General features: G+C 65.2%; 63 protein-coding genes (2 of these 63 cut by a window edge). 25 read left to right on the top strand and 38 right to left on the bottom strand.

All coding sequences use genetic code 11. The features are described from left to right. The 13 genes from uppS to dnaE form a co-directional block, all read left to right on the top strand. Nucleotides 1-110, top strand: partial view of a polyprenyl diphosphate synthase gene (gene uppS, locus ACFPPA_RS04290; protein ID WP_377317587.1) — the 3' portion only. 634 nt of this gene lie to the left of the window's left edge; only the last 110 of its 744 coding nucleotides appear in the window; its start codon lies beyond the left edge, outside the window; its stop codon occupies nt 108-110. Between the two features lie 8 nt (nt 111-118). Beyond that, nucleotides 119-937 (top strand): phosphatidate cytidylyltransferase, encoded by an 819-nt coding sequence (locus ACFPPA_RS04285; protein ID WP_377317585.1) that lies wholly within the window; start codon nt 119-121, stop codon nt 935-937. Nucleotide 938: 1 nt separating this feature from the next. Then, complete coding sequence (locus ACFPPA_RS04280) at nt 939-2114, top strand: 1-deoxy-D-xylulose-5-phosphate reductoisomerase (protein WP_377317583.1); 1176 nt, start codon at nt 939-941, stop codon at nt 2112-2114. Nucleotides 2115-2150: 36 nt separating this feature from the next. Next, complete coding sequence (rseP, locus tag ACFPPA_RS04275) at nt 2151-3497, top strand: RIP metalloprotease RseP (RefSeq protein ID WP_377317581.1); 1347 nt, start codon at nt 2151-2153, stop codon at nt 3495-3497. Between the two features lie 202 nt (nt 3498-3699). Then, nucleotides 3700-6117, top strand: a complete 2418-nt coding sequence (bamA, locus tag ACFPPA_RS04270; protein ID WP_377317579.1) for an outer membrane protein assembly factor BamA — start codon at nt 3700-3702, stop codon at nt 6115-6117. A 119-nt stretch (nt 6118-6236) separates the two neighbouring features. Next, nucleotides 6237-7280: a UDP-3-O-(3-hydroxymyristoyl)glucosamine N-acyltransferase gene (lpxD, locus tag ACFPPA_RS04265; RefSeq protein ID WP_377317577.1), complete on the top strand. Its 1044-nt coding sequence runs from the start codon at nt 6237-6239 to the stop codon at nt 7278-7280. Then, on the top strand, nt 7273-7746 hold the full coding sequence (gene fabZ, locus ACFPPA_RS04260) for a 3-hydroxyacyl-ACP dehydratase FabZ (protein ID WP_377317575.1): 474 nt from the start codon (nt 7273-7275) through the stop codon (nt 7744-7746). The genes lpxD and fabZ overlap by 8 nt, the downstream gene beginning before the upstream one ends. Further along, a complete protein-coding gene (gene lpxA / locus ACFPPA_RS04255; protein WP_377317573.1) occupies nt 7743-8531 on the top strand; it encodes an acyl-ACP--UDP-N-acetylglucosamine O-acyltransferase in 789 nt (262 codons plus the stop codon). Before fabZ ends, lpxA begins: the two co-directional genes overlap by 4 nt. A gap of 61 nt (nt 8532-8592) precedes the next feature. After that, nucleotides 8593-9807 carry a lipid-A-disaccharide synthase gene (gene lpxB, locus ACFPPA_RS04250; protein ID WP_377317571.1) on the top strand — a complete coding sequence of 405 codons (1215 nt, stop codon included), beginning with the start codon at nt 8593-8595 and terminating at the stop codon, nt 9805-9807. Beyond that, the gene (gene rnhB / locus ACFPPA_RS04245) at nt 9794-10408 is read left to right on the top strand and encodes a ribonuclease HII (protein ID WP_377317569.1); all 615 of its coding nucleotides are present in this window, start codon (nt 9794-9796) and stop codon (nt 10406-10408) included. Before lpxB ends, rnhB begins: the two co-directional genes overlap by 14 nt. Nucleotides 10409-10557: 149 nt before the next feature. Further along, complete coding sequence (locus ACFPPA_RS04240) at nt 10558-10746, top strand: hypothetical protein (RefSeq protein WP_377317567.1); 189 nt, start codon at nt 10558-10560, stop codon at nt 10744-10746. A gap of 159 nt (nt 10747-10905) precedes the next feature. Then, nucleotides 10906-11445: a TlpA family protein disulfide reductase gene (locus ACFPPA_RS04235; RefSeq protein WP_377317565.1), complete on the top strand. Its 540-nt coding sequence runs from the start codon at nt 10906-10908 to the stop codon at nt 11443-11445. A 111-nt stretch (nt 11446-11556) separates the two neighbouring features. Continuing rightward, complete coding sequence (gene dnaE, locus ACFPPA_RS04230) at nt 11557-15129, top strand: DNA polymerase III subunit alpha (protein WP_377317563.1); 3573 nt, start codon at nt 11557-11559, stop codon at nt 15127-15129. A gap of 15 nt (nt 15130-15144) precedes the next feature. Here the strand turns inward: dnaE and ACFPPA_RS04225 are convergent, their stop codons facing one another. Continuing rightward, nucleotides 15145-15525 (bottom strand): YajD family HNH nuclease, encoded by a 381-nt coding sequence (locus ACFPPA_RS04225; RefSeq protein WP_377317561.1) that lies wholly within the window; start codon nt 15523-15525, stop codon nt 15145-15147. 161 nt (nt 15526-15686) lie between these two features. Between ACFPPA_RS04225 and ACFPPA_RS04220 the strand changes: the two genes are divergently transcribed. The 5 genes from ACFPPA_RS04220 to ACFPPA_RS04200 all read left to right on the top strand — a co-directional run bounded on the left by ACFPPA_RS04220 (nt 15687) and on the right by ACFPPA_RS04200 (nt 19971). Then, entirely contained in the window at nt 15687-16643 is a 957-nt protein-coding gene (locus ACFPPA_RS04220; protein ID WP_377317559.1) for an acetyl-CoA carboxylase carboxyltransferase subunit alpha, read from the top strand. 75 nt (nt 16644-16718) lie between these two features. Continuing rightward, nucleotides 16719-17459, top strand: a complete 741-nt coding sequence (locus tag ACFPPA_RS04215; protein WP_377317557.1) for an NYN domain-containing protein — start codon at nt 16719-16721, stop codon at nt 17457-17459. Beyond that, nucleotides 17456-18757: a tRNA lysidine(34) synthetase TilS gene (gene tilS, locus ACFPPA_RS04210; protein ID WP_377317555.1), complete on the top strand. Its 1302-nt coding sequence runs from the start codon at nt 17456-17458 to the stop codon at nt 18755-18757. The genes ACFPPA_RS04215 and tilS overlap by 4 nt, the downstream gene beginning before the upstream one ends. 73 nt (nt 18758-18830) lie before the next feature. Continuing rightward, complete coding sequence (locus tag ACFPPA_RS04205) at nt 18831-19088, top strand: exodeoxyribonuclease VII small subunit (RefSeq protein WP_377317553.1); 258 nt, start codon at nt 18831-18833, stop codon at nt 19086-19088. Beyond that, nucleotides 19072-19971, top strand: coding sequence for a polyprenyl synthetase family protein (locus ACFPPA_RS04200; protein WP_377317551.1), 900 nt, complete (start codon nt 19072-19074; stop codon nt 19969-19971). Before ACFPPA_RS04205 ends, ACFPPA_RS04200 begins: the two co-directional genes overlap by 17 nt. A 102-nt stretch (nt 19972-20073) precedes the next feature. Here the strand turns inward: ACFPPA_RS04200 and ACFPPA_RS04195 are convergent, their stop codons facing one another. The 3 genes from ACFPPA_RS04195 to pmbA form a co-directional block, all read right to left on the bottom strand. Beyond that, nucleotides 20074-20436: a DUF805 domain-containing protein gene (locus tag ACFPPA_RS04195; protein WP_377317549.1), complete on the bottom strand. Its 363-nt coding sequence runs from the start codon at nt 20434-20436 to the stop codon at nt 20074-20076. Between the two features lie 180 nt (nt 20437-20616). Next, complete coding sequence (locus ACFPPA_RS04190) at nt 20617-21015, bottom strand: DUF4870 domain-containing protein (protein ID WP_377317547.1); 399 nt, start codon at nt 21013-21015, stop codon at nt 20617-20619. A 113-nt stretch (nt 21016-21128) separates the two neighbouring features. Then, nucleotides 21129-22511, bottom strand: coding sequence for a metalloprotease PmbA (pmbA, locus tag ACFPPA_RS04185; protein ID WP_377317545.1), 1383 nt, complete (start codon nt 22509-22511; stop codon nt 21129-21131). 124 nt (nt 22512-22635) lie between these two features. On the opposite strand from pmbA, the gene ACFPPA_RS04180 reads away from it, so the two are divergent. After that, a complete protein-coding gene (locus ACFPPA_RS04180; protein WP_377317543.1) occupies nt 22636-22890 on the top strand; it encodes a DUF1653 domain-containing protein in 255 nt (84 codons plus the stop codon). Between the two features lie 27 nt (nt 22891-22917). Next, nucleotides 22918-23460 (top strand): ribosome biogenesis factor YjgA, encoded by a 543-nt coding sequence (yjgA, locus tag ACFPPA_RS04175; protein WP_377317541.1) that lies wholly within the window; start codon nt 22918-22920, stop codon nt 23458-23460. A 369-nt stretch (nt 23461-23829) separates the two neighbouring features. Here yjgA and ACFPPA_RS04170 read toward each other — a convergent pair whose 3' ends face one another. Beyond that, nucleotides 23830-25215 (bottom strand): cytochrome C, encoded by a 1386-nt coding sequence (locus ACFPPA_RS04170; protein WP_377317539.1) that lies wholly within the window; start codon nt 25213-25215, stop codon nt 23830-23832. A 400-nt stretch (nt 25216-25615) separates the two neighbouring features. Further along, nucleotides 25616-27055, bottom strand: coding sequence for a metalloprotease TldD (tldD, locus tag ACFPPA_RS04165; RefSeq protein WP_377317537.1), 1440 nt, complete (start codon nt 27053-27055; stop codon nt 25616-25618). A 130-nt stretch (nt 27056-27185) separates the two neighbouring features. On the opposite strand from tldD, the gene ACFPPA_RS04160 reads away from it, so the two are divergent. Beyond that, on the top strand, nt 27186-28400 hold the full coding sequence (locus ACFPPA_RS04160; protein ID WP_377317535.1) for a sterol desaturase family protein: 1215 nt from the start codon (nt 27186-27188) through the stop codon (nt 28398-28400). Nucleotides 28401-28407: 7 nt separating this feature from the next. On the opposite strand, the gene ACFPPA_RS04155 is transcribed toward ACFPPA_RS04160, so the two are convergent. Continuing rightward, nucleotides 28408-32343, bottom strand: a complete 3936-nt coding sequence (locus ACFPPA_RS04155) for a YhdP family protein (protein ID WP_377317533.1) — start codon at nt 32341-32343, stop codon at nt 28408-28410. Between the two features lie 21 nt (nt 32344-32364). After that, a complete protein-coding gene (gene rng / locus ACFPPA_RS04150; RefSeq protein ID WP_377317531.1) occupies nt 32365-33843 on the bottom strand; it encodes a ribonuclease G in 1479 nt (492 codons plus the stop codon). A gap of 128 nt (nt 33844-33971) precedes the next feature. Between rng and ACFPPA_RS04145 the strand changes: the two genes are divergently transcribed. Genes ACFPPA_RS04145 through ACFPPA_RS04130 form a run of 4 tightly spaced genes read left to right on the top strand, consistent with a single transcriptional unit; the run spans nt 33972 to nt 37389 of the window. Beyond that, nucleotides 33972-34637: a response regulator transcription factor gene (locus ACFPPA_RS04145; protein ID WP_377317529.1), complete on the top strand. Its 666-nt coding sequence runs from the start codon at nt 33972-33974 to the stop codon at nt 34635-34637. Nucleotides 34638-34650: 13 nt separating this feature from the next. Then, nucleotides 34651-36081: an ATP-binding protein gene (locus ACFPPA_RS04140; RefSeq protein WP_377317527.1), complete on the top strand. Its 1431-nt coding sequence runs from the start codon at nt 34651-34653 to the stop codon at nt 36079-36081. Beyond that, nucleotides 36078-36827, top strand: coding sequence for a Dph6-related ATP pyrophosphatase (locus ACFPPA_RS04135; RefSeq protein ID WP_377317525.1), 750 nt, complete (start codon nt 36078-36080; stop codon nt 36825-36827). The genes ACFPPA_RS04140 and ACFPPA_RS04135 overlap by 4 nt, the downstream gene beginning before the upstream one ends. Further along, entirely contained in the window at nt 36811-37389 is a 579-nt protein-coding gene (locus tag ACFPPA_RS04130; RefSeq protein ID WP_377317523.1) for a mismatch-specific DNA-glycosylase, read from the top strand. The genes ACFPPA_RS04135 and ACFPPA_RS04130 overlap by 17 nt, the downstream gene beginning before the upstream one ends. A 24-nt stretch (nt 37390-37413) precedes the next feature. Here ACFPPA_RS04130 and ACFPPA_RS04125 read toward each other — a convergent pair whose 3' ends face one another. The 30 genes from ACFPPA_RS04125 to rplC all read right to left on the bottom strand — a co-directional run. Further along, the gene (locus ACFPPA_RS04125; protein WP_377317521.1) at nt 37414-38715 is read right to left on the bottom strand and encodes a c-type cytochrome; all 1302 of its coding nucleotides are present in this window, start codon (nt 38713-38715) and stop codon (nt 37414-37416) included. Further along, nucleotides 38712-39467 (bottom strand): c-type cytochrome, encoded by a 756-nt coding sequence (locus tag ACFPPA_RS04120; RefSeq protein WP_377317519.1) that lies wholly within the window; start codon nt 39465-39467, stop codon nt 38712-38714. The genes ACFPPA_RS04125 and ACFPPA_RS04120 overlap by 4 nt, the downstream gene beginning before the upstream one ends. A gap of 194 nt (nt 39468-39661) precedes the next feature. After that, on the bottom strand, nt 39662-41047 hold the full coding sequence (locus ACFPPA_RS04115; protein ID WP_377319446.1) for a class II 3-deoxy-7-phosphoheptulonate synthase: 1386 nt from the start codon (nt 41045-41047) through the stop codon (nt 39662-39664). A gap of 20 nt (nt 41048-41067) precedes the next feature. Beyond that, nucleotides 41068-41571, bottom strand: a complete 504-nt coding sequence (locus ACFPPA_RS04110) for a disulfide bond formation protein B (protein WP_377317517.1) — start codon at nt 41569-41571, stop codon at nt 41068-41070. A 185-nt stretch (nt 41572-41756) separates the two neighbouring features. After that, a complete protein-coding gene (rplQ, locus tag ACFPPA_RS04105) occupies nt 41757-42140 on the bottom strand; it encodes a 50S ribosomal protein L17 (protein WP_377317515.1) in 384 nt (127 codons plus the stop codon). A 202-nt stretch (nt 42141-42342) separates the two neighbouring features. Continuing rightward, nucleotides 42343-43341, bottom strand: coding sequence for a DNA-directed RNA polymerase subunit alpha (locus ACFPPA_RS04100; RefSeq protein WP_377317513.1), 999 nt, complete (start codon nt 43339-43341; stop codon nt 42343-42345). Between the two features lie 15 nt (nt 43342-43356). Next, on the bottom strand, nt 43357-43983 hold the full coding sequence (gene rpsD / locus ACFPPA_RS04095) for a 30S ribosomal protein S4 (RefSeq protein ID WP_377317511.1): 627 nt from the start codon (nt 43981-43983) through the stop codon (nt 43357-43359). Nucleotides 43984-43994: 11 nt separating this feature from the next. Further along, nucleotides 43995-44381: a 30S ribosomal protein S11 gene (gene rpsK / locus ACFPPA_RS04090; RefSeq protein WP_007513384.1), complete on the bottom strand. Its 387-nt coding sequence runs from the start codon at nt 44379-44381 to the stop codon at nt 43995-43997. A gap of 12 nt (nt 44382-44393) precedes the next feature. Beyond that, the gene (gene rpsM / locus ACFPPA_RS04085; protein ID WP_377317508.1) at nt 44394-44750 is read right to left on the bottom strand and encodes a 30S ribosomal protein S13; all 357 of its coding nucleotides are present in this window, start codon (nt 44748-44750) and stop codon (nt 44394-44396) included. 126 nt (nt 44751-44876) lie between these two features. Then, the gene (secY, locus tag ACFPPA_RS04080; RefSeq protein WP_377317506.1) at nt 44877-46199 is read right to left on the bottom strand and encodes a preprotein translocase subunit SecY; all 1323 of its coding nucleotides are present in this window, start codon (nt 46197-46199) and stop codon (nt 44877-44879) included. 6 nt (nt 46200-46205) lie between these two features. After that, nucleotides 46206-46637, bottom strand: coding sequence for a 50S ribosomal protein L15 (gene rplO / locus ACFPPA_RS04075; RefSeq protein ID WP_377317504.1), 432 nt, complete (start codon nt 46635-46637; stop codon nt 46206-46208). Nucleotides 46638-46642: 5 nt separating this feature from the next. Then, the gene (gene rpmD / locus ACFPPA_RS04070; protein ID WP_377317502.1) at nt 46643-46843 is read right to left on the bottom strand and encodes a 50S ribosomal protein L30; all 201 of its coding nucleotides are present in this window, start codon (nt 46841-46843) and stop codon (nt 46643-46645) included. Then, nucleotides 46836-47345, bottom strand: a complete 510-nt coding sequence (gene rpsE, locus ACFPPA_RS04065) for a 30S ribosomal protein S5 (protein ID WP_377317500.1) — start codon at nt 47343-47345, stop codon at nt 46836-46838. The genes rpmD and rpsE overlap by 8 nt, the downstream gene beginning before the upstream one ends. 118 nt (nt 47346-47463) lie before the next feature. After that, nucleotides 47464-47817 (bottom strand): 50S ribosomal protein L18, encoded by a 354-nt coding sequence (gene rplR, locus ACFPPA_RS04060; RefSeq protein WP_377317498.1) that lies wholly within the window; start codon nt 47815-47817, stop codon nt 47464-47466. 94 nt (nt 47818-47911) lie between these two features. Continuing rightward, entirely contained in the window at nt 47912-48439 is a 528-nt protein-coding gene (gene rplF, locus ACFPPA_RS04055; protein WP_377317496.1) for a 50S ribosomal protein L6, read from the bottom strand. A gap of 11 nt (nt 48440-48450) precedes the next feature. Beyond that, entirely contained in the window at nt 48451-48846 is a 396-nt protein-coding gene (gene rpsH / locus ACFPPA_RS04050; protein ID WP_377317494.1) for a 30S ribosomal protein S8, read from the bottom strand. 224 nt (nt 48847-49070) lie between these two features. After that, nucleotides 49071-49376 (bottom strand): 30S ribosomal protein S14, encoded by a 306-nt coding sequence (gene rpsN / locus ACFPPA_RS04045; RefSeq protein ID WP_377317492.1) that lies wholly within the window; start codon nt 49374-49376, stop codon nt 49071-49073. A 12-nt stretch (nt 49377-49388) separates the two neighbouring features. Next, nucleotides 49389-49931: a 50S ribosomal protein L5 gene (gene rplE, locus ACFPPA_RS04040; RefSeq protein ID WP_377319445.1), complete on the bottom strand. Its 543-nt coding sequence runs from the start codon at nt 49929-49931 to the stop codon at nt 49389-49391. An 8-nt stretch (nt 49932-49939) separates the two neighbouring features. Then, a complete protein-coding gene (rplX, locus tag ACFPPA_RS04035) occupies nt 49940-50254 on the bottom strand; it encodes a 50S ribosomal protein L24 (protein WP_377317490.1) in 315 nt (104 codons plus the stop codon). A 14-nt stretch (nt 50255-50268) separates the two neighbouring features. Next, the gene (gene rplN / locus ACFPPA_RS04030; protein WP_377317488.1) at nt 50269-50637 is read right to left on the bottom strand and encodes a 50S ribosomal protein L14; all 369 of its coding nucleotides are present in this window, start codon (nt 50635-50637) and stop codon (nt 50269-50271) included. Between the two features lie 14 nt (nt 50638-50651). Beyond that, nucleotides 50652-50927, bottom strand: coding sequence for a 30S ribosomal protein S17 (gene rpsQ, locus ACFPPA_RS04025; RefSeq protein WP_377317486.1), 276 nt, complete (start codon nt 50925-50927; stop codon nt 50652-50654). Between the two features lie 12 nt (nt 50928-50939). Beyond that, nucleotides 50940-51125 carry a 50S ribosomal protein L29 gene (gene rpmC, locus ACFPPA_RS04020; RefSeq protein WP_377317484.1) on the bottom strand — a complete coding sequence of 62 codons (186 nt, stop codon included), beginning with the start codon at nt 51123-51125 and terminating at the stop codon, nt 50940-50942. Further along, complete coding sequence (gene rplP, locus ACFPPA_RS04015) at nt 51125-51538, bottom strand: 50S ribosomal protein L16 (RefSeq protein ID WP_056386829.1); 414 nt, start codon at nt 51536-51538, stop codon at nt 51125-51127. Before rplP ends, rpmC begins: the two co-directional genes overlap by 1 nt. 11 nt (nt 51539-51549) lie before the next feature. After that, complete coding sequence (gene rpsC, locus ACFPPA_RS04010) at nt 51550-52302, bottom strand: 30S ribosomal protein S3 (protein ID WP_377317482.1); 753 nt, start codon at nt 52300-52302, stop codon at nt 51550-51552. Between the two features lie 15 nt (nt 52303-52317). After that, a complete protein-coding gene (gene rplV / locus ACFPPA_RS04005) occupies nt 52318-52653 on the bottom strand; it encodes a 50S ribosomal protein L22 (protein ID WP_072757742.1) in 336 nt (111 codons plus the stop codon). After that, entirely contained in the window at nt 52653-52925 is a 273-nt protein-coding gene (gene rpsS / locus ACFPPA_RS04000; protein ID WP_007082178.1) for a 30S ribosomal protein S19, read from the bottom strand. Before rpsS ends, rplV begins: the two co-directional genes overlap by 1 nt. Before the next feature lie 12 nt (nt 52926-52937). After that, nucleotides 52938-53762, bottom strand: coding sequence for a 50S ribosomal protein L2 (gene rplB / locus ACFPPA_RS03995; protein ID WP_377317480.1), 825 nt, complete (start codon nt 53760-53762; stop codon nt 52938-52940). Nucleotides 53763-53779: 17 nt separating this feature from the next. Beyond that, the gene (gene rplW / locus ACFPPA_RS03990) at nt 53780-54073 is read right to left on the bottom strand and encodes a 50S ribosomal protein L23 (RefSeq protein WP_056386840.1); all 294 of its coding nucleotides are present in this window, start codon (nt 54071-54073) and stop codon (nt 53780-53782) included. Continuing rightward, nucleotides 54070-54672, bottom strand: coding sequence for a 50S ribosomal protein L4 (gene rplD / locus ACFPPA_RS03985; protein ID WP_377317478.1), 603 nt, complete (start codon nt 54670-54672; stop codon nt 54070-54072). The genes rplW and rplD overlap by 4 nt, the downstream gene beginning before the upstream one ends. Nucleotides 54673-54682: 10 nt before the next feature. Beyond that, nucleotides 54683-55029, bottom strand: the 3' portion of a protein-coding gene (gene rplC / locus ACFPPA_RS03980) for a 50S ribosomal protein L3 (protein ID WP_377319444.1). Its footprint extends 295 nt past the window's final position; only the last 347 of its 642 coding nucleotides appear in the window; the start codon falls outside the window, past its right edge; it ends in the stop codon at nt 54683-54685.

Below are 55029 nucleotides of genomic sequence, written 5' to 3'. Positions count from 1 at the left end.
CCTTGTGGCCCGATTTCGACCAGGCTTGCCTGCGCCAGGCCATCGAAGACTACGCCCGCCGCGAGCGCCGTTACGGCCGCACCGGTGAGCAGGTCGCCACTACCTCCTGAGGATTTCCATGCTGCTTCAGCGCACTTTGACCGCCCTGGTGCTCGCGCCACTGGTGATCCTGCTCATCCTGCTGTCGTCGACCGCCGTATTTGCGCTTGTCGTCACCCTGGCGTTCCTGGCTGCCCTGTGGGAATGGACCCAGCTGAGCGGACTGAAGAGCAATGCCTGGCGCATCGGCCTGCTGCTCGTATCGACCCTGGTGTTTGCCCTGCTGTGGTGGATGCGCGCCACCCCGCTGACCCCACTGCTGCTGGCCGCCGGTGTGGCCTGGTGGTTGCTGGCCTGTCTCTGGTTGCGTCACTTTGCATTCGGCGCGGCGCCGACCCGGGAAAATCTTGCACTCAAGCTGCTGGCGGGCGCATTCGTGATCTTTCCGACATGGGTGGCGCTGATCAGCATTCATGGCCGACTGGCTCACGGCCACTGGTGGATCCTGCTCGCGCTGGTGATTGTGTGGGCCTCCGACATCGGGGCCTATTTCAGCGGCCGCCGGTTCGGCAAGCGCAAACTGGCGCCGCAGATCAGTCCCGGCAAGACCTGGGCCGGCGCGTATGGCGCGATGCTGGCCGGCGTCCTGGTCGCCATGATCGGGGGCTGGCTGCTCGATGTACGCGATGCCCGACTGGTGGCGCTGGCGTTGCTGGCCGTCGTCACGGTGGCCGTGTCGATCGTCGGCGATCTGCTCGAAAGCCTGATGAAGCGACATGCCCAGGTGAAGGATTCCGGCACCCTCCTGCCCGGTCACGGCGGCCTGATGGATCGACTGGACAGTGTGTTTGCCGCGCTGCCGGTGTTCGCTGCCGGCCTGCTGCTGCTGGGGCTGTGAGATGAGGAACGTCGCCGTTCTCGGCGCCACCGGCTCGATCGGCGGCAATACGCTCGACGTGATCGCCCGTCACCCGGAGCGCTTTCGCGCCACCGTGCTGAGCGCGCACCGCCAGGTCGAGGCGCTGGTCGCCCTGTGCGTCCGGCATCGACCGCAACTGGCGGTGATCGCCGATCCCGCCCTGGAAGCCGAACTGTCGCGCCGGCTCGCTGCCGCCGGCGTGCGCTGCGAAGTGGCCAGCGGGCATGCCGCCTTGACCACCGCCGCGGCCAGCACGCTGTGCGACACCGTGGTGGCCGCGATTGTCGGCGCCGCCGGGCTGGATTCCACGCTGGCCGCCGCGCGTGCCGGCAAGCGGCTGCTGCTGGCCAACAAGGAATCCATCGTGATGGCCGGGCCGCTGCTGCTGGAAGCGGTGACCGCCGGCGGTGGCGCACTGATCCCGATCGATTCCGAACACAATGCGATCTTCCAGTGCCTGCCGGGCGGCCGGCCGGAGCTGATGCGGAGCGGCGTGCGCCGGCTCATCCTGACCGCCTCCGGTGGCCCGTTCCGCGGCCGCCGTCGCGAGGAACTGACCCGGATCACGCCCGATCAGGCCTGCAAGCATCCGAACTGGGTGATGGGTCGCAAGATCTCGGTCGACTCGGCCACCCTGATGAACAAGGGCCTGGAAGTGATCGAGGCGCACCATCTGTTCGGCGCGCCGGCCGAAGCGATCGAAGTGGTAGTCCATCCGCAAAGCCTGGTGCACTCGATGGTCGAGTACGTCGACGGCTCGGTGCTGGCCCAGCTGGGCAACCCCGACATGCGTACCGCGCTGGCTCACGCGCTGGCCTGGCCCGAACGGGTCGAGGCCGGTGTCGAGCCGCTGAACCTGGCCGCGAGCCCTGCATTGCAGTTCGAGGCGCCGGATCTGGCCACCTTCCGCTGCCTGGCGCTGGCCTTTCAGGCGCTACGCGCCGGCGGGGATGCCCCGGCCGTGCTGAATGCAGCCAACGAAGTCGCGGTGGAGGCGTTCCTGGCCGGTGCGCTGCCGTTCCTGTCGATTGCCGATGTGGTCGAGGCAGTCCTTGCGGAACTGCCGGCGCAAGCCGTGGTCGATGTTCAAGTGCTGGTAGAACGCGACCGGACGGCCCGTGAGGCGGCCCGGCGCGTGCTGCGCAATGCTTGCTGATATTCTTGCTCCGATGACTTTTGCCCCCGGTACTTGATGACTTCCTTTTTCGGCTCGGTGTTCTGGTTGCTGGTCACGCTTGGCGTGCTGGTAACTTTTCATGAATTTGGCCACTACTGGGTCGCGCGCCGCTGTGGGGTCAAGGTGCTGCGCTTCTCGATCGGTTTCGGCCAGGCGATCTGGAAACGCGTGGGCCGCGACGGCACCGAATACCAGATCGCCGCGATCCCGCTGGGCGGCTACGTCAAGATGCTCGATGCGCGCGAAGGCGAAGTCGACCCCGCCCTGCGCGACCAGGAGTTCACCGGCAAGCCGGTGTGGCAGCGGATCGCCATCGTGGCCGCGGGGCCGGGCTTCAATCTGATCTTCACGCTCGCCGCGTTCTGGCTGATGTTCATGCTCGGTCGCCCGGATGTCGCGCCGGTGGTGACGGCGACGCCGCAAAGCATGGCGGCGAAGGCCGGCATCCAGCCCGGCGATCGCATCCTCAGCATCAACGGGCAGGCCGTGGTCACCTGGACGGATTCGATGGATCTGGTGACCAATGCGTTGCTCGGGCGCACCCCCTTGCCGCTCACCGTGAGCGGCCGCGACGGCCACGCACGGGCATTGCTGCTGCCTTTGAACCAGCTGCCGGCCGGGCAGGATGTGGGGCAGTATCTGGGTGAACTCGGGCTGCAACTCGCACCGCCGCCAGCCATCGCGGCCACCGTGAAAACCGGCACGCCCGCTGCACTCGCTGGCATGCACGGCGGCGACCGCATCCTCAGCGTCAACGGCCAGCCGGCAAGCGACTTCGTTTCGCTCGGCAAGCTGATCCAGGCGGAAGCGGCCAAATCGCCCGCACTGTCCCTCGTGATCGAGCGCGCCGGTCGAGAGTTGCCACTGCAGGTCACCGCGAAATGGGAGTCGCTGGAAGGCCAGCCCACGCAGTGGATCCTCGGCATAGGCGCCCCGATGGCCGAACAAGCCACCGTCCACTATGGACCGATCAAGGCACTGGGTGCCTCGTTCGGCGCAACATGGCGCAATACCGCGCAGACCTTCGGCATGCTCGGCAAGATGCTGACCGGTGAAGCCTCGACCAGGAACCTGTCGGGCGTCATCGGGATTGCCGAGGTCGCCAATGCCTCGGCCAACATGGGCCTGGCCTGGTTCCTGCAATTCCTGGCGCTGGTGTCATTGAGCCTGGCGATCCTCAACCTGCTGCCGATCCCGGTTCTGGATGGCGGTCACCTTCTGTATTATGTTGTGGAGTTGATCAAGGGCAGCCCGGTCAGCGAACAGGTCATGGTCGTCGGCCAGTACATCGGACTGGCGCTGCTGTTCACCCTGATGGGGTTGGCGTTCTACAACGATATCCACCGCATGCTGCTGTCGTGACACGGATATTCGATGACAGCTGCATGTCGGCGCCACGTCTGTCCGTGTCAACATCAGGATGGCGTGGCGGCATGTCTGTCACCGAAAGCACTCCCTCTGCGGTGTGCAGATTCTCTTTTGAGGCAGGGCCTGTCCCTGCCTCTAGCGTTGATCGGAGCGGCCGCACTGGCCGTTCCATCGAAATAACCCAACGGAACCGACGATGAAGCGTATCGCCGCGCTGATCCTGCTTGCCTCCCTCTCCGCCAATGCGTTCGCGTTCGACCCCTTCGTGGTGTCGGATATCCGCATCGACGGTCTCAGCCGTATCTCGGCCGGCACGGTCTACAACTACCTGCCGGTGAACAAGGGTGACCGGCTGACCAGCGACGAGGCCCAACGGGCCATCCGCGCGCTGTATCGAACCAAGTTCTTCAGTGACGTGGAGTTCGATCGCGACGGCGACATCCTGGTGATCAAGGTGGTCGAGCGGCCGTCGATCGCCAAGTTGACCCTGCGTGGCAACAAGGACATCAAGACCGATGACCTGAAGAAGGGTCTCAAGCAGATCGGGCTCACCGAGGGCGAGACTTTCGACCGGCTCGCGCTGGACAACGTGCAGCAGGAACTGATCCGGCAGTACTACAACCGCGGCAAGTACAACGTCTCGGTCGACCCCCACGTGACCCGGCTGGATCGCAACCGCGTCGCCATCGACATCGAGATCCGCGAGGGCAAGGCAGCCAAGATCAAGGAACTGAACATCCTCGGCAACCATGCCTACTCCGACAAGCAGATCCGCAAGGAATTCGAGTCCAATACCAGCAACCTGATGTCGTGGTATTCGAAGGACGACCAGTATTCCCGCGAGAAGCTCTCCGGCGATCTGGAAAAACTGCAGTCCTACTACATGGATCGCGGCTACGCCGATTTCGGCGTCGACTCCACCCAGGTGGCGATCGCACCGGACAAACGCGCGATGTACATCGACGCGAGCATCAAGGAAGGCGAAATCTACAAGGTTTCCGACGTCAAGCTGCTCGGCGATCTGATCTTGCCTGAAGCGACCATGCGCCAGTTCGTGTTCATCAAGTCGGGCGACACATTCAATCGCGCTGCCATCGAGAACAGCAGCAAGGCGATCAAGGCGGTGCTGGCCAATATCGGCTATGCCTATGCCAAGGTCACCCCGATCCCGAAACTGGACAAGGAAAAGCGCACCGTCGACCTGACCATGTACGTGGAGCCGGGTCAGCGCGTTTACGTGCGCCGCGTGGTGTTCAACGGCAACACCAAGACCGAAGACAACGTGTTGCGCCGCGAGATGCGCCAACTCGAAGGCTCATGGTATTCGCAGGCGGCGATCGATCGCTCCAAGATCCGCCTGCAGCGGCTCGGCTACTTCAAGAAGGTCGATATCGACAAGAAGCTGGTGCCGGGCACCCTGGACAAGGTGGACATCAGCGTCAAGGTCGAGGAGCAATCCTCCGGCAGCGTGCAGTTCGGCGTGGGCTATTCGCAGTACTCCGGCATCATCCTGAACGCCTCGCTGTCGCAGAACAACCTGTTCGGCACCGGCGACAGCTTCTCGGTCAGCGGTTCGCGCAGCACCTATCAGACCAATCTTGGCCTCAACTACTACAACCCGTACCTGACCGACAACGGCATCGGCATCGGATACAGCGCCAGCTACTCGAAGACCGATTACGGCAATACCAACTTCGCCAACTACAGCACCAGCGCCAAGAGTTTCTCCACCTACCTCGGCATTCCGGTCACCGAGACGGACGGTATCCGGGTGGGGCTCGGCATCAGCAGCAACAAGGTCAATCTCATTCCGGGTTACAGCCCGCAGGCACTGGTCGACTACCAGAACCAGATCGGCAACAAGACCATCCATTCGTGGACAGGCACGCTGGGCTGGAATCACGATACCCGCAACGGTTACTGGGCCCCGACCCGCGGCGGCCTGATCTCCGCCACGACGGATATCGCCCTGCCCGGCTCGACCGTGCAGTACTGGAAACTGACTGCCGAGGCCAACCATTACTGGCCGATCGGCAAGGGTTTTGTGCTGTACCTGGATGGCCAGGTCGGCTACGGCAAGACCTATGGCAGCAATGGCATAAGCGATGCCGACTTCGCTGCACTGAAGACCGCCACAGACGCCGCCAGGCCCGGTTACGACATGCCGGACATGCGCCAGGATTTCCCGTTCTTTGCCAACTTCTACTCGGGCGGCGTGCGCGACGTGCGCGGTTTCCAGGACAATACGCTGGGACCGCGGGTCTGCATCGACGGCAGCACGCCGACGGCCAACGGCTTGTGCGGAACCGGTTATTACGCGCAGCCGATCGGCGGTGCGTTCAAGGTGCTGGGAACCGCCGAGGTCTACATTCCCTTGCCGTTCCTGAAGGACATCAACACCGCGCGCGTGTCCGTCTTCACTGACGTCGGCAATGCCTATCAGAGCTACCAGAGCTTCAATGCCAGCACCCTGCGCGCGTCGGCCGGTGTCTCGCTGCACTGGCAGGCGCCGATCGGCCCGCTGATCATCAGTCTGGCCGTGCCGTTCCGCACGCAACCCTCCGACAGCCATTACGAGGAGAGGATCCAGTTCACCTTCGGCAGCCAGTTCTGACCTGAGTCGAATGTCATGGCACCCGGAAAGCGCGGCCACGCCGCGCTTTCCTTTGTGCGCAGGCACACTGCACCAGGCGCCGCCACCGCCTACAATGGCCGGCAGAGTCCGGAGCAGACATGAGCGCAATCCATTACACGGTGGCCGAGCTGGCCGAACGGTTCGACCTGGCTTTCAACGGTGATGGCACCCGCATCATCAGTGGCGTCGGCACCCTGGCCGGCGCCAGCCCCGGTCAGTTGAGCTTCCTCGCCAACAGCAAGTACACCGGCCAGCTGGCGGCGACTCGCGCCGGCGTGGTCGTGCTCCGCACGGAAGACCTCGCCGACTGCCCGACGACAGCCTTGATCGCCAGGGATCCGTACGTCACTTATGCACGGATCGCCACGCTGTTCGAACGGATGCCGGCCGCTCCCCCGGGGGTTCATCCCAGCGCCGTGATCGCCCCCGGCGCGCGGATCAGCGACAGCGCCAGCATCGGCCCCTGCTGCGTCGTCGAGGACGGTGCCGTGATCGAGGATGGCGTCGTGCTCGGCCCGCATTGCATCGTGGGCGAGCAATGCACCGTCGGTGCCCACTCGCGGCTGGTCGGCAGGGTGACCCTGGTGACCCGGGTCACGTTGGGACGACGCGTACTGGTGCATCCCGGCGCGGTGATCGGTTCGGATGGTTTCGGCCTCGCATTCGATCGGGACGTTTCCGACCACGGCGGCTGGGTCAAGCTGCCGCAGCTCGGCGGCGTGCGCATCGGCGATGACTGCGAGATCGGCGCCAATACCACGATCGACCGCGGTGCACTGGAAGATACCGTGCTCGAGGAGGATGTGCGGCTGGACAACCAGATCCAGATCGCGCACAACGTGCATATCGGTGCACACACCGCGATGGCCGGCTGCGCGGCCGTGGCCGGCAGTGCGAAAATCGGCCGCTATTGCATGATCGGCGGCAACGCCGGCGTGCTTGGCCATCTGGAACTGGCCGATCGGGTTACCATTACCGCCAAGAGCCTGGTCACGCGTTCGATTCGCGAACCGGGCGAATATTCATCCGGCGTGCCATTGCAGGACAATCTGCAGTGGCGCAAGAACGCCGCACGCTTCAAGCATCTGGACGAGTACGCGCGCCGGTTGTCGGCGCTGGAGAAGGACAGCAACAATGAGTGATAAAAGCGGAATCCTGGCGTTGCCGATCAATGTGGAGCAGATCCAGCAATTGTTGCCGCATCGCTATCCGTTCCTGCTGGTCGATCGTGTGATCGAGATGGTGCCCGATTTGCATGTCGTCGCATTGAAGAACGCGACCATCAACGAGCAGTTCTTTCAGGGCCATTTCCCCGGCCACGCCGTGATGCCTGGCGTACTGATCATCGAGGCGATGGCGCAGGCTGCCGGCTTGCTGACCCAGTTGAGTCGCCGCATGAAGGGCGACAAGAGCAGTCCGTTGTTCTACCTGGTCAAGGTCGACAATGCCCGCTTCAGCGCGCCGGTGGTTCCCGGCGACCAGTTGCGCCTGGAAGTCACCCAGAAGCGCCTGGTACGCGGCATGGGCCTGTTCGTGGCGCGCACCGTGGTCGATGGCAAGGAAGTGGCGAGTTGTGAGCTGATGTGTGCGGCGAGGGCCGCGAAATGATCCACGCCGCACCGATTCACCCTACCGCGCTGATCGATCCTTCCGCCGTCATCGGTGCCAATGTCAGCATTGGTGCCTACAGCGTGATCGGTGCCGAAGTGGAAATCGGCAGCGGTACGGTCATCGGCCCGCATGTGGTGATCGAAGGACCGACCCGGATCGGTCGCGACAACCGCATCACCCAGTTCGCCTCGCTGGGCGGTGATCCGCAGGACAAGAAATTCGCCGGAGAGCGCACTGAACTGGTGATTGGCGATCGCAACCTGATCCGCGAATTCGCCACGATCAACCGCGGCACCGGCGACGGTGGCGGCGTCACCCGCATCGGCGACGACAACTGGGTACTCGCCTACGTGCACGTTGCGCACGACTGCCAGATCGGCAACCACGTGGTGTTCTCCAACTACTCGGCACTGGCCGGACATGTGGAGATCGGCGACTGGACGATCCTGTCCGGCTATTCCGGCGTGCACCAGTTCTGCAAGGTCGGCGCCCACGCCTTCATCGGCATGGGCTGCCTGGTCGGCCATGACGTGCCGCCGTTCGTGATGATGGCGAACGAGCAGCAGGGCCGCCCCCGTGGGATCAACAGCGAAGGGCTGAAGCGCCGCGGCTTCGATGCCACGCGCATTTCCGCGATCAAGCGTGCTTACCGCACCCTGTACATGGCGGGCCTGTCGTTGCCCGAGGCCCGCGAGAAGCTGGTCGAGCAGGCCCGCGAAAGCGATGACGTGCGCGCCATGCTCGACTTTCTCGATCACAGCGAACGGGCACTGGCCCGCTGACATGCGCGCAGCGCATATCGGCAAGTCGAACATGCGTTCCTGCTCCTGCGCGGGCTGAATCATGTCGTCAACGGAAACAGACTCCGCCCCGCTTGTCGCCCTCCTCGCCGGCGAAGACTCGGGCGACCAGCTCGGCGCCGACCTGATCGTTGCGCTGCGCCTGCGCTACCCGCATGCCCGCTTCGTCGGCATCGGCGGCGCCCGCATGCAGGCGCAGGGGTTCGAGTCCTGGCACGACATCCGCGAGCTTTCGCTGTTCGGCTTCAGTGAAGTGATCAGCCACCTGCCGCGGCTGCTGCGATTGCGCAGGTCTCTCGTCGCCCGTCTGCTGCAGGCAAGGCCGGCAGTGGTGATCGGCATCGACGCGCCGGACTTCAACCTCGGCGTGGAACAGCGCCTGAAGCAGGCCGGTCTGCGCACCGTGCATTACGTCAGCCCGTCGGTGTGGGCCTGGCGCGAAAAGCGCGCCGAGAAAATCGGTCGCAGCGCCCACCGCGTACTCTGCCTGTTCCCGATGGAACCGGCGATCTACGCCAGGCATGGCGTCGATGCCCGGTTCGTGGGCCATCCGCTGGCCGACCGCTTCGCGCTCGTGTCCGATCGCGTCGGCGCGCGCGATGCGCTGCAACTGCCGCAACAGGCGCCCGTGCTCGCCGTGCTGCCGGGTAGCCGGCCATCGGAAGTGGCGCGACTGGGGAAAATCTTCATCGAGGCCGCAAGCCGGGTCGCCGCCGCGCTGCCGGGACTGCGCATCGTGATACCGGCGGCCAATCCGCAGGTACATGCCCTGCTCGGCGAGCTGCTCGCCAGGCAGCCGCGCGGCGAGGCGACGCCCCTGCTGCTGGACGGCCATGCTCACGAGGCCATGCTGGCCGCCGATGTGGTACTGCTCGCTTCGGGCACCGCCACACTGGAAGCGATGCTGGCCAAGCGCCCGATGGTGGTCGGCTACCGGGTTGCGCCGACGAGCTACCGCATCGCCCGCGCCCTGAAGATGCTGAAAACCGATGTCTACGCGCTGCCCAACATCCTGGCGCGTGCCTGCGGCCTCGGCGAGGGATTGCTGGTTCCCGAACTGATGCAGGACGACTTCACCGCGGTCAACCTGGCGGCGGCCACGCTGGCGCTGTTCAAGGACAGCGAACGGCGCAGCGCGATCGTCGCCGCGTTCGAACAACTGCATCAGAGCCTGCGCGGGGGGCTGGAGGGTCACGCGGGAGATCGCGCGGCGGCGGCGATCGCCGAATTGATCGACGAGGAACATGGCCATCCGTAGCATCCCGGCGCCTGCCACGAACGCGCTTGTAGCGGGCGTGGACGAGGCCGGCCGCGGGCCGCTGGCCGGCCCACTCGCGGTGGCCGCGGTGATCCTCGATCCCCAGCGTCCCATCGCCGGGCTCAACGATTCGAAGAAACTCAGCGAAGCGAAACGCGAGGCCTTGTATCCGCAGATCATCGAACGCGCGCTGGCGTATTGCGTGGTGCTGATCGAACCGGACGAAATCGATCGCCTGAACATCTTCCAGGCCACCATGGCGGGCATGAGCCGCGCCGTGGCCGGCCTGGCACCCGCGGCCGATGAGGCGCTGGTCGACGGCAACAAGCTGCCGAAAGATCTGCCCTGCCGCGGTCGCGCGATCGTCGGCGGCGATGCCCTGGAACCGGCGATCAGCGCCGCATCGATCCTGGCCAAGGTCAGCCGCGACCGCCTGATGGTGGCGCTGGATACCATTCATCCCGGGTACGGTTTTGCCGTGCACAAGGGCTACCCGACGCCGGCCCACCTGGCCTCGCTGCAGCAGCTCGGGCCATGCGTGCAACATCGCCGCAGCTTCGCGCCGGTGCGGCTTCTGCTCGATCAGGCACGCCTGTTCTGATTGCCTGCTACGCCTCGACGAGCGTCATGGACGACATCCGCGGGATCTGCATAGCCCATCGGTCATGGCAACTTTTTCGGTCGTCGATGCATCTCCAGTAGCGGGGAATCCATCATTGGCACGGACGCCCGCTTGCCCGGAGTCGCACCATGACGTTGAAAGAAGAGCCTGCAGCCGCACCGTCGGCGGCATTCCTCGACCAGACGGCAGAGCCACCTGTCGCCGCCCCCGCAGAGCCGGCGGCTGCGCATGTCGACTATGACCTGCAGCCGCTGCGCGTACGCTGCCTCGAGCACTATCTGGAACGCCCCGACGAAGAGCGCTTTCACGTGCGCTGAGCCTCGCCATGGAACCTGACCCGCACGCCTGAGCCCACTGTCGTTGCCGGGGTTACCCGCACCACCGCTGCCGTTTGGCATCGGCGGGCGACCACCCACCCGTCGATGAATAAATCGCCGCCGCCGTTGCTATGCTGAGACAAACGGAGGGGGAGCGACATGCGCCGGACGGGTTTCGCACTATTTGCACTGCTGTACTGCCTTGCCGCTGCAGCTGGGGTCCAGCCCGGCGACACGCCGCCCGATTCACTGGGTACGACCCTGGGCGGAAAGTCCATGAGCCTGTCGTCGCTGCATGGCAAGGTCGTCGTCATCAGCTTCTGGGCGACATGGTGCGGCTACTGCATGAAGGAGATGCCGATACTGGCTGGCCTGCAATCCGTGGCCAGCTCGCGCTCGCTGCCGCTGCAGGTGGTATCGATCGATTATCGCGAAGACCGCGACACGTTCCGTCACAGCGCGCGGGTTTTGCACCGGCGCCTGCCGAATTTGTTGATCAACTGGGATCGCAAAGGCAAAGTGGGTGCACCTTACGGTGCCGCCGGTGGCATTCCGGTGATGGTGATGCTGCATCGCGACGGCACCGTGGCGCACATCCACGTCGGCTACGGCGAGGACATGCTGAATGGCCTGATCGACGAGATCAACAGCTTGATCAACGAGCCGGAACCGGCTCCGAAAGTGCTCGCCGCGCACTGAACGCAGGCGACGGACGAGGCCGCCGCACACTTTGCGCAAACCGCGCACAAGTCAATCTTGCCGCTGCGTCGATGGCCGGGTAGCCTGCATGGACTCCGCGCGTAAATCTGCATGACCGTCCGCTATACCCACCTGCATCTGCACAGCGAATATTCGCTGGTCGACTCGACCATCCGCATCAAGGCGCTGGTCGCTGCCTGCGTGCGCGACGGCATCCCGGCGGTGGCGCTGACCGACGAATGCAACATGTTCGCGCTGGTGAAGTTCTACAAGGCCTGCAGCGCCGCCGGCATCAAGCCGATCGGCGGCTGCGACCTGTGGATTTCGGCAACGGACGACCCCCGACCCTGGCGGCTCACCGTGCTGTGCCAGAACCGTGAGGGTTACCTCAACCTGTCGCGACTGGTCTCGCGCGCATGGCGCGACGGCCAGCACGGCGGCCGGGCGCTGGTCGAGGCCGGCTGGCTGCAGGCCGAAGCCAGCACCGGACTGATCGCCCTGCTGGGTCGCGACAGCGAGGTCGGCCGGGTCGCCGCGAACCAGGGCATCGAGGCTGCACTGACCCGGTTGCGTCCGCTGACCCGGCTGTTTCCCGACCGGCTGTATCTGGAGCTGACCCGCTGCGGCCGCGATGGCGAGGAAAACTGGAACGCGCTCGCGCTCGCGCTGGCCGCCGAACTGGGCCTGCCGGTGCTGGCCAGCAACGACGTGCGCTTCCTGAAACAGGACGACTTCGATGCGCACGAGGCACGCGTATGCATCAACCAGGGCCGCGTGCTGGCCGATCCCAAGCGCCCGCACGACTACAGCAACCAGCAATACCTGAAGACCCCGGAGCAGATGGCGACGCTGTTCGCCGACCTTCCCGAAGCCCTGGAAAACACCGTCGAGCTGGCCCGTCGCTGCAATCTGGAACTGCAGTTCGGCACCTATTACCTGCCCGACTTTCCGGTCCCCGAAGGGCACGACCTCAACAGCCATATCCGCGAGCTGTCGCGACAAGGCCTGCGCGAACGGCTGGCCAGCGCGCCGCTGGCGGCGGGTCACAGTCTCGCCGACTACGAAGCCCGTCTGGAACGCGAGCTGGACGTCATCATCGAGATGGGCTTTCCCGGCTACTTCCTGATCGTGGCGGACTTCATCAACTGGGGTAAGCAGCACGGCATTCCGGTCGGTCCCGGCCGCGGTTCGGGTGCCGGCTCGCTGGTCGCCTGGGTGCTGAAGATCACCGACCTCGACCCGCTGCAGTTCAACCTGCTGTTCGAGCGCTTCCTGAATCCCGAACGCGTGTCGATGCCCGACTTCGACATCGACTTCTGCATGGATCGCCGCGACGAGGTGATCGATTACGTCGCGCAGAAATACGGTCGCGACCGGGTCAGCCAGATCATCACCTACGGCTCGATGGCGGCCAAGGCGGTGCTGCGCGATTCCGGCCGCGTGCTGAGCATGCCCTACGGCCAGGTCGACCGGCTGGCCAAGCTGGTGCCGCCGCGCCCGCTCGACCTGACCTTGTCCGATGCCCTCGGCCGCTCGGAAAAGTCGAAGAAGGAAACCGACCGGGTCGTCAAGGAATTCTGCGAAGCCTACGAACAGGACGAGGACGCCCGCGCCCTGATCGACCTGGCGCTGAAACTGGAAAACCTCACCCGCAACGCCGGCAAGCACGCCGGTGGCGTGGTGATCGCGCCGACCCCGCTGACCGACTTCGCGCCGCTGTACTGCGAGCCCGGCGGCGGCAGCGTGGTGACCCAGTACGACAAGGACGACGTCGAGGCGGTCGGCCTGGTGAAGTTCGACTTCCTCGGCCTGCGCACGCTGACCATCATCGACTGGGCGGTGAAGGCGATCAACGCGCGTCGCGCGAAAACCGGCGAAGCGCCGCTGAATATCTCGCAGCTGCCGCTGGACGATCCCAAGCCCTACGAATTGCTGAAGAAGGCGCAGACGGTCGCGGTGTTCCAGCTCGAGTCCTCCGGCATGCAGCGCATGCTCAAGGACGCCAGGCCCGATCGCTTCGAGGACATCATCGCGCTGGTGGCGCTGTACCGCCCCGGCCCGATGGACCTGATCCCCAGCTTCGTGGCGCGCAAGCACGGCCGCGAGGAAGTGGAATACCCCGACCCTCGCGTCGAGCCGATCCTGAAAGAGACCTACGGCATCATGGTCTACCAGGAGCAGGTGATGCAGATGGCGCAGATCGTGGGCGGCTACTCGCTCGGCGGCGCCGACCTGCTGCGTCGCGCGATGGGCAAGAAGAAAGTCGAGGAAATGGCGAAGGAGCGCGCCAAGTTCCGCGAGGGCGCGGCGAAGGACGGGCTCACCGGCGAGAAGGCCGACTCGATCTTCGACCTGATGGAAAAGTTCGCCGGCTACGGCTTCAACAAGTCGCACGCGGCCGCCTACGCGCTGGTGTCCTACCAGACCGCGTGGCTGAAGGCGCACTACCCCGCCGAGTTCATGGCCGCGACGATCTCCGCGGACATGGACAATACCGACAAGGCGGTGACCTTCCTCAACGAATCCCGCGCGATCGGCATCGTGGTGCAACCGCCGGACGTCAACGCGTCCGAATACATGTTCGTGGCGGTCGAGTCGGACACCTTGTCCGATGCCTCGCGCCAAGGCGCTCGCACCATCCAGTACGGACTGGGCGCGATCAAGGGCGTGGGCCAGGGTGCGTGCGAGGCGATCGTGGCCGAACGCGCGCACGGTGCCTATGCCGACCTGGCCGATTTCTGCCGCCGGGTCGATCCGGGCAAGCTCAACCGCCGCGTGCTGGAAGCGCTGATCCTCTCCGGCGCGCTGGATGCACTGGCGCCGAACCGCGCCAGCCTGATGCTGCAGCTGCCCGATGCGATCAAGGCCGCCGAACAGCACCTGCGCGACAAGCAGTCGGGCCAGAACGACATGTTCGGCGCGGCCATGGGCAGCGCCACGCCGGTAGTGAAGATCGACCTGCCGACCGTGGCGGAATGGCCGCTGGAGCAGAAGCTGCAGGGCGAGCGCGACACGCTCGGGCATTACCTGTCCGGCCATCCGACCGACCCGTGGAAGGACGAGCTGGCACAGCTGTCGACCTGCCCGCTGGGCGAGATCGTCGAGCGCTACCAGCCGCCGAGGCCGCGCAAGAACGACAACGACGACGGCAACCGCTTCCGCCGCGGCCCGGACACGCCATGGACGGTCGCCGGCATGGTCACCGCCGTGCGCAAGCGTGGCGACAGCGACGCCTTCGTGCGGCTGGAGGACGGCAGCGGCAGCATCGAGGTGAGCTTCTTCGGCGAGCTGTACCAGCAGGTCGCCCCGCTGCTGACCCGCGACGAAATGCTGATCGTCGACGGCGGCCTGCGCATCGATGACTTCTCCGGCGGCGGCTTCCAGCTGCGCGCGCGCAGCGCCTGCTCGCTGGCCGACGCCTGCCGCCGGCATGCCCGGCTGCTGCAACTGAAATTGAACGGCATCGGGCCCGATTTCGTCGGGCAACTGCAGCACGCGCTGGCGGGCTACCGCGGCGGCCGTGCCAGCGTGACCCTGCACGGCTATCGCAACCGCAGCGCCCAGGCCGACCTCGAACTGGGTGAGGAGTGGCGGGTGGACGCCATCCCCGACCTGCTGCGCGCGGTGCGCGCACTGCCCGGCGTGCAGGCGGCGCGGCTGCGCATCGTCAAGCAGCCGGACTGACTGCGTCCGGCAACCCTATTTCTTGCCGCCGCGCTCCATCATCGCCTTCAGATCGGCGAACGGATTGCCGGTCGCTGCCGGCGCATCCTCGACCGCCAGCACGCCGCCCCGCACATGATCGATATGGCGCGAGTGCTCGTTGTCATGGCAGTACACGCACAGCAGTTCCCAATTGCTGCCGTCGGGCGGATTGAAGTCGTGATCGTGATTGCGGTGATGCACGGTCAGTTCCTGCAGGTTCGCGCGGGTGAACTCGCGCGCACAGCGGCCGCAGATCCATGGATACATCTTCAGCGCACGCTCGCGGTAGCCCAGCTCGCGCTGCTCCGCATTGCGCCGGGCCTCGGCCACGATGCGGTCGAGCTTGGCGTTGTCGATGGGGGGCCTGATCGGCATGGTCGGATCCGCTGGGTACGCTGCCTGATGGGACGCACGATAGCGCAATCGGGCCCGCCCCGGCAGGGATCCGTCGAACCCGTCACGGCCATACGGCGCCGTTCTCCCGTTTTCCTTCGGGACGGTATACTGACCCGCTTCAGTGCCACGAATTGCAGCGAATGAACCCAAACTTCCTCGATTTCGAACAACCGATCGCCGAACTGGACGCGAAGATCGAAGAGCTTCGCCACGCCAGCCATGGCCAGGCGTTCAATATCGACGAGGAAGTCGGTCGCCTGCGCCAGAAGGTGAAGGTCAAGACCGCCGAGATCTTCCGCAATCTCAACTCCTGGCAGACCACCCAGCTGTCGCGCCACCCGGCGCGACCGTACACGCTGGACTACATCGGCGTGATCTGCGAGGAATTCCACGAGCTGGCCGGCGACCGCATGTACGCCGACGACGCCGCCATCGTCGGTGGCCTGGGCCGCATCAACGGCCGTCCGGTGGTGATCATCGGCCACCAGAAGGGGCGCGACACCAAGACCAAGGTTCGCCGCAACTTCGGCATGCCCCGTCCGGAGGGCTACCGCAAGGCGCTGCGCCTGATGAAGATGGCCGAGCGCTTCAAGCTACCGCTGCTGACCCTGATCGACACCCCCGGAGCCTATCCCGGCGTCGGTGCCGAGGAGCGTGGCCAGAGCGAGGCGATCGCGCGCAACCTGATGGAAATGGCCGGGCTGAAGGTGCCGATCATCTGCACCGTGATCGGCGAAGGCGGCTCCGGCGGCGCGCTGGCGATCGGCGTCGGCGACCGCACCCTGATGCTGCAGTACTCGACCTATTCGGTGATCTCGCCGGAAGGCTGCGCCTCGATCCTGTGGAAGAGTCCGGACAAGGTGAAGGATGCCGCCGAGGCGCTGGGCATGACCGCGCCACGCCTGCTGGAGCTGGGCCTGATCGACAAGCTGGTGCGCGAGCCGCTGGGCGGGGCGCACCGCAATCCGCGTTCGATGGCGATCCGCCTGAAGGCGGTGCTGCTGAACCAGCTGGACGAGCTCGAGGCGATGCCGGTCGCCGACCTGCTGGAACAGCGCTACCGGCGCCTGCGCAGCTACGGCGCGTACCAGGAATAGCCCGGCTCCGGGGATGACGACCGCCATGCGCTTGGCGGTAACATCGGCGGCACCTCCACGCTGCCGGGATTCGCCATGGCCCAGGACACCACCAAGCTCGCCGTACTGATCGACGCCGACAATGCGCGGCCGGCGATCGTCGAAGGCCTGCTGGCCGAGGTCGCCAAGTACGGCACCGCCCACGTCAAGCGAATCTACGGTGACTGGACCAAGCCCGACCTCACCGGCTGGAAAGACGTGCTGCTGCGCCACTCGATCCAGCCGATCCAGCAGTTCCGCTACACGGTCGGCAAGAACGCCACCGATTCGGCGATGATCATCGACGCGATGGACCTGCTCTACACCGAACGCTTCGACGGCTTCTGCATCGTTTCCAGCGACAGCGACTTCACCCGGCTGGCCTCGCGCATCCGCGAATCGGGCCAGACCGTCTACGGCTTCGGCGAGAAGAAGACTCCCGAACCGTTCCGCACCGCCTGCGACAAGTTCATCTACACCGAAGTGCTGGTGCAGGCCACCGAGGCCGAACCCAGCGCGGGCCTGAAGCGGCGCAACGCGAAGGAACTGCGCGGCGACGCGCAGCTGATGAACCTGCTGCGCAACGCGATCGAGGCCGCCTCGGACGACTCCGGCTGGGCCAGCCTGGGTGCGGTCGGCAGCATCATCAACAAGCAGTCGCCGGACTTCGATCCGCGCAATTACGGCTACGCCAAGCTCAGCGGACTGGTCAACGGGATCGGCCTGTTCGAGGCCGAGGAACGCCAGATCGGCAACGGCAAGCACCTCTACGTGCGTCCCCGCAGCGGCAAGAAGTGAACGATCCGCTGCAGCGGCATCTGGCAGCCGCACTGGCCACCACATCGGCGGCGCGACTTTGCGTCGCGTTCAGTGGCGGCCCCGATTCCACCGCCCTGCTGCATGCGCTGGCGCAACTGCCGCAGGCGCGCGCGCTGGGCCTGCGCGCGTTGCATGTCGATCACGCACTGCATGCCGGCAGCGCGGCCTGGGCGGAACATTGCCGCCGTGTCTGCGTTGCGCTGGAGTTGCCGTGCGAGGTGCTGCGCGTACAGGTCGACCGCCGCGGCGGCAGCGGCATCGAAGCCGCCGCCCGTGATGCCCGCTATGCCGCACTGGCGGCACAACTGGACGACGACGAATACCTGCTGCTCGGCCATCACCGCGACGATCAGGTCGAGACCGTGCTGCTGAAGCTGCTGCGCGGCGCCGGACCGGACGGCCTGGGCGGCATGCATGCCCTGCGCCCGCTGGGCCGCGGCCAGCTGTGGCGGCCGCTGCTGGCGCTGTCGCGGCAGCAACTGCGCGAATATCTCGATGTGCATCGACTTTCCTGCGTCGACGACCCGTCCAACAACGACACCCGGCTGGCGCGCAACCACCTGCGCCACGAGATCCTGCCGCGACTGAGCGCGCACTGGCCGCAGGCGGTGGATTCGATCCTGCACAGCGCTGCCCTCAGCCGTGCCGCCGCCGAGGCGCTGAAGACGCAGTGGCTGGCCGCGATGGATGTGCTGCACGATCCGCTGACCGGCAGCCTGGACGCGGCAGGCTGGCTCGCCCTCGCTCCCGCACTGCGCGAGCCGTTGCTCGATCACTGGCTGCATGGACGCGGCCTGCCGGCTCCGACCACCGCACAGCGGCGCCAGATCGAACGCCAGTGCAGCGCGCGTCCGGGCCAGCTGCCCTGCATCCGCTGGCCCGGCGCGGAGCTGCACATCTGGAAGGATCGACTGTGGGCGCTGCCGCCGGGACACGGCATCGCCGCCGACTGGCAGGCGAGCTGGGACGGTGCGCCGCTGACCTTGCCCGATGGCGGCGCGCTGACCCTGCACGATCCCGCCGCCCGCCTCGCCGAGCCCCTGATCGTGCGCCTGCGCCGTGGCGGCGAGCGCATCAAGCCCGCCGGCGATGCGCATACCCGCGAACTGCGCGACCTGTTCCAGCACAGCGCCATGCCGCCGTGGCGGCGCGTCGGCTGCCCGCTGCTGTACATCGGCGACGAACTGGTCGCGGTGGCCGACCGTTGGTGCAACGCGCACGGTGCCGCCATTTTCGAGCGTGCCGGCACGCGCCCCCGCTGGCAACCGGCGCGCTGAATCTCCGTTTCCGGTGGCTTCGACAGGCCGCGCGGATTGATTCCGGACGGCCGCTGCGTTAGCGTTGCGGCCCATGGCCAAGACCGTTCCCGCACCCGTGAAAACCCCGCCCGCCGTCGACTTCGAACACTCACTCGACGAGCTGGAGCAACTGGTCGCACGCATGGAAGGTGGTGAGCTGAGCCTGGACGAATCGCTGGCCTCGTTCGAGCGCGGCATCGGCCTGTTCCGCCATTGTCAGCAGTCGTTGCAACAGGCCGAACTGCGTGTCCGTCTGTTGCTGGATCCCGATGCCCCCGACGGTGCCGAACCGTTTGAACCCGAACTCTGAGCTCGGTCCCGCACTGCAGCTGTTGATCGAACGCGCCGAACTGGCGCTCGAACGAAACCTGCCGCCGGCCGACCATTCCCCCACCGAGCTGCACCGTGCGATGCGCTACGCCGTGCTGGGTGGCGGCAAGCGGCTGCGGCCGATGCTGGTCTACGCCGCTGCCCATATGCTCGGCGAGGACGGCCCGGCGCTGGACGCGGCGGCCTGTGCGGTGGAGCTGATTCATGCCTATTCGCTGGTGCACGACGATCTGCCGGCGATGGACGACGACGCCCTGCGTCGTGGCCGGCCGACCTGCCACATCGTGTTCGGCGAGGCGATGGCGATCCTCGCGGGCGATGCATTGCAGGCACTGGCGTTCGAACTGCTCGCCGACGACCGTGCCGGCCAGGCGGCTCCGGCCACCCATATCGCGATGCTGCGTGCGCTGGGCCGCGCCTGCGGTGCGGAAGGCATGGCCGGCGGTCAGGCGCTGGATCTGGCGGCAGTCGGCCGGCGGCTGAGCCTGGCCGAACTCGAACACATGCATGCCTGCAAGACCGGTGCCCTGATCCGCGCCTCGGTGCGGCTCGGCGCGCTTCTCGCCGGCGCCGACGACGCCGCCCTGCAGGCGCTGGACGGGTACGCCCATGCGGTAGGCCTGGCCTTCCAGGTGCGCGACGACATCCTCGACGTGGAGGGCGAATCGGCCGTGATCGGCAAGACCGCCGGCAAGGACGCGGCCTCCGACAAGCCCACCTTCCCCTCGATCATCGGACTGGACGCCTCGCGCACGCGCCTGGCCGAACTGATCGACACGGCGCGCGAGGCGATCGCGCCATGGGGTGCGCCGGCCGGGCTGCTGCAGGAGTTGGCGCTCTACGCAGCCCATCGCAGGTATTGAGTCGCGCGACGTGATCGAGTTCGTGATCTGGGGTCATGGCATCGCGCCATGAAAAAGGGCGGCTTGCGCCGCCCCGATATTCCACCCGCCAGACCGGTCGGCTCAGGCTGCGGCGTCTTTCGGGTCCGGGCCGTACTGGTTGGCACCCTGATCGCCATTGGTGGCGAACAGCACGATGATCCAGATCGTTCCGATCACCGGAATCAGCGCGATCAGCCACCACCAGCCCGTGCGTCCGGTGTCATGCAGGCGACGCACGCCCACGGCCAGTCCGGGCACCAGCATGGCCAGGCCGTAGAGCGAACCGAGCACTTCGAACCCGATCGCCCTGCCGATCAATCCCACCACGATCGAAATGATCAGATTGACCAGGAAGAACATCCAGTATTCGGTACGCCGGGCACGCCCCTCGAAATCCGCGTAGTGGCCCTTGACGCACTTCAGATACCAGTCAAAAAAACCCATCAGTCATCCCCTTGAACAGATTTGTCGTCCCTTCCAGCGGGGCCGTCCAGTCCTGGCATTCCCCCAACCCCGCCCCCTGCCTGCCGCATCGTCCAGACCGCGACAGACCGGCCAAGTCTATTCGAAACCTTCAGCGGGCCGCCATCCGGCGCAGGGCGCCGGATGGCCCGTGTGTCCGGCTCAGTTGACCAGCCGCAAGGTGAACGGATAACGGTAGGTCGTGCCCTCGTTGGACTTGATCGTGGCGATGATCACGAACACCAGCCAGGCAATCGCCACGGCTGGCAACAGCAGGAATCCGATCAGGACGAAGACCAGGATCCAGCAAACAATCGCCGCGATGGCCACGGTGATGTTGAAGTTCAGCGCCTCCTTGCCCTGATCGTTGACGAACGGCATGGTGTCCTTCTTGATCAGCCAGATCACCAGAGGGCCGATGATGCTGCCCAGCGGAATCACCAGCCCGAACAGCGCGGACAGATGCGCGAACATCGCCCACTGACGCTCCTCGGCCGACGGGGCGCCGACCACGGGTTCACTCGGCGGGGGCGGATTGACGGAATCGGGTGGAACGCTCATGCGCATCTCCTCAACGTCGACGGATCGCCGGCCCAGTGCCGGTGCTCCGGATGCTAGCAAGCCATGAGCGGTTTGCCGAGTGAACTTGCGGCAGGGGCGAAACTTGCCGCGATCTATTCGCCCGCCACCGTCATTCGCTCCAGCAGGATCGAACCGGTGAGGATGTGCGAGCGCCGATCGACATCCGTGCCCACTGCCACGATCCCGGCGAACATCTCGCGCAGGTTCGCGGCGATGGTGATTTCCTCCACCGGATAGGCGATCTGGCCGTTTTCCACCCAGAAACCCGCCGCGCCACGCGAATAGTCGCCGGTGATGGTCGACACGCCCTGCCCCATCACCTCGGTCACCAGCAGGCCGGTGCCCATGCGCCTCAGCATGCCGGCAAAATCGTCCAGTGTATGGTCGGCGCTGCCCGGATCGACAATCAGGTTGTGGATGCCACCCGCATTACCGGTGGATTCCAGCCCCAGCTTGCGCGCCGAGTAGCTGCCGAGCACGTAGCGCGCCAGCACGCCACCGTCGATCAGCGCGCTGTCGCTCGTCGCCACGCCTTCGGCATCGAAGCTGCCCGAGCCCTGCCCGCGCCGGAGCTGCGGTCGTTCGTTGATATTGAGCCAGCCCGGCATCACCGGTTTGCCGACGTGGTCGAGCAGGAAGCTGGCCTGGCGATACAGCGCGCCACCGCTGACGGCGCCCAGCAGGTGGCCGATCAAGCCGCGCGCCAGCTCCGGCACGAACAGCACCGGGCACTGCCGTGTCGACAGGCTGCGCGCACCCATGCGCGCCAGCGTACGCTCGGCCGCCTTGTCGCCGAGTGCCCTGGCGCTGATGAAATCGCCGGCCGCGCGCACGCTGTCGTACCAGTAGTCGCGCTGCATGCCGTCTTCGTCGCCAGCGATCAGGGCCAGCGACAGCGAGTGGGAGGTGCCGCGCTCGCGCCCGACGAAACCGTGCGAGTTGGCATACACCGACACTCCCTGCCCGGCCTGCACGCTGGCGCCGTCGGAATTGCTGATGCCCGCATGTGCACGGCCGGCATCCTCGATCTCGATGCCCAGCTCGATCGCTCGGGTGGTGTCGATGTCCCACGGATGCCACAGGTCCAGATCCGGAAACGATGTGGCCATGCGCGCCGCATCTGCCAGTCCGGCGGCGGGATCGGCCTCGGTGTAGCGGGCGATCGCACAGGCCTGGTCGAGGGTCGCCTGGATCGAATCCGGGTGCAGATCGGCGGTGCTGGCCGAGCCCTTGCGCTGGCCGAAGTACACCGTGAGGCCGAAGCCGCGGTCGCGAGTGTGCTCCACCGTCTCCACCTCGCCCAGCCGCACGTTCACGCTCAACCCGGTGTTGATGCTGGCGGCTACCTCGGCCTGGCTGGCGCCCGCGGCGCGGGCGCGGCGGATCACGTCCTCGGCCAGTTCGGCCAGCCGGTCGAGCTCCTGCTCGCTGCGATCCTGCTGGCTGCGGTCCTGGCTGATGGTGCTTTCGCTCACGTTGGGCTTTCCTCGGGGTTTGACGGGTAGAATAGGCGGTTCGCAGCCGCCAAGCTTCCCGATGGGGTCAATCGCCCAAGATGGGGTCGCCGCGGCAGAATGCAAAGAGCTGCGGAGAACGCCCATGCAACCCACCGCCGGCATCTATCGCCATTACAAGGGTCAGCGCTACCGTGTGCTGGGCACGGCCCGTCACAGCGAGACGCTGGAGCCGCTGGTGGTCTACCAGGCACTCTACGGCGATCATGGCCTGTGGGTACGCCCGGCCAGCATGTTCAACGAGACCATCGAACTGGATGGCGAGCCGATCGCCCGCTTCGCACTGGAATCGACCGAACCCGACCTGGCCGGGCCCGATAGCGACACCCCGCCTCCCTGACACCGCCCCTTCCTGGAATTGAACACCGTGAGCCCGAGCCGCAGCCGCAACCAGACCGAACTCGACGAAGAGGACTACGGTCCCAGCCGTACCCAGCAGCGTCGCGAGGCGCTGGCCGTGCTGACCCTGGCCGGCCAGCTGATCGAGTTGCAGCCGAGCCGGCTGGCCAAGCTCGAGCTGCCGGAAGACGTGCGCCGCGAAATCGACATCACCCGTCGGATGACCGCACACGGCGCGCGCAAGCGCCAGCTCGCCTTCCTGGCCAAGGTCATGCGCCGTTACGGCGACGAGGACTTCGCTTCCGTACGCGCCGAACTCGGCGAGAACCGCGAAAGGCAGCGCCAGGAGAATGCCGCCATGCATCGGCTCGAATCGATGCGCGACCGCCTGATTGCCGAGGACGAGGCCGCGCTGTCCGAACTGATCAACGAACACCCGCAGGTCGACCGCCAGCACCTGCGCTCGCTGGTGCGGCAGGCGCGTGTCGAGAAGGACACGCCGAACAAGCCGCCGCGGGCGTATCGGGAGATTTTCCAGCTGCTGAAGGATCTGGCCCAGTCCGGGGAGTAGTCGGCCCGGGGTCGAATCTCGGCCTCCGCCAGAACGCACCCACTGCGCGACGCTCTTGCCTGGCGTGGCACATGAGTTCCTGAACTTCCGGGCACGGGGTTTGCGTCCTCCCGCAGAGGGCAAGTGACTTCTCTGTTGCCCGTCAGGAAGAGACGTCACCCGTAGAGAACGACACCGCACCCGACCGCCACCGGGGGACGGGAGCTGTTGCTCACAACCACCCGGCCAGCGTCGCCAACGATGGCGCCACCCGGACGCAACGGCGCCAGCCCTCGACATCCCGTGTACCGGATGCCGCGGACTGGCGCCAAAGTCGATGCGACGGGTCAGTACATCATCGGTCGCTGCCGATGATGCATTTCGACACGCCTAGATCGCCAACCACACGTAGAAGTAGAGCGTGTTGTTGTCGCTGGCTTTACGCCCCGCCCCATCCACGTTGTGCACAAGGCCATTGAACTTCGAATAGAAGGTGTACTGCAGGCCAAGCCGCACGTTGGCGTAGGGCTGTTTCCACGAAGTAGCCTGACCGAACGGGTTGTAGTTCAGCTCGACGATGCCGCCCTGGGTATTGGGTGAACCGTTGTTGCCGTAGAGGGTCAGGTCGTTGCTGCCATTGCTCGCGAACCCGGCCAGCGTCACGCCATACGTGTTGCGGAACCAGTAGCTGCCCTTGAGGTTGAACGAATTCAGCGTGTCGTGCAGATTCGAGGCACCGTTGCCGCCATCGTACGTATTGTTGAGGGTCTGCTTCTCGTGCACGTACAACCCGTTGACCGTGACGATGTGGTCACCCTTGAAGTACTGGTAGTCGCCGGACAGTCCCAGATCGTTGAAGTTGTCGGTGGGGCCGGACAACGGAATGTCATTTCCGTTGAGGTCCGAACCGAGCCCGCCACGCTTCACGTTCAGCAGGAAACCGCCCACCGTGAGATTGCCGTGCGGGACTTTCCAGGTGTACGCCGCGCGTGCATACGGGGCCGGGTCGGATATCCTGCCGGAATAATCGGCATTCACGTGATGGGTGAAGGCAATCGACAGCGAACGATACGCGCCGGCCTCCAGATACCATTTGCCGTCAATCTGGGCATAGGCGGTGGCACCGATCGACTGACCACCCAACCCCCCGAACAGGATCGGTGCAGCGGGTGCTCCCGGCACCATCTCTGAACCCATGTACGGGTAGATCCAGGCCGGCGCGCTGTTGAACGCATCACTGACGGTCGGATTGTTGTTGACCGAGATACCCCAGGTACCGCTGTGGTCGCCATGGGTGAACGGGCGCGCATAACGCACGTCCGCATTGTCCCAACCCAGCAGGTGACCGTTCTGGGAGTAGGTGGCCTGGGCAAACACGCCCATGTGATCACTCAGACGCCCCGCCAGGAACAGCGAAGCCTGGTCCAGCGACCAATTGTTGTTGGTCCCGAAACCACTCGGCATGTCCGCCGGGTCCTGCGCCTTCTTCGTATGCTCGAAGGACTCGACCAGCATCGCCGAGAGCGGCACTTTCGTGTCGTTGCCGACCTTCATGGTGTAACCATTGATCTTGAACTCGCGCCCGAACGGCGTCAGTTCAGGGCCAAAACCTCCGACATGGCAGGCTGCGCAGGGCTGATGCGTCTGCCGCGCGTAAGACGGCACGGCCAACACCAGCGTGGGCGCCAGCAGCAGGCAGGCTGCCGTCGCAAGCTTTCGAAACCACCGACCGTTGCTCTTGCCCCGATCCGGAATCCCCTCGTTCACCGCATTCATGACTGTCTACTCCTGATTACCCATTGGATGATTCATTGCTGACGCCGCCATTAAGGCAAAGTTAAACACAGCGACAGATGGGGTTTTTGACACAGGTCAAGTGCGTTGGCCGCAAGAATTTGCAGCCCATGCCCGACGCTCCGCGCAGCCCTTCCCCCGGAGCCCTGGCAGCCACCCTATTGAGACGCGAAAGTGTTGAAGCACGGCGCTTTGCCGGGGTCTATCGGCTACCGTACGAAAGGTGATTCCGGCGTATGCCCCGCCGCTGCCCAAACATCACGCCGCGACATTGCGCCACGGCTCCGATGGAACGATTTAGGGCCGCCTGCGCGCACGCTGCGATGGCCTCGCGTCGATGAAGCGACAGACCATCGACTCCGGCGCCACCGCGCCAGCGATGTCAGGAAGCGGTGCCGCCCACGGTCATGTTGTCGATCTTCAGGGTCGGCTGACCGACTCCGACCGGCACGCTCTGGCCGTCCTTGCCGCACACGCCCACGCCCTCGTCCAGGGCCAGGTCGTTGCCGATCATCGAGACCCGGTTGAGCACCTCCGGACCGGAACCGATCAGGGTGGCGCCCTTGACCGGACGGGTGACCCGGCCGTCCTCGATCAGGTAGGCCTCGCTGGCGGAGAACACGAACTTGCCGTTGGTGATGTCGACCTGGCCACCACCGAAGTTCGGCGCATACAGGCCACGCTTGACCGAGCGGATGATCTCCTGCGGATCGTGCGAGCCGGCCCGCATGTAGGTATTGGTCATGCGGGGCATCGGCAACGTGGTGAACGACTCGCGCCGGCCGTTGCCCGTCGGCGCCATGCCCATCAGGCGCGCATTGAGCTTGTCCTGCATGTAGCCCTTGAGGATGCCGTCCTCGATCAGGGTGGTGCACTCGCTCGGCGTACCCTCGTCATCGATGCTGAGCGAACCGCGTCGGCCCTGCAGGGTGCCGTCGTCGACGATGGTGACGCCCTTCGCCGCCACGCGCTGGCCGATGCGGCCGGAGAATGCGGAGCTGCCCTTGCGATTGAAGTCGCCTTCCAGGCCATGCCCGATCGCCTCGTGCAGCAATACGCCGGGCCAGCCGGGGCCGAGCACCACGGTCATGCTGCCGGCCGGCGCATCGACCGCGTCCAGGTTGACCAGCGCCTGGCGCACGGCCTCGTCGGCGAAGGCCAGCGCGCGACCGTTCTCGATCAGCTCGCGGTAGCCGTAGCGGCCACCGCCACCCGCATTGCCCTGCTCGCGCCGGCCATTCTGCTCGGCGATCACCTGCACGCTGAGTCGCACCAGCGGCCGCACGTCGGCAGCCAGGGTGCCATCGGAGGCGGCGATCAGGATCGTGTCGATGGTTGCCGCGAGGCTGACGATGACCTGCTTGATCCGCGGATCGCGCGAACGCGCATAGGCATCGACCTCGCGCAGCAGCGCGATCTTGTCGGGATTGGGCAGGCTCTCGACGGGATCGATCGCCGGGTAGAGCTGGCGCGCGCCGTTCAGTGCCAGCGGCTTGCCGGCACCGTTGCCGTCATGGGCGATCGCCCGCGCGGCGCGGGAGGCTTCCAGCAGTTGCGGCAGCACGATCTCGTCGGAATAGGCGAACCCGGTCTTCTCGCCCGAGATCGCGCGCACACCGACGCCCTGCTCGATCGAGTGACTGCCGTCCTTGACGATGCCCTCTTCCAGCAACCACGACTCGCTGCGCGAATGCTGAAAGTACAGATCCGCCGCGTCGATCGACGGCCCCATCAACTGGGTGAATACGCGGTCCAGATCGCCGGTGGCGATGCCGCCGGGGGACAACAACTTGCTTTCGGCTAGCGCGATCAGGGAATCCATGGGTATCGATGTTGTCTGCGGTGGGTCGGGAACTATCCCACATGGGGTTGTCGGCCCGCGCTTTAAAGCCCGCCCCGCTCGGTTACCATGCCGGATAGCGCCAGCCGGCGTGCGACGTGAAGGATCACCCGTGAGCGAACATTCGAAGCGCAAGGCCGCCCGCCAGGTCATCGGGCGCGCGGTGAAGGCACCGGTGCAGGAAACCCGCGAACTGCTGCATGGCGACGGCGAACTGACGCCGGGGCTGGGTCGGATCAGCAGCGTGATCGCGTTGTCGCTCGGCTTCCTGTGCCTGCTGGCGGTGCTCGCATTCCACTTTCCGCAGTACCTGACCACGCCGGACCTGCGCCACAAGTATTCGGTCGACGTGCTGCGCCAGGTGCTGCTGGTCGGCTTGCTGGTGGCCGGCGGGATGTCGCTGGGCAACCTGATCCTCAACCGCCAGCGAAACCTCAACATCGTGGCCTTCGTGCTGGTGGTGGCGGCCGTGGCGCTGGGCGGCTCGCGCGTGCCGGTGGGCAACTTCCCCGACCACACGCCGTATATCGGGCTGGACTGGTTCATCCTGGACCTGCTCGGCTCGACCCTGATCTTCGTGGTGATCGAGAAACTGTTCCCGCTGTATCGGGGCCAGGCGATCTTCCGCAAGGAATGGCAGACCGACCTGAAGCACTTCGCGGTCAACCATTTCATCGTCGGGCTGGCGCTGCTCACGGTGAACTTCCTGCTGCACCACATGTTCGGCTGGCTGGTCAGCAGTGATTTCCAGCAAACCGTGCGGCACATTCCGCTGTTGCCGCAATTGCTGTTGTGCGTGCTGGTGGCCGACCTGGCGCAGTACTGGACGCACCGGGCATATCACGAGATCCCGTTCCTGTGGCGCTTCCACGCGGTGCACCACAGCGTGAAGACGATGGACTGGCTGGCCGGCTCGCGCCAGCACATGCTGGAGCTGATCGCCACCCGCGTCTGCGTGCTGGCGCCGCTGTACATCCTCGGCTTCAGCGAGGCGGCGATGAACGGCTACATCCTGATCGTGGGCTTCCAGGCCGTGTTCAACCACGCCAACGTGTCGCTGCCGTGGGGGCCGCTGAAATACCTGATCGTGACGCCGGATTTCCACCACTGGCATCACGCCTCCGACGACGAGGCGATCGACCGCAACTACGCCGCGCACTTCGCGTTCATCGACTACGTGTTTGGCACTGCGGTGAAATCGAGGAACCGCTTTCCGGAGCGCTACGGCGTGGTCGGCGACTACATGCCCGAGGGCTTCGTCAAGCAGCAGCTGTTTCCGTTTCGCCGCGGCAAGGCGCCGGCCGAATCCACCGAACCGCAGCGCTGACGGCGCTTCACGGCATCGACGAGCTGGCGGCTGCCGGTGCCGCCACGCTGCCCGCCGAAGCAGGGAGGCTGTCGACCGGTCCGAGCAGCGGCAGCGCCGGTGGCGCGACGGTGCCGTGTTTCTCGACCAGGGTCATCACCGGGTTGTCCCAGCTGCCGGTGACCCGGTAACGCGCACTGGCCGCCTGGTTCAAGCCCCGGCCGAGCAGGCCCTGCACCGCGAACCCCGCCGCCGCACCGATCGGACCGCCGACCATCGCGCCGACCAGCGGCAGGCTGTTGCCGACGTGCGGCACCACCCGCACCTGCTGGTCGTAATCCTTCGCACGCAGGCCGGTGCGGCCGGTGATGCTGATATTCGCCGACGGGCCGGCGATCACCAGGTTGCTGGTGGTGGCATTGCCGTTGGCCAGGCGGAAATCGCCGGTGATCGAATCGAATCCCAGCCCCTTGCCGAACACGTCGCCGAAATCCAGGGTGAGCCGCCGCGGCAGTTCGGCCAGCGAAACCAGGCCGAGCAGACGCCCCACCCCGGGCGATGCGGCCTCGGGAATGCGGCCGTCCCTGACGTCGACGGTCAGGGTGCCGTCCATGGTGGCCAGTGCGAGTGCGCTGGGACTGCCCGGCCAGCTGGCATCGAGCTGATCATGGGTCTTGCCGCCCTGAACCAGTCCGTCGAATCCGAACGCACTGAGCATGGCGCCGAGGTCCTCGGCCGCGAAATTGATGCGCATGTGGGTATGGCTGTTGCTGGCGCTGCCATTCCAGTCCCCGCTGGCGTTGACCTGCACCCGACTGGACAGTGCGCGCAATTGCTCGATATGCATGCCGGTCTGGGTCGGCCAGGTCTCCAGCCGGGCCTCGCCGAGCCTCGCGTCGCCCAGACGCAGATCCCCCACCCACAGATGCAGTGGCGGCAACGCGGCCGGGTTGATCCCGGTATTCGCGGGATCGGGCAGCAGCGCCGTACTGGCAGCGGCGGCAGCGCTCGCGGCGGCGGCCGGCGCAGCGGCATGGCCGCCCTCCTGCGCAGCCGGGTCCTTCGGCCAGTACAGCCGCTGCAGCCGTGCGGTGACCCCCCGCTTGTTCAACTCCTGCGTCGGCACACTGAAGTTGCCGGCCATCGCGGCGCCATCCGCATCGATGCTCAGCAGATCGGGTTGCGGCGTGGCCCGGAGCTTCAGCGCCCCCAGCGAACGACCGAACCAGCCGGCCTGATCGGTGCTGACCTCGATGCTCTCCAGCCCCGGACCCGAGCCGGCGCTGCCGGCCACCACGCGCTGCACCCAGCCGGTGATGTCCAGCCTGGCCGCATGACCGCGAATGCGCAGGTCACGCGGCGGCAGGATCTGCGGCATCTGGTCGCCGAACGCCAGGGTCGCCGCCAAGGGTCGCTGCGCGCCGTCGGCCAATCGCAGATGCCCGCGCATCAGCTGACCCAACGCCACCTGCACGTCGCTGCCGCCGACCGGAAGGCTCATCGTCAGATGCAGCGGCAGGCTGCTCGCGGCGGACTTGTCCAGCGGCGCCGGCAGGTCCAGCGCGATTCCGCTCAGCGGCGAGTCGATGCTGAGCGTCTGCGCCAGCGCATCGCCGCCCGCCGCCGGATGGGCGATCGTGAATCCGATGCGGAAGTCGCTGCGGCCGGCAGCCAGCTGACCCAGCCAGTCCAGTGACGGAAAGCCCTGCACCAGCTCGGCCACGCGGTAATTGCCCTGCAGTTGCGCCGACAGCACCGTGGCCGGATCGCTGTTGGCTCCGGCAAGCGCCAGCCGCAGCGTGGAAGGCTGGCCGCGGAAGCCTGCGTCCAGCGGGCCGGCCCGCAGGCCATGCAGATCGAACTGCAAGGGCCCGGTGAGCTTGTCCAGCCGGAGATTCCAGTCGGGCGCGGTGAGGTCGGCGTCCTGCAGTTGCGCGGTGCCCGTGAGCTGGGCGTCCTGGACCCGCTTCAGCGGCAGCGCCAGATGGAAATTGAAGGTGCCACGTCCTCCCAGATTCAGCTTGGCCAGGGTACCGGCCTGGCGGATGCCGATCGGGCTCTTGCTCACGAAATTCATCAGGCTGGCGCCGCTGCCGGCTCCCTGCACGTTGAGATCGAGCAGGCCGTCGCCGAAATCCGGGATCAGCGCCACGGCCGTGTCCACCTTCACGCCCAGCGACTGGCCATTGCCGGCTTCCACCAGCATGCCGTTGTTGACGAAGCTGGCCACCGCGCTGATGCCTTCGGCGCGCGGCCAGTCCTTGCCGTAGTCGAACGTCAGGTCGCTGATTTCCGCGCGCGCCTCGAAGCGCCCTTCGTTGTGACGGAAAGGCCAGTCGCGGAGATCGCCCCGCAGCAGCACCTGGGCCTGGTCGAGCTTGCCGGCCACCAGCGCCCGATCCAGCCAGGCGATGGTGCCGGGCGACATCGCGTCGATCGGCCAGAACAGTTTTGCCGCGACCACGTCGGCATGCTCCAGGCTGGCGTACACGTCCATGAACGGCGGGCCGCCCTGCGCCGGCAAGGTCACCTCGCCGCGGACCTGGCCGGCGAAGCCGGCACCGGCGAACTCCAGCGTATCGACGCCGATGTGCCAGTCGCCGTCCTGCGGCCAGAACGCCAGGGTGCCGGCCAGTTTCGACAAGGCGAACGGCTGCCGGAACGCGTGCGGAAACTGGACGGTGGCGGCCTGTGCGGGCAGCTCCAGCGACACGGCCTCGGCATCGCCCCGCAGATCCCCATGCAGGGCGCTCACACCGGGCAGTTTGCCCACCGGGTCGATCGCCAGGTCGGTAAACGCCACCTCCAACGCCTGCAACCCCCCGGCACGGGTCCAGTGCAGCGCGACGCGATCGAGATCTCCGCGCGGACGCCCGCCGCCCAGCCATTTCGCCAGCGCCGGCGACATATCCGGCTTCAGTGCCAGCCACGGCAGCAACGGCTCCAGCTGCAGGTCGCGCGCGGACACGCCCGCACTGGCTTGCGCCGTACCGGGCTGATGCAGACCGAGTGCCAGCGCGCTGCCGTCATCGCCGGCCCAGCGCACGTCGTAACCGTCATCGGTCCGGCGTACTCCGGCCAACCCATGCAGCGATGCCACGCTGGCGGTACCGCCGGCGGGCGAAGTCACCACCAGCGTGGCCAGATCAAAACGGATCAGGCTGCGACTCAGGGTTCCCTTGCGCCAGTCGAGCCAGGCGGACAACTGGCCACTGCCCTGATCGACCGTGTAGCCATGCATGTCGATGCCATCCAGCAACGGCTTGAGTTCCGCGCTGGCGACGCCGACCCAGACCTCGCCGGCGCTGCCGTCCTCACGGAAGCGGCCGGCCATGCGCAACAGGGCCCCCGCCACGCCGTCACGGCGCAGCGTGCCCCCCACGCGGATCTGGTTGCCCTGGTGGCTCAGGCGCAGTTGCCGGGACAGCAAGGTGTAGTGCTTGCCCAGCATGGCGTCGGTGACCACCACGCGCAGATCCCCCAGCCACAGGTCCGCCGACAACCGGCCCAGTGACAGCGGCTGCCGCTCCGTCCCTCCGGCCACGCCGATACCGTTGACGTGCCAGCCGGCGGCATCGTGCAGCAGATCCAGCTGCAGGCCACGCACATGCAGATTGAGCAGATGCCGCGACGGCAGCAGCCAGCCACCGAAGTCGAGTTTCAGTTCGGATTCGGGAACCTTCAGCACGGCACCGGTCTCGCCGGCCGCCGCACCGATCATCACATCGTGCATCACGAACTCGGGACCGGACGCGGTCCAGCGTCCCTCCATCGAGGCAAAGCTCACCGGCCGCTGCAGGCGCTGGCTGAGCTGCGCCGCCACCCACGCCGGATGGCGCGCCAGCAACGGCAGGGTCAGCTGAGCCAGCGCCGCCAGCACGGCCAGCAGGATCACCAGCACGCCGGCAGTCCAGCCCAGGGCACGGGCACAGCGATGCAGCCGACGCTGCCAGACGGGTTTCACGCGTGATGATCCAGGCCGGAGTTACAGCAACACGACATCAAACTGTTCCTGCGAATAATGCTCTTCAGCCTGGAAGCGTATGCTTTTGGAGATGAACTCTTCCAGTTCGGCCACCGCACTGGACTCCTCTTCGAGGATGCGGTTGACCACCGCGGGGTTCGCCATCACCAGCAGCTTCTCGGCGTTGAACTGGCGCACCGCGCGGGTGATCTCGCGGAAGATCTCGTACGTCACCGTTTCGGCGGTTTTCAGTACGCCGCGGCCGTTGCAGGTCGCACACGGCTCGCACAGCTGGCGCGCCAGGCTTTCGGTGGTGCGCTTGCGGGTCATCTCGACCAGCCCCAGCGCCGACATCGGGTAGACCGTTGTCTTGGCGTGGTCGCGCGCCAGCCCCTTGTTCAGCATGCGCAGCACCTGGCGCTTGTGCTCCTCATCGTTCATGTCGATGAAGTCGATGATGATGATGCCGCCCAGGTTGCGCAGCCGCAGCTGCCGCGACGCCGCCTGGGCGGCCTCCAGATTGGTGCGGTAGACCGTCTCCTCCAGGTTGCGCGTCCCCAGGTAGGCACCGGTGTTGACGTCGATCGTGGTCATCGCCTCGGTCTGGTCCACGATCAGGTAGCCGCCGGATTTCAGCGGCACCTCCTTTCGCAGCGCGCGCTGCATCTCGTCCTCGACCCCGTACAGGTCGAAGATCGGTCGCTCGCCGTCGTAGTGTTCTATGCGGTCATCCAGCTGCGGCATGAACTTGTGCACGAACTTGACCACCTTGTCGAAGGTCTCGTGCGAATCCACCCGCACCTTCTCGATGTCGTCGTTGAGCATGTCGCGCAGGCTGCGCAGCGGCAGCGACAGTTCCTCGTAGACACGTTCGCCCATCTTCGCCTTGGCGATGTTCTCCTGCACGACCCGCCAGACCTTGGTGAGATACGCCACGTCGAAGGCCAGCGACTCGGCGCTCTGGCCCTCGGCATTGGTGCGCACGATGTAGCCCAGCGGGTTGTCGCCGATCAGCGGGGTCAGCACGTCTTTCAGGCGCTGGCGTTCGGCCTCGTCCTCGATGCGGGCGGAAATGCCCAGGGTGCGGGCGTACGGCAGCAGCACCAGGTAGCGCGACGGGATCGACAGGTGCGCCGACAACCGCGCGCCCTTGGTGCTGATCGGGTCCTTGACCACCTGTACCACGATCTCCTGGCCCTCGTGCACCAGCTCGCTGATCGAGGGAACGTGGCCATTGCCGTTCGACTCGGTCCCATCGGCTGCCAATGCCGGCGGGCGCACGATGTCCGAGGCGTGCAGGAATGCCGCACGATCCAGTCCGATCTCCACGAACACCGCCTGCATGCCGGGCATCACCCGCTGCACCCGCCCCTTGTAGACATTGCCGACGTAGCCCCGCCGGGAGGCGCGCTCGACGTGCACCTCCTGCAGCATGCCGTTCTCGACCACACCGACCCGCGTTTCACGCGGGGTCACGTTGATCAGGATTTCTTCGCTCACCGCATACTCCCCAGGACAGGCCATCTTTATAGCGGCTGCGCGGGCGCACTGTCGATGCATAACGCACGCCACGGAATATCCGTGGCCATCTTGCTTTAGGCTTGGAGCATGCTTACGCGAGGCCACGCATGAAATTGCTGCTGGTGGAAGACTCCGAACGCCTGCGCCAGACCCTGCAGCGCGGCCTGCAGGGCGCGGGATTCACCGTGGATGCCGCCGGCGACGGGGTGGAAGCCTGCGCCTTCCTGGGCAGCTACGACTATGAACTGGTGGTGCTGGACCTGATGCTGCCACGGCTCGACGGCATCGGCGTACTGCGCAGCCTGTCCAGCGCCGGTCAGCGGCCACGGGTGCTGGTGCTGTCGGCACGCGACCAGGTCGCCGACCGGATCGAGGCACTCAATGCCGGTGCCGACGACTACCTGGTCAAGCCGTTCGCCTTCGACGAACTGGTCGCCCGGTTGCACGCGCTGGCGCGACGACCGCAGGAGGCACAGCCGCTGATACTCAGCCACGGCGCGCTGGCGTGGGACCCGCGTTCGCACAGCGCCAGCGTGAACGGGCAACCGTTGTCGTTGACCCCGCGCGAGTTCGCCATGCTCGGCCTGCTGCTGCGCCATCGCGGCCGGGCGTTCAGCCGGCTGGAGATCCTCGAGCGCACGGCCGGCAGCGACAGCGAGGTCTCCGATCGCAGCGTCGAGGTGCTGGTGTTCGGCCTGCGCCGCAAACTGGATGCCGCGGGCCTGCCCGGCCTGATCGAAACCCGCCGCGGCGCAGGCTATCTGATCCCGTGAACGGCTGGCGGCCATGAAGCCGGCCTCGTTGTCGGCCCGCATCACCACCCTGCTGGTCGTCACCAGCCTGCTGGTGCTGGGCGGCGGCGCCAAGCTGATGGACTGGCGCGTCGACCACGAGCTGGAGAGCCGCTTCCAGCAGAACCTGCTGACCCAGGCCAGTGCCCTGAGCACGATGCTCCAACTGGAGCAGGACGAGGCCCCGGGCGACCAGCGCCCACACCTGCAGGCAGGCCTGCTGGGCGGCGACAGCCCCACGTTCTACGAGGTGCGTTGCGATGGCATGCCGGCCCTGCACAGCACGCCGCCGCCACCGGCCAGCCCGCCGGACTGGGCCCGTCAGACCGATTCGCAGCCGCGCTTTGCCGACCTGCATCACGCCGATCAGCAGCTGGGCTCCGTCCGGTTCGCGTTCACTCTCCCTCCGGACGAGCACAGCGGCGGGCCAGCGGCGCGCTCGCCCTCCGACCACCCGGCATACCGCGCATGCCTCCTGCTGTTTGAACAGGATCGCAGCACGACCAACGAGATCCTGCTCGCCATCGACTGGATCCTGTTGCTCAGTCCGGCGCTGGCGCTGGGCATCGCCTTGATCGCGGTGCCGCTGATCGTGCGCCGCGGTCTGCGCCCGATGACCGTGCTGGTCGACCGCATGCGCGACATCGGCCCGAACGCACCCGGCCAGCGCCTGGCAGCCAGTGGCATGCGCGAGCTCGATCCGCTGGTGACCCGCTTCAACGACGTGCTCGGACGCATGGACGATGGCCTCGCCCGCGAGCGCCAGTTCGCCAGCGGGCTGGCGCATGAGACGCGCACGCGGCTGGCCGAATTGCGTGCCTTGACCGAAGTGGAATCCCGTTATCCCAGCGACCGCGGCCTGCCCGAGATCCTCGGCGAAGTGGGCCAGATCGGCGCCGAGCTCGAGGCCACGGTGACTGCGCTGCTGCTGCTTACCCGTCTGCAATCCGGCCTCGAGCAACCGCAACCGGAGGCGCTTCCGCTGGCCGCCTGGCTGCAACGCCAGCTCCAGCGGCAACAAGGCCAGGCCGCTGCTCGCGGGGTCACGCTGCAGCTGGAGGGCGCGCCCCCGGCGGGCCTGCGCACCGACCCCGCCCTGCTCGAGGTGATCGTCGGCAACCTGCTGGGCAATGCCTGTGCCTACGCCCCCGCCGGCGACACCGTGACCGTGCATCTGAGCGCGAACGGACTGGAGATCGACAACGCCGCCCCCGAACTGCGGGCCGATGACCTGCTCAACTTCGGCCAGCGCTTCTGGCGCAAGCAACCGCCACATGCCGGCCACGCGGGACTGGGACTGGCACTGGCCCACGCCGCCGCCGAGGCACTCGGCCTGCGGCTGGAGTTCCGTCTCGATGCCGGGCAGCGCCTGCATGCCGTGTTGTCGTGGCCGAACCAGATGACACAACGGATAATCCGATCATGAGCCCCCCTGTCGAGACCAAACCCATTCTGCTGGCCTGGAGCGGCGGCAAGGACTGCCTGCTGGCACTGCAGCGTCTGCTCGCCGATCCGCAGTGGCAGGTCGTGGGCCTGCTCACCACGGTCAACCGCCATTACCAGCGCGTGGCCATGCATGGTGTGCACCGCGACATCCTGCTGGCGCAGACCGCCGCGCTCGGCCTGCCCCTGGTCGAGGTCCTGCTGGACTGGCCCGGCAGCAACGAAGCGTACGAGCAGGCCCATGCACAGGCCCTGGTCGAGGCGCGCATGCGCTGGCCGGGCATCCGCCATTGCGCGTTCGGCGACCTGTTCCTGGAGGACGTGCGCGACTACCGCGTGCGCCAGCTCGGCCGCGAAAACTGGCGCGCGGTATTCCCGCTATGGGGCGAGGACACCGCCGCCCTGTCGCGGCGCTTCGTCAGCGAGGGCCATCGTGCCGTACTGTGCTGCGTCGACACCCAGCAGCTGGATGCCGGTTATTGCGGCCGCGATTTCGACGCCGCGCTGCTGGACACGCTGCCGGCCGGGGTCGATCCCTGCGGCGAGCGCGGCGAATTCCACACCCTGAGTCATGCCGGCCCGCTGTTCCGCCAGCCGCTCGCGCTGCGCCGCGGCGAATCGGTCCTGCGCGACGGGCGCTTCCAGTTCACCGATTTCATCCTCGATGAAGGCGCACCCGAAGAAGGCCGACCCGATCGCGGCGGGCCGCATGATGTCGCGCGGGACTGAGGCGCCAGCGCGCCCGGAAGTGATCCTGCCCGATGTGCTGCAGGCCGGACTGAGCCTGGTGTTCTGCGGCACCGCCGCCGGCCGGCGTTCGGCCGCCGAACGCGCCTACTACGCCCATCCGGGCAACCTGTTCTGGCGGGCTCTGTTCGAGGCCGGGCTGACCCCGCGCCAGCTGGCGCCCGCGGATTACCCGCTGCTGCCGCGCTACGGCATCGGTCTCACCGACCTGGCCAAACGCCACGCCGGCAACGACAGCGAACTGCCGCGCGATGCCTTCGACGTACCCGGCCTGGTCGCCAGGATCGAACGCCATCGCCCGCAATGGCTGGCGTTCACCAGCAAGAACGCGGCGCGCGCGGCGCTCGGTCATGCCGTCGATTACGGCGTACAGCAGGACTGCCTGGGCAGCACGCGACTGTTCGTGCTGCCCTCGCCGTCGGGGCAGGCCCGCGGACACTGGAGTCTCGAGCCCTGGCTGGTGCTGGGCCGGCTCTACCGCGCGCTGCAAGCGGCATCGGACGCAACCACCACGGGACACGATGCCGCCGGGGCATCCCGCTGACTTCACCGCACCGGCGCCCCGTGTTCAATCCATCGGCGTATGCCGGTACCTGCTCACATCCTCGGGGCGCACCACCGCGGCATGGTTCGTCCACGTGCGACGGATATAGCTGACCACCGCCGACACCTCGCTGTCGCTCAGTTGCTGGGCGAACGGTGGCATCGAATAGGGTCGCGGATTGGCCGCGGTCAGCGGCGTGAAGCCGCCGAGCAGCACCATCCGCGTCGCATTGATCCCGCTGGGCTCGGTCACCGAGGAGTTGCCGTCCAGCGGCGGATAGATGCCGGCGACTCCGCCGCCGTCCTTGCGGTGACAAGCCGCGCAGTGCTGGGCGTAGACCTTCTCGCCCTGCTGCACGATGGCCTTGGCATTGAACGGCGGTTTTTCCTCCGCCACCGGTGCGCGGGGCGGCAACGAGGCCAGGTAGGTCGCTATCGCCTGCAGGTCATCGCCGGTGAGGTGCTGGGTGCTGGTAGCGACCACGTCGGCCATCGGGCCAAACGCTGCACCTCTTGCCGACAGGCCGGTTTTCAGCAGGTCGACGATGTCCTGCTCGCGCCAGCCCTGCAGGCCGCCATTGCGCTGCATGCTCAGATCGGGGGCGTACCAGTTCTGCACCGGTATCTGCCCCCCGCTGAGATGCTCATCCTGCGGCGTGCCACCGAACGAGTCGCGCGCGGCATGGCATTCGTTGCAGTGACCGGGCCCCTGCACCAGATAGGCACCCCGATTCCACTGCGGCGACTGCGCCGGGTCAGGCTTGAACACTCCCTCGCTGAAATACAGTGCGCGCCATGCCGCCAGGCTCCTGCGCACGCTGTAGGGAAAGCTCAGCGAAGGCACCGCAGGCGCCTGGTGGATCGGCGGTAGCGAGTGCAGGTAAGCGAAGATCGCCAGGGCGTCGTCGTGATTCATCCGGGTATAGGAGGTGTACGGAAATGCCGGGTACAGCAGTTCGCCGTGACGTCCCCTGCCCGCGTGCAATGCCTGCCAGAAATCCTCGAAGCTCCAGTTGCCCAGGCCGGTCTCCGGATCCGGCGTGATGTTGGGGATGGGGATGTTGCCGAATGGTGTCGCCAGCGAGCGGCCTCCCGCAAACGGTGCCCCACCCTGCGCGGTGTGGCAGCCGGCGCAGTCGCCGACCACGGTGAGGTAATCGCCTCGGGCGATCAGGGCCGGATCCTGCAAGGTGGCTGCGCTCACCTTGCTCGCGGTCATGGATGTCGGTTGACCGCCGCCACCGCCGAACAGCACCCAGCCCAGCAGCAGCGCAACCGGCACGACGATCAGCGCGATCAGCAACACCACCCAGCGCAGCCGCCTCATGGATTGGCTCCGCTGGCGCCCAGCACGCCGCATCGCAACGGCGGCGTCACGGAGCCTGCCGCCTGTGCATGCGTGTCGGGCGGTGGCTGCCGACTGGCCAGGGCCGCCGCCACCGCCGTGATATCCGATGCGCTCAGTCGGTTGGCGACCACTGCCATGCAATCGGGCGCCAACGCAGCGCGGGTATGCGTGCGCCATGAGCCCAGTTGCGCGCTGAGGTAGTCGTACGGCAGGCCGACCAGCCCCGGTGTGGACGGTTCCACCCCGGTAAGCTGACTGCCATGACAGCTGGCGCAGGCGGGGATTCTGCGCGCGGGATCGCCCCTGCTGACCAACTGCTCGCCACGCTGCAGCGTCGTCGCGGAGACTGGTGGCAACGGTGAACGCCGATAGGGTACCTGCTGCGCCGCGAAGTACCCGGCGATCTCATGCATGAATGCGGGACTCAGCTGGCGCACGGTGTATTCCATCGGCGCGTATTTGCGCAGCCCGTTCTGGAAATCCTGCATCTGGCGCACCAGGTAGTCGGCCGGCTTGCCCGCCAGACGCGGAAAATAGCCGCTGCCCGGCGTACCTTCGCCATGCACGCCGTGGCAGCTGGTGCAGGCGACGATGCGCTGCTGCAGGGTGTCGGGTATCGGCAGGGCGTCGGCCTCGGCGGCATGGCTGGCCGCGCCGTACAGGATGCCGATGACCAGGAGCATCGCCGCGATGGACGGCTTGATGGAATGCAGGCTGGGGGTCGTGATCATCCGACCATTGTACGCCCGCGGCAACGGTGACCAGCCCAACCCCGCGCGCAGCCCGGGGGATACGCGACAACGTGCCACGGCCGTCGAGCGCCTCTCCGGCGGCAAAGCTCGACGTGCCGATGGACGTCCGAAACCGGCCGCGGAATTCGCCGTCCGGTACCCCGGGGCCGGAGAGGCGACTGCCTGTCGCCTGGCTAGCGGACGCCGGTACCGCCGACCGACTTGCGCACGATCAGCATCGCCAGCTCCAGCGACTGCTCGTAATTGAGGCGCGGATCGACCATCGACTTGTAGGCGCGGTCGAGATCGGTTTCGGACAGGTCGCGCGCACCGCCCATGCATTCGGTGACATCCTCGCCGGTCAACTCCAGATGCACGCCGCCAAGCCGGGTACCGGCGGCAGCATGGATATCGAAGGCCTGATCCAGTTCGCCGCGGATATTGTCGAAGCGGCGCGTCTTGTGCCCGTTCGAGGTACTCTCGGTGTTGCCGTGCATCGGATCGGCCACCCACAACACGCGCCGGCCCTCACGCCGGACCGCCTCCAGCAACGAGGGCAATGCCGCGCCGATCTTCGCGTTGCCCATGCGGTGGATCAGGGTCAGCCGGCCCGGCTCGTCGTCCGGATTCAGCGCATCGATCAGCGGCAGCAGCTGCTCCGGCGTGACCGTCGGGCCCACCTTGACCGCGATCGGATTGCGGATGCCGCGGAAATACTCCACGTGCGCGCCGTCCAGCGCGGCGGTGCGCATGCCGATCCAGGGGAAATGGGTGGACAGGTTGAACCAGCCGGGATGACGCGGCACCTGCCGCGTGAGCGCCTGCTCGTAGTGCAGCAGCAAGGCTTCGTGCGAAGTGAAGAAGTCGACCCGGGAGAAGCCGGCGATCGGTCCGGCCAGGGTCTCCATGAAGCGCAGCGAATCGCCGATGCCGGCAACCATCTGGCGGTACTCGGCAGCCAGCGGCGAATGCTCGACCCACGCCAGGTCCCAATATTCCGGATGATGCAGATCGGCGAAGCCACCGTCGATCAACGCGCGCACGAAGTTCATCGTCAGCGCGGAATGGGCGTGCGCCTGGATCAGTCGCTGCGGATCGGGGCGGCGCGCCTCCGCCGTGAAGTCCGGACTGTTGACCACGTCACCGCGAAAACTCGGCAGGGTCAGACCATCGCGTGTCTCGGTATCGGTCGAACGGGGCTTCGCGTACTGCCCGGCGAAACGGCCCACCCGAAGTACCGGCTTCTTCAGCCCGTGCACCAGTACCAGGCTCATCTGCAGCAGCACCTTGAGCCGGTTCGAGATCACCGGACTGGTGCAGTCGGCGAAGCTCTCGGCGCAGTCGCCGCCCTGCAGCAGGAAACGGTCGCCATCCTGCGCCTCCGCAATCGCCTGCTTCAGCGCAAGCACTTCCCACGACGTGACCAGTGGTGGCAGCTGCGCCAGATGCGCGCCGGCCCGGGCCAGCTCGTCCGCATCGTCGTAATGCGGCTGCTGCAGCGCCTCGCGCTGCTGCCATGAATCCGGACTCCAGCGGGCCGGCCCCGCCGCCTGCGCGGAAGCGTCACGGCCCGGCACCATCTTCAAAGCGTCAGTTGCGTTCATTTGCGTAGTACCCGCTGTCGCACAGCCATCATCGTCAACACCGCCAGCAGCACGAACCACAACAGCGTCCACGCCGGCATCGGCAAGCCCAGGATCGGCTCGACCTTGGCGCATTCGCCCGATCCGGTGAATACCAGCTCGAGCACTTTCTGGAACGGAAACGCGCTGAACATGTAATCCAGCGGCGGCCCACAGGACGGGATCTGGTCGGTCGGCAGGGACTGGATCCACAGGTGCCGTCCGGCCACGGCCATGCCGAAGATCGCACCCAGCCAGATGCCGGCGGCGTAGATCCAGCGCGTACGTCCCCGCGGCGCATGCAATCCGCCGAGCAGGAAAAACACCGCCATCACGATGAACGCAACCCGCTGGAAGATGCACAGCGGACAGGGAAACATCTGCCAGTACTTTTCCGCGTAGAGCGCGAAGCCCAACAGGCCCGCACAGACAACGAAGCCGACGAGAAAACTGACACGATACGACCAGCGGAATGGATTCATGGCATTTTGCTGCGTTGCGGAACAACGACATTACCTGTTCCCCGCCTCGCTGTCAGCAGGGTGGCGACATTCCGCTGCAATCGGCCGTGAACAGGAGCACCCAGAACGCAGAAACCCGGCGGGTTGCCCGGCCGGGTTTGCTTGTGGACGTCCGAACGTCCAGTCGATCGGTGTCGCCGATCGGCTTATTCGGCGTCGACTGCCTCGACCTGCGGGCGCCCGACCAGCTCGACATACGCCATCGGCGCATTGTCACCGGGGCGGAAACCACACTTGAGGATACGCAGGTAACCGCCCGGACGCTCCTTGTAACGCGGTCCGAGCTCGACAAACAACTTGCCGACCGCTTCCTTGTCGCGCAGGCGCGAAAAAGCGAGACGACGATTGGCGACGCCATCGGTCTTGGCCAGCGTGATCAGCGGCTCGGCGACGCGACGAAGTTCTTTTGCCTTGGGCAACGTGGTGCGGATCAGCTCATGCTTCAGCAGCGATGCCGACATGTTGCGAAACATCGCTTCGCGGTGGCTGCTGGTGCGGTTGAGCTTACGTCCTGATTTCTGGTGGCGCATGATTCAACTCTCTGTCTGTTGTTATGAAAAACCGGCACCTGTGTCCGGCTTCCCGCGGATTTCCGCTGTATCGGCCCTATGACGTCGGAGCCATTTATAAGAGCGCAGCCTCTATGGGCTGCTTCAATCTGCCTGGACGCGTGAAACCACGCTTCCCGCATAAAACGACGTTGCGATCACTGGTGATCGCAACGTCCGTACATCAGCCCAGCTGCATGCCGTGCGACAAGCCCGGCGGCGGCCAGTTCTCGAGCTTCATGCCAAGGGCCAGGCCACGTCCGCCCAGCACGTCCTTGATCTCGGTCAGCGACTTCTTGCCGAGATTCGGCGTCTTCAGCAACTCGACCTCGGTCTTCTGAACCAGATCACCGATGTAGTAGATGCTCTCGGCCTTCAGGCAGTTGGCCGAACGCACGGTGAGCTCCAGATCGTCGATCGGGCGCAGCAACAACGGGTCAAACCCGCTCTTCTCGGCCTTGTCGGTCGCGCTTTCGCGCCGCGAGAAGTCACCGAACACCGACAGCTGATCGTTGATGATCTCGGCCGCCTTGCGAACCGCATCTTCCGCACCGATCGTGCCGTTCGTCTCGATGTCCAGCACCAGCTTGTCGAGGTTGGTGCGCTGCTCGACACGAGCCGCATCCACTTCGTAGGCCACGCGCAACACCGGCGCAAACGACGCGTCCAGCTGCAGGCGACCGATCGGACGTGCTTCATCATCCGGATGCTGGCGCGTGCTGGCCGGCTGATAGCCGACGCCGCGACGCACCTTCAGGCGCATGTTGAGCGCAATGTCCTTGGTCAGGTGGCAAAGCACATGCTCGGGGTTGATGATCTCGACCGAGTGGTCGACGACGATGTCGCCGGCCGTGACCACGCCCTTGCCCTTCTTGGACAAGGTCAGGGTGACTTCATCGCCGGTATGCTGACGAATCGCCACGTCCTTCAGGTTCAGCAGGACTTCAATGACGTCCTCCTGCAGACCTTCCAGGGTGGTGTATTCGTGCAGCACGCCATCGATCTCGACCTCGACGATGGCGCTGCCGGGGATCGAAGAGAGCAGCACGCGACGCAGCGCGTTGCCCAGGGTGTGGCCGAAGCCACGCTCGAGCGGCTCGACCACCACCTTGGCGCGGTTGGCTCCGAGCTGTTCGACGCTGAGGCCACGCGGCCGCAGCACACTAGTTGACGAAACTGCCATGCAGAGCTCCGGTAATTACTTCGAGTAAAGCTCGATAATCAATGCTTCATTGATGTCGGACGGCAGATCACCGCGATCCGGCACCGACTTGAACGTACCTTCAAATTTCTTCGCGTCGACTTCGACCCAGATCGGACGCAGATCCATGGTGTCGAATACGGTCGCCGCTTCCTGCACACGCAACTGGGTGCGTGCCTTCTCGGTCAATGCAATCGCGTCGCCCGGGCGAACCTGGTAGGAAGGAATGTTCACCTTCTTGCCATTCACCATGATCGCCTTGTGGGCAACCAGCTGGCGAGCCTGGGCGCGGGTTACCGCGAAGCCCATGCGATAGACGACGTTGTCCAGACGGCTTTCGAGCAGGCGCAGCAGGTTCTCACCGGTGTTGCCCTTGAGGGTCGACGCCTTGGTGTAGTAGTTGCTGAACTGACGCTCGAGCACACCGTAGATGCGCTTGACCTTCTGCTTCTCGCGCAGCTGCACGGCGTAGTCGGACATGCGCATGCGCTTGTTCGCGCCATGCTGGCCGGGCTTGTTTTCCAGTTTGCACTTGGAATCCAGCGCACGCGCCGGACTCTTCAGGCTGAGATCTGCACCCTCACGACGGGCGAGTTTGCAGGTAGCTCCACGATAACGGGCCATGGGTATGCTCCTTAGACTCGACGCTTCTTGGGGGGACGGCAGCCATTGTGCGGAATTGGCGTGACGTCGATGATGTTGAGCACCTTGTAGCCCAACGCGTTCAGCGAGCGCACCGCGGACTCGCGGCCCGGGCCTGGGCCCTTGATGCGCACTTCCACTGTCTTCACGCCGTAGTCGCCTGCAGCGCGACCGGCCTTTTCGGCGGCCACCTGGGCAGCGAACGGGGTCGACTTGCGCGAGCCACGAAAACCGGCGCCGCCGGCTGTAGCCCACGACAAGGCGTTACCCTGGCGATCGGTGATGGTGACAATGGTGTTGTTGAAGGAGGCCTGCACGTGGGCCACGGCATCCGTGACAACGCGCTTGATCTTCTTCTTGGTCTTAACCGGCTTAGCCATATTCGGAATCCGTTACTTCTTGATCGCGCGACGGGGACCCTTGCGGGTACGTGCGTTGGTACGCGTGCGCTGGCCGCGCACCGGCAAGCCACGACGGTGGCGCAGACCGCGGTAGCAACCCAGATCCATCAAACGCTTGATGGCCATACCCACCTCACGGCGCAGATCGCCCTCGACAATGTACTTGCCGATTTCATGGCGAATCTTCTCCACCTCGCCTTCACTGAGGGACTTGATCGGGGTGGTCGAGACCACGCCCGCATCCACGCAGACCTTTTTGGCTCGGCTGCGACCGATACCGTAAATGCTCTGCAGACCAACCCAGACATGTTTCTGGACCGGCAAATTGACACCCGCAATGCGCGCCATGATGTTCTTTCTCCGATGCGTTTCGTGCGCGGTAAACGCGCAATTTTAACCTGAATTACCCGAACTGGAAAGCCCTGCGACACCGCGGTGTCGCCACTCCCCGACTTTGGCCCTACGTTCGCAACGTCAGCTGCGGCGAAGATTGGCCTTCTTGAGCAGACTTTCGTACTGGTGACTGACCAGATGCGCCTGCACCTGTGCCGTGAAATCCATCACCACCACCACCACGATCAGCAGCGACGTGCCGCCGAAATAAAACGGTACATGCCAGGCCTGCTGCATGAACGACGGCACCAGACACACCAGCACCAGATACAAGGCGCCAACACCGGTCAGGCGGGTCATCACCGAATCGATGTAGCTTGCTGTGGCACGCCCCGGACGAATCCCCGGGATCAGCGCACCCGACCGCTTGAGGTTGTCGGCGGTCTCGTCGGCGTTGAACACAATCGCCGTATAGAAGAACGCAAACCCGATCACCAGCACTGAAAAAACGATTTCATACAATGGGTTGCCAGGACTCAGCGACTGCGTCAGATCCTGCAGCCAACGCGAGGGATGACCTGTGCTGAACCAGCTCACTGCCGTTGCCGGGAACATCAGCAAGCTCGAGGCGAAAATCGGCGGAATCACACCGGCCATGTTGATCTTCAGCGGCAGGTTCGAACTCTGGTTCTGGTAGGCCTTCTGACCGCCCGACCGCCTCGCGTAGTTCACCGTGATGCGCCGCTGGGCGCGCTCCATGAACACCACGAACGCCGTCACTGCCAACGCCAGACCGAACACCATCAACAACTTGATCAGCGACAGCTCACCGTTGTTGGCCATGCCGAGCGTATGTACCACCGCAGCCGGCAGACCCGCGACGATACCGGCGAAGATCAGCAACGAAATGCCGTTGCCGATACCGCGTTCGGTCATCTGCTCACCCAGCCACATCAGGAACATCGTGCCGGCAGTAAGCCCGACCACGGACGACATGACGAAACCGAACCCTGGCGTGTAGACCACCGGTGCACCGCCCGCAGCCACCTGGCTCTGCAAAGCGACCGCGATACCGAATGACTGGAACGCTGCCAATGCCACCGTGGCATAGCGCGTATACATGGTCATCTTGCGCTTGCCGGCCTCGCCTTCCTTGCGTAATGCCTGCAAGCTCGGCACCACCGAACCCATCATCTGGAATACGATCGACGCGGAAATATACGGAATCACGCCCAGCGCGAACACCGAGAACCGCGCCAAGGCGCCGCCGGAGAACATGTTGAACATGTCCATCAGGCCATTGCCGTTGACCAGATTGGTCATCGCCTCCGGATTGACGCCTGGTACCGGAATGAACGAGCCAAGCCGGAACACCATCAACGCACCGATCACGAAGAAGATGCGCTGACGAAGCTCAGTCAGCTTGCCAAGCTTGCCCAGTGCGTTGCCCTTGGCTGCTGCCACCGTCAATTACTCCACGCTGCCGCCGGCAGCCTCGATGGCTGCCTTGGCGCCGGCCGTGGCCAGCAGACCGGACAACTTCACCGCGCGACCGATTTCACCCTTGAGCACGACCTTGACCCGCTTCGCGCGGCTGTTGATCAGGCCAGCCTGATGCAGCGCAACGACGTCGATCACGTCACCCTTGAGGTTGGCCAGCTGATACAGGAACACTTCCTGGCTCTCGACCTTCTTCTTCGAACGGAAGCCGACCTTCGGCATCCGGCGGTTCAGCGGCATCTGGCCGCCCTCGAAACCGAACTTGTGGGTGCCGCCGGCGCGGGCGTGCTGACCCTTGTGACCGCGGCCGGCCGTCTTGCCCATACCCGAGCCGATGCCGCGACCGACGCGCAGACGCGTCTTGTGCGAACCGGCTGCCGGTTGAATGTCATTCAAACGCATGATGCTTACTCCTCGACCCGGACCAGGTAATAGACCGTGTTGATCAGTCCACGAACCTGCGGGCTGTCCTTCAAGTCACGAACGTCGTTGATCTTGCCCAGACCCAGCGCCTTGACGCTCAGGCGGTGACGAGCCTGCACGCCGCGCAGACCCTTGACCAAGCGCACGCGCACGGTCTTGTCGGCAGTTTTTTGGGACTTAGCCATTACCGAGCACCTCTTCCAGGGTCTTGCCACGCTTGGCGGCGATCTTCTTGGGCGAGGCGACCGCCTGCAGACCCTTGATGGTGGCGCGCACCAGGTTGATCGGATTGCGCGAACCGACAGCCTTGGCCAGCACGTTCTTGACGCCAACCACTTCGAGCACAGCGCGCATGGCGCCGCCGGCAATCACACCGGTACCTTCGGAGGCGGGCTGCATGTAGACGCGAGCCGCACCGTGATTCGCCTTGATGGCATACCACAGGGTGCCGTTGTTCAACTCGATGCTCACCATCTGGCGGCGGGCACGTTCCATCGCCTTGGAGATGGCCACCGGCACTTCACGCGCCTTGCCATAGCCGAAGCCGACTTTCCCCTCACCGTCACCAACCACGGTCAATGCAGTGAAGCTCATCTGGCGGCCACCCTTCACGGTCTTGGCCACGCGGTTGACGGCGATCAACTTCTCGAGCAAGCCGTCCGAATTTTCGCGATCGTTAGAAGACATGTTCTTTTCCATGTGCCCGGCGAACCAGGACTTTGCTTGCGGCTTGGCCGCTTGGAGTTGTAGGTACCTCAGCGGGCAGCCGGATCGCTCGGGAGCGAACCCTGGCCCGGGTATTACTTCAGAATTTCAGACCTGCTTCGCGAGCCGCGTCGGCCAACGCCTTGATACGACCGTGGTAACGGAAGCCGGAGCGATCGAACGCCACCGACTCGATACCTGCGGCCATCGCACGTTCGGCGACCGCCTTGCCGACTGCTGCTGCCGCAGTCAGGTTCTTGGTGCCCTTGAGGCCCTCGGCGACCGACTTCTGCACCGTGGATGCCGCGGCAACCACGTTCTGGCCGGAGGCATCGAATACCTGCGCATACAGGTGTTGTCCGGTCCGGTGCACCGACAGCCGCGCCACCGCCAACTTGCGAATGTGGCTCCGCGTGGACTTGGCGCGACGCAGGCGATTTTCGTTCTTGTTCATCTTGATATCTCCAGAAAGCGGATGGGCCTTTTTCGGCAGGTTGCCTGGATAGCGCGGTCAGGAATGACTGCCTACCCACGCTTGCACTGCGTACTTACGCCTTCTTGGCTTCCTTCAGCGTGATCTTCTCGCCGGCATACCGCACACCCTTGCCCTTGTAGGGCTCCGGCGGACGGAACCCGCGAATCTTGGCGGCGACCTGGCCCACGACCTGCTTGTCGGTGCCCTTGATAAGCACTTCCGTCTGCGTCGGGGTCTCGATGCTGACGCCTTCCGGCGCATCGAACAGCACCGGGTGGGAAAAGCCCAGGCTCAGGTTCAGCGACTTGCCCTGCATCGCGACGCGGTAGCCCACGCCGACCAGCTCGAGCTTGCGCTCGTAACCGGTGGACACGCCCGTGACCATGTTGGCCAGCAGGGCGCGCGCGGTACCGCCGAACTTGTCGTCGGTACCCTCGGCGAGGGTGATGTTCGCAACGCCGTTGTCGACAGCGACGGTCACACCCGGCAGGTGATGCACCGTCAGCGTGCCCTTGGGGCCCTTGACCGAGATATTCTCGGCATTGACCGTCAGTTCGACGCCCTTCGGCAGGGAAATTGGTTTCTTGGCAACACGTGACATCGAAAGACTCCTTATGCCACTTGGCCGATGACTTCGCCGCCCAGACCCTTGGCACGGGCCTGCGCATCGGTCAACAGACCGGCGGAAGTCGAGATGATCGAGATACCCAGGCCACCCAGGACCTTTGGCAGTTCGTCCTTGCCGCGGTAAACACGCAGGCCGGAGCGGCTGACACGGGAGATGGTCTCGATGGCCGGCTGGCCCTCGAAATACTTGAGCTTCAACTCGAGCACCGGCTTGCCTTCCTCGGCGGAAGTCTTGGCGTCGAGGATATAGCCCTCGTTCTTGAGAAGGTCGGCGATCGCCACCTTCAGTTTCGACGACGGCATACGAACGGTCGGCTTGCCCATTGCCTGGGCATTGCGGACGCGCGTAAACAGATCGGCGATGGGATCAGTCATGCTCATGAAAACATCCTTCAGAGTGCACCGATATCCGATAAAACCGGAAATCAATCAAATTGTGAGCCGACATCAACGCCGGCCTGCCTTGCGCAGACCGCCGACTATATCAGCAATTTCGGGTTTTAGCGAATCTCGATGCGGTAGTCGCATCAACGACGGCATCAGGGAAGCCGCCGGGTGAACCGATCGAGGAGCAACGCCCCGTCAACCGGTCCTGCAGTCATCGGTTACCAGCTGGCTTTGCGCAGACCCGGCACGTCGCCGCGCATGGTTGCTTCGCGCAGCTTGTTCCGGCCAAGACCGAACTTCGCGTAGACAGCGCGCGGGCGACCGGTCAAGGCACAGCGGGTGCGCTGGCGCACCGGGCTGGCATCGCGCGGCAGCTTCTGCAGCTTGGTCTGCGCTTCCATCTTGTCCTCGTAGGAGGCTGTGGAACTCAGCACGATCGCCTTCAGGTCCGCACGCTTTGCAGCATACTTCTTGACGAGTTTGGTCCGCTTGATATCGCGGTTCACCATTGATGTCTTGGCCATGGATTACGCCTATCAGTTGCGGAACGGAAAGCTGAACGCTGCCAGCAGGGCTTTGGCTTCGTCGTCGGTGCCGGCAGTCGTGGTGATGGAGATATCCATGCCACGCAGCGCATCGACCTGGTCAAAGTCGATTTCAGGAAAGATGATCTGTTCCTTGATACCGAAATTGTAGTTGCCACGGCCGTCGAACGCCTTCGCCGAAACACCGCGGAAGTCACGCACGCGCGGCAGCGAGACGTTGATCAGACGATCCAGGAACTCCCACATCTGCGCACGACGCAAGGTGACCTTGCAGCCGATCGGCCAGCCATCGCGGATCTTGAACGAGGCCACGGAAACGCGCGCCTTGGTCGTGATCGGCTTCTGGCCTGCGATCTTGGCCATATCGGCCACGGCGTTCTCGAGCACTTTCTTGTTGCCCGCAGCTTCGCCCACGCCCATGTTCAGCGTGATCTTGGTGATGCGGGGGACCTGCATCACATTCTGGTAGCCGAACTGCTCGGTGAGCTTGGCAACTACCTGCTCTTTATAAAAATTTTCAAGGCGCGTCATGATCGTGTTCCTTACGCGTCCACGACCTCGCCAGTCGAACGGAACACGCGGACCTTGCGCCCATCTTCGAGCGTTTTGGTGCCGACGCGTTCACCCTTGTTCGTGGCGGGGTTGAACAGCTGCACATTGGAGAGATGGATCGAAGCTTCACGCTCGACGATGCCACCGGCCTGGTTGGCCTGCGGGTTCGCCTTGGTATGACGCTTGATCAGATTCACGTTGGAGACGAATACGCGATCGTCCGCAACACGCAGCACATCGCCGCGCTGGCCCTTGTTCTTGCCGGTGATCACGAGGACCTGATCACCCTTTCGGATACGGTTCATTTTGTGATCTCCGCTCAGAGCACTTCGGGCGCAAGCGAGACGATCTTCATGAACTTCTCGCTGCGCAGCTCGCGGGTAACCGGCCCGAAAATACGGGTACCGATCGGCTCGAGCTTGTTGTTGAGGAGCACCGCTGCATTGCCGTCGAAACGGATCAGCGAGCCATCGGACCGGCGCACGCCCTTGGCGGTGCGAACCACCACGGCATTGTACACCTCGCCTTTCTTTACCTTGCCGCGGGGAATCGCATCCTTCACGGTGACCTTGATCACGTCACCGATCGAGGCGTAACGGCGCTTGGAGCCACCGAGCACCTTGATGCACATCACTTCCTTCGCGCCGCTGTTGTCCGCTGCGGATAGCGTGCTTTGCATTTGGATCATGTCTGCACCCTCCCTTAGACTTTGGCGCGCGTGATGATTTCAACCACGCGGTGATGTTTGGTCTTGGACAACGGACGGCATTCCGCGATGCGGACGAGGTCGCCCTCACCCGCGCCGAGATCGTCCTGCGCATGCAACTTGGTCGATCGGCGGATGATCTTGCCGAGCAGCCAATGCTGGACCTGACGCTCGACCAGCACGGTCACGGTCTTGTCCATCTTGTTGCTGGTGACGCGGCCCTCGAGGGTACGCGCCTGCTTCGTTTCTGCTTGAACCTGGATGTCGCTCATGTCGGCCGTCCCTTACTTCTTGTCGCCGAGCACGAACTTCGTGCGGGCGATGTCACGCCGAACGCGGCGCAGCTGGTGCGGCTGAGTGAGCTGGCCGGAACCCTTCTGCATGCGCAGGTTGAACTGCTCCTTGCGCAGGTCCAGCAGGTGCTGCTTCAACTCTTCGGCCGACTGGTTATTGATATCTTTGGTGGCCATCACATCACCGCCCGGGTTACAAACTGGGTCTGCACCGAGAGCTTGGCTGCGGCCAGGCGGAACGCCTCGCGTGCGGTCAACTCATCGACGCCCTCGATTTCATAAAGCATGCGGCCAGGCTGGATCGGTGCGACCCAAAACTCGACGCTGCCCTTGCCCGCGCCCATGCGGACTTCGATCGGCTTCTTGGTGATCGGCTTGTCCGGAAACACGCGGATCCACAACTTGCCGCCACGCTTGACGAAGCGGGTGATGCAACGACGGGCGGCTTCGATCTGACGCGCGGTGAGCGCACCATGGGTCGTCGCCTTCAGGCCGTACTCGCCGAAGCTGACGAGGTTGGAGCACTGCGCCAGACCGTCGTTACGGCCCTTGAACTGCTTGCGGTATTTGGTTCGCTTGGGTTGCAACATGGCAACTCTCCTTACTTCGCAGACCGCTCGCGGCGGCCGTCACCGGCCTCGCGACGCGAATCATTACGACGACCTTCGCCACCTTCGCGGCGCGGCTGCGACGACTCGTCCTTCGACTCCTGGCTTGCTGCAGCCAGATCAAAGACTTCGCCCTTGTAGATCCAGACCTTGATGCCGATGATGCCGTAGGTGGTTTTCGCCTCGGCAGTCCCGTAATCGATGTCGGCGCGCAGCGTATGCAACGGCACACGACCCTCGCGGCTCCATTCGGAACGGGCAATCTCGGCACCGTTCAGACGACCGGACACGTTGATCTTGATACCCAGTGCACCCAGGCGCATCGCGTTGCCGACCGAGCGCTTCATGGCGCGGCGGAACATGATGCGGCGCTCCAGCTGCTGTGCGATCGATTCGGCAACCAGTTGTGCGTCCAGCTCGGGCTTGCGCACTTCATTGACGTTGATGTGCGTCGGAACGCCCATCATGTCGCTGACTTCCTTGCGCAGCTTCTCGATATCCTCGCCCTTCTTGCCGATCACCACGCCCGGACGGGCGGTGTGGATCGTCACGCGTGCGGTTTTCGCCGGACGCTCGATCTGGATTCGGGAGATGCCGGCAGCAGCCAGCTTCTTCTTCAGCATGTCGCGGACTTTGATATCGGCCACGAGATACGTGGCGTAATCACGCTTGTTGGCGTACCACTTCGAGTTCCAGTCCTTGGCAATGCCGAGGCGGATACCGGTGGGATGAACTTTATGACCCATCGTCTACGTCCCCAGTCAGTTGCCGACAACCACAGTGATGTGGCTGGTGCGTTTCAGGATGCGCGAACCGCGGCCTTTGGCGCGGGCGTGCATGCGCTTCATCGCCGGACCTTCGTCGACGAAAATGCTGGCCACTTTCAGCTCATCGACATCGGCGCCGAGATTGTTCTCGGCGTTGGCGACGGCCGACAGCAACACCTTGCGTACAAGGAGCGCGGCTTTCTTGTTGGTAAAGGTGAGCACGTCGCTGGCCCGGCCCACGGGAAGCCCGCGGACCAGATCAGCCACCAGGCGTGCCTTTTGCGCCGAAATGCGGGCGCCACGCAGGATCGCTTTGGCTTCAGTGCTCATCACTTGCCCTTCTTGTCGCCGACATGGCCCTTGAACGTCCGGGTCACCGCGAACTCGCCGAGCTTGTGCCCGACCATGTTCTCGTTGATCAGAACGGGCACGTGCTGACGGCCGTTATGGATGGCGATGGTCAAGCCGACCATTTCCGGCAGGATCATCGAACGACGCGACCAGGTCTTGATCGGACGCTTGTTGTTGGCGGAAACCGCAGCTTCCACCTTCTTTACGAGGTGAAGGTCGACGAACGGACCTTTCTTCAGAGAACGCGGCATGTCGGCTTCCTGTTACTTGGTACGACGACGCACGATGAACTGCTGCGTGCGCTTGTTGTTACGGGTCTTGTAGCCCTTGGCCGGCGTGCCCCAGGGGCTGACCGGATGACGACCGCCAGAAGTCTTGCCTTCACCACCGCCGTGCGGATGGTCGACCGGGTTCATCACCACACCGCGAACGGTGGGACGAATACCCAGCCAGCGCTTGGCACCGGCCTTGCCCAGCTTCTTCAGGCTGTGCTCGCCGTTGCCGACTTCGCCGATGGTGGCGCGGCAGTCGACCGAGACGCGACGCATCTCGCCGGAGCGCAGGCGCAACGTGGCGTAACCGGACTCGCGAGCCACCAGCTGCACCGAGGCACCGGCGCTGCGTGCGATCTGCGCACCCTTGCCCGGACGCAGCTCGATGCAATGCACCGTGCTGCCCATCGGGATATTGCGCAGCTGCAGGCAATTGCCGGCCTTGATCGGCGCATCACGACCGGATACCAGGCGATCGTCAACCTGCACGCCCTTCGGCGCGATGATGTAACGACGCTCGCCATCGGCGTAGCACAGCAACGCGATGTGCGCGGTGCGGTTCGGGTCATACTCGATGCGCTCGACGCGGGCAGCAATGCCCTCCTTGTCGCGCTTGAAGTCGATGATGCGGTATTGCTGCTTGTGACCGCCACCGCGATGACGCACGGTGATGCGGCCATGGTGGTTGCGACCACCCGTGCGGGACTGCGACTCAGTCAAGGGTGCGTAGGGAGCGCCCTTGTGCAGGCCTTCCGTGCGTACGCTGACTGCGTCGCGACGGCCCGGCGAGGTCGGCTTGTGGTTGATTAGTGCCATCTCACAAAACTCCTGGCTCAGGCCTTGGCGGACACGTCGATGGTCTGCCCATCGGCGAGACGCACATAGGCCTTGCGCTTGCCCTGGCGACTACCAGCGCGTTGACGGAAGGCCTTGACCTTGCCCTTGGTATTAACGAGGTTCACCTGCTCGACCTTGACGTCGAACAGCTTCTCTACGGCAGCGCGGACATCGGCCTTGGTTGCCGCAGGGGCAACCACGAATACGTACTGGTTATGCTCCGCCAGACGTGCCGATTTCTCGGAAATGTGCGGCGCGCGCAGAGTATCGAGAATGCGTTCGTTGTTCATGCCAGCCACTCCTCGACTTTCTTCACGGCATCAACCGTCATCACCACGTGGTCGGAACCGACCAGGCTGACCGGGTTCAGGCCCATCACATCCAGCACGTGGATATACGGGATGTTGCGAGCAGCCAGGAACACCGACTCGGAAGCATCCTCGGAGACCAGCAAGACGCGACCGGAAACCTGCAGCTCGGCCAGCTTGGCGACCATCGCCGAAGTCTTCGGCGTCTCGACGCCGAAACTCTCGACAACCTTCAGACGATCCTGGCGAACCAGTTCGGAGAAGATCGAACGAATCGCAACGCGATAGGCCTTGCGGTTGACTTTCTGCTCATAGCTGCGCGGCTTGGCAGCGAACGTGCGGCCACCACCGACGAAGATCGGAGCACGGTAATCACCGTGGCGGGCGCCGCCGCCCTTCTGCTTCTTGAATTTCTTGGTGGTACCGGACATCTCGCCGCGCGACAGCTGCGACTGGGTGCCGGCACGGCCGGCCGCCTGGTAGGCGACAACGACCTGATGAACCAGGGCCTTCTTGTACTCACCGCCGAACACTTCGTCCGACACGTTGAGCGACTTGGCGCCAATGACATTCAGTTCCATGGCGGTCTCCTCAACCCTTCATCGTCGGGCGGATAATGACGTCGCCACCGGTTGCACCCGGCACCGCGCCCTTCACCGCAATCAGGTGACGCTCAGCATCGACCTTGACTACTTCCAGACCCTGCTGCGTGCGATTCACCGCACCCATGTGGCCGGACATTTTCTTGCCGGGGAACACGCGACCCGGGGTCTGACGCTGACCAATGGAGCCCGGTGCGCGATGCGACAGCGAGTTACCGTGGGTGGCGTCACCCATCTTGAAGTTCCAGCGCTTGATCGTGCCCTGGAAGCCCTTGCCCTTGGACACGCCGGCGACATCGACGATCTGACCGACCGTGAACACGTCGTCAGCCTTGA

The sequence above is a fragment of the Rhodanobacter ginsengisoli genome (assembly GCF_042657065.1).
In the GTDB taxonomy this organism is placed as follows: Bacteria; Pseudomonadota; Gammaproteobacteria; order Xanthomonadales; family Rhodanobacteraceae; genus Rhodanobacter; species Rhodanobacter ginsengisoli.
This window is presented reverse-complemented; position numbering and strand designations above follow the sequence as displayed.

Excerpts from the sequence above, each read along its gene's own strand:
- ACFPPA_RS04285 (WP_377317585.1), top strand. The coding sequence starts at position 119 with ATGCTGCTTCAGCGCACTTTGACCGCCCTGGTGCTCGCGCCACTGGTG.
- ACFPPA_RS04280 (WP_377317583.1), top strand. The coding sequence starts at position 939 with ATGAGGAACGTCGCCGTTCTCGGCGCCACCGGCTCGATCGGCGGCAAT.
- rseP (WP_377317581.1), top strand. The coding sequence starts at position 2,151 with ATGACTTCCTTTTTCGGCTCGGTGTTCTGGTTGCTGGTCACGCTTGGC.
- bamA (WP_377317579.1), top strand. The coding sequence starts at position 3,700 with ATGAAGCGTATCGCCGCGCTGATCCTGCTTGCCTCCCTCTCCGCCAAT.
- lpxD (WP_377317577.1), top strand. The coding sequence starts at position 6,237 with ATGAGCGCAATCCATTACACGGTGGCCGAGCTGGCCGAACGGTTCGAC.
- fabZ (WP_377317575.1), top strand. The coding sequence starts at position 7,273 with ATGAGTGATAAAAGCGGAATCCTGGCGTTGCCGATCAATGTGGAGCAG.
- lpxA (WP_377317573.1), top strand. The coding sequence starts at position 7,743 with ATGATCCACGCCGCACCGATTCACCCTACCGCGCTGATCGATCCTTCC.
- lpxB (WP_377317571.1), top strand. The coding sequence starts at position 8,593 with ATGTCGTCAACGGAAACAGACTCCGCCCCGCTTGTCGCCCTCCTCGCC.
- rnhB (WP_377317569.1), top strand. The coding sequence starts at position 9,794 with ATGGCCATCCGTAGCATCCCGGCGCCTGCCACGAACGCGCTTGTAGCG.
- ACFPPA_RS04240 (WP_377317567.1), top strand. The coding sequence starts at position 10,558 with ATGACGTTGAAAGAAGAGCCTGCAGCCGCACCGTCGGCGGCATTCCTC.
- ACFPPA_RS04235 (WP_377317565.1), top strand. The coding sequence starts at position 10,906 with ATGCGCCGGACGGGTTTCGCACTATTTGCACTGCTGTACTGCCTTGCC.
- dnaE (WP_377317563.1), top strand. The coding sequence starts at position 11,557 with ATGACCGTCCGCTATACCCACCTGCATCTGCACAGCGAATATTCGCTG.
- ACFPPA_RS04225 (WP_377317561.1), bottom strand. The coding sequence starts at position 15,525 with ATGCCGATCAGGCCCCCCATCGACAACGCCAAGCTCGACCGCATCGTG.
- ACFPPA_RS04220 (WP_377317559.1), top strand. The coding sequence starts at position 15,687 with ATGAACCCAAACTTCCTCGATTTCGAACAACCGATCGCCGAACTGGAC.
- ACFPPA_RS04215 (WP_377317557.1), top strand. The coding sequence starts at position 16,719 with ATGGCCCAGGACACCACCAAGCTCGCCGTACTGATCGACGCCGACAAT.
- ACFPPA_RS04205 (WP_377317553.1), top strand. The coding sequence starts at position 18,831 with ATGGCCAAGACCGTTCCCGCACCCGTGAAAACCCCGCCCGCCGTCGAC.
- ACFPPA_RS04195 (WP_377317549.1), bottom strand. The coding sequence starts at position 20,436 with ATGGGTTTTTTTGACTGGTATCTGAAGTGCGTCAAGGGCCACTACGCG.
- ACFPPA_RS04190 (WP_377317547.1), bottom strand. The coding sequence starts at position 21,015 with ATGAGCGTTCCACCCGATTCCGTCAATCCGCCCCCGCCGAGTGAACCC.
- ACFPPA_RS04180 (WP_377317543.1), top strand. The coding sequence starts at position 22,636 with ATGCAACCCACCGCCGGCATCTATCGCCATTACAAGGGTCAGCGCTAC.
- ACFPPA_RS04170 (WP_377317539.1), bottom strand. The coding sequence starts at position 25,215 with ATGAATGCGGTGAACGAGGGGATTCCGGATCGGGGCAAGAGCAACGGT.
- tldD (WP_377317537.1), bottom strand. The coding sequence starts at position 27,055 with ATGGATTCCCTGATCGCGCTAGCCGAAAGCAAGTTGTTGTCCCCCGGC.
- ACFPPA_RS04145 (WP_377317529.1), top strand. The coding sequence starts at position 33,972 with ATGAAATTGCTGCTGGTGGAAGACTCCGAACGCCTGCGCCAGACCCTG.
- ACFPPA_RS04140 (WP_377317527.1), top strand. The coding sequence starts at position 34,651 with ATGAAGCCGGCCTCGTTGTCGGCCCGCATCACCACCCTGCTGGTCGTC.
- ACFPPA_RS04135 (WP_377317525.1), top strand. The coding sequence starts at position 36,078 with ATGAGCCCCCCTGTCGAGACCAAACCCATTCTGCTGGCCTGGAGCGGC.
- ACFPPA_RS04130 (WP_377317523.1), top strand. The coding sequence starts at position 36,811 with ATGTCGCGCGGGACTGAGGCGCCAGCGCGCCCGGAAGTGATCCTGCCC.
- ACFPPA_RS04125 (WP_377317521.1), bottom strand. The coding sequence starts at position 38,715 with ATGAGGCGGCTGCGCTGGGTGGTGTTGCTGATCGCGCTGATCGTCGTG.
- ACFPPA_RS04120 (WP_377317519.1), bottom strand. The coding sequence starts at position 39,467 with ATGATCACGACCCCCAGCCTGCATTCCATCAAGCCGTCCATCGCGGCG.
- ACFPPA_RS04115 (WP_377319446.1), bottom strand. The coding sequence starts at position 41,047 with ATGGTGCCGGGCCGTGACGCTTCCGCGCAGGCGGCGGGGCCGGCCCGC.
- ACFPPA_RS04110 (WP_377317517.1), bottom strand. The coding sequence starts at position 41,571 with ATGAATCCATTCCGCTGGTCGTATCGTGTCAGTTTTCTCGTCGGCTTC.
- rplQ (WP_377317515.1), bottom strand. The coding sequence starts at position 42,140 with ATGCGCCACCAGAAATCAGGACGTAAGCTCAACCGCACCAGCAGCCAC.
- ACFPPA_RS04100 (WP_377317513.1), bottom strand. The coding sequence starts at position 43,341 with ATGGCAGTTTCGTCAACTAGTGTGCTGCGGCCGCGTGGCCTCAGCGTC.
- rpsD (WP_377317511.1), bottom strand. The coding sequence starts at position 43,983 with ATGGCCCGTTATCGTGGAGCTACCTGCAAACTCGCCCGTCGTGAGGGT.
- rpsK (WP_007513384.1), bottom strand. The coding sequence starts at position 44,381 with ATGGCTAAGCCGGTTAAGACCAAGAAGAAGATCAAGCGCGTTGTCACG.
- rpsM (WP_377317508.1), bottom strand. The coding sequence starts at position 44,750 with ATGGCGCGCATTGCGGGTGTCAATTTGCCGGTCCAGAAACATGTCTGG.
- rplO (WP_377317504.1), bottom strand. The coding sequence starts at position 46,637 with ATGCGTTTGAATGACATTCAACCGGCAGCCGGTTCGCACAAGACGCGT.
- rpmD (WP_377317502.1), bottom strand. The coding sequence starts at position 46,843 with ATGGCTAAGTCCCAAAAAACTGCCGACAAGACCGTGCGCGTGCGCTTG.
- rpsE (WP_377317500.1), bottom strand. The coding sequence starts at position 47,345 with ATGTCTTCTAACGATCGCGAAAATTCGGACGGCTTGCTCGAGAAGTTG.
- rplR (WP_377317498.1), bottom strand. The coding sequence starts at position 47,817 with ATGAACAAGAACGAAAATCGCCTGCGTCGCGCCAAGTCCACGCGGAGC.
- rplF (WP_377317496.1), bottom strand. The coding sequence starts at position 48,439 with ATGTCACGTGTTGCCAAGAAACCAATTTCCCTGCCGAAGGGCGTCGAA.
- rpsH (WP_377317494.1), bottom strand. The coding sequence starts at position 48,846 with ATGAGCATGACTGATCCCATCGCCGATCTGTTTACGCGCGTCCGCAAT.
- rpsN (WP_377317492.1), bottom strand. The coding sequence starts at position 49,376 with ATGGCCAAGACATCAATGGTGAACCGCGATATCAAGCGGACCAAACTC.
- rplX (WP_377317490.1), bottom strand. The coding sequence starts at position 50,254 with ATGAACCGTATCCGAAAGGGTGATCAGGTCCTCGTGATCACCGGCAAG.
- rplN (WP_377317488.1), bottom strand. The coding sequence starts at position 50,637 with ATGATCCAAATGCAAAGCACGCTATCCGCAGCGGACAACAGCGGCGCG.
- rpsQ (WP_377317486.1), bottom strand. The coding sequence starts at position 50,927 with ATGAGCGACATCCAGGTTCAAGCAGAAACGAAGCAGGCGCGTACCCTC.
- rpmC (WP_377317484.1), bottom strand. The coding sequence starts at position 51,125 with ATGGCCACCAAAGATATCAATAACCAGTCGGCCGAAGAGTTGAAGCAG.
- rplP (WP_056386829.1), bottom strand. The coding sequence starts at position 51,538 with ATGTTGCAACCCAAGCGAACCAAATACCGCAAGCAGTTCAAGGGCCGT.
- rpsC (WP_377317482.1), bottom strand. The coding sequence starts at position 52,302 with ATGGGTCATAAAGTTCATCCCACCGGTATCCGCCTCGGCATTGCCAAG.
- rplV (WP_072757742.1), bottom strand. The coding sequence starts at position 52,653 with ATGAGCACTGAAGCCAAAGCGATCCTGCGTGGCGCCCGCATTTCGGCG.
- rpsS (WP_007082178.1), bottom strand. The coding sequence starts at position 52,925 with ATGCCGCGTTCTCTGAAGAAAGGTCCGTTCGTCGACCTTCACCTCGTA.
- rplB (WP_377317480.1), bottom strand. The coding sequence starts at position 53,762 with ATGGCACTAATCAACCACAAGCCGACCTCGCCGGGCCGTCGCGACGCA.
- rplW (WP_056386840.1), bottom strand. The coding sequence starts at position 54,073 with ATGAACAACGAACGCATTCTCGATACTCTGCGCGCGCCGCACATTTCC.
- rplD (WP_377317478.1), bottom strand. The coding sequence starts at position 54,672 with ATGGAACTGAATGTCATTGGCGCCAAGTCGCTCAACGTGTCGGACGAA.